Annotated in this window: 56 protein-coding genes and 3 tRNA genes (1 of these 59 cut by a window edge); 23 read left to right on the forward strand and 36 right to left on the reverse strand. The window is 53.7% G+C overall.

All coding sequences use genetic code 11. From position 1 onward, the window contains the following. Entirely contained in the window at positions 1–306 is a 306-nt protein-coding gene (gene ulaB / locus B8P98_RS25215; RefSeq protein WP_001577590.1) for a PTS ascorbate transporter subunit IIB, read from the reverse strand. Positions 307–318: 12 nt separating this feature from the next. Further along, positions 319–1,719: a PTS ascorbate transporter subunit IIC gene (gene ulaA / locus B8P98_RS25220; RefSeq protein ID WP_025712637.1), complete on the reverse strand. Its 1,401-nt coding sequence runs from the start codon at positions 1,717–1,719 to the stop codon at positions 319–321. A 364-nt stretch (positions 1,720–2,083) separates the two neighbouring features. Here ulaA and ulaG point away from each other — a divergent pair, with 364 nt between their 5' ends. Both ulaG and ulaR read left to right on the forward strand, forming a co-directional pair. Next, the gene (gene ulaG, locus B8P98_RS25225; RefSeq protein ID WP_025712636.1) at positions 2,084–3,148 is read left to right on the forward strand and encodes an L-ascorbate 6-phosphate lactonase; all 1,065 of its coding nucleotides are present in this window, start codon (positions 2,084–2,086) and stop codon (positions 3,146–3,148) included. Between the two features lie 107 nt (positions 3,149–3,255). Continuing rightward, positions 3,256–4,011 (forward strand): HTH-type transcriptional regulator UlaR, encoded by a 756-nt coding sequence (ulaR, locus tag B8P98_RS25230; protein ID WP_004177697.1) that lies wholly within the window; start codon positions 3,256–3,258, stop codon positions 4,009–4,011. On the opposite strand, the gene yjfP is transcribed toward ulaR, so the two are convergent. Next, complete coding sequence (yjfP, locus tag B8P98_RS25235) at positions 4,008–4,724, reverse strand: esterase (protein ID WP_025712635.1); 717 nt, start codon at positions 4,722–4,724, stop codon at positions 4,008–4,010. The genes ulaR and yjfP overlap by 4 nt on opposite strands. A gap of 209 nt (positions 4,725–4,933) precedes the next feature. Between yjfP and bsmA the strand changes: the two genes are divergently transcribed. Beyond that, positions 4,934–5,242 carry a biofilm peroxide resistance protein BsmA gene (gene bsmA, locus B8P98_RS25240; RefSeq protein WP_025712634.1) on the forward strand — a complete coding sequence of 103 codons (309 nt, stop codon included), beginning with the start codon at positions 4,934–4,936 and terminating at the stop codon, positions 5,240–5,242. 137 nt (positions 5,243–5,379) lie between these two features. Next, entirely contained in the window at positions 5,380–5,655 is a 276-nt protein-coding gene (gene yjfN / locus B8P98_RS25245; RefSeq protein WP_008807186.1) for a DUF1471 family protease activator YjfN, read from the forward strand. On the opposite strand, the gene B8P98_RS25250 is transcribed toward yjfN, so the two are convergent. From B8P98_RS25250 to B8P98_RS25305, 12 genes are all read right to left on the reverse strand, one after another. Further along, positions 5,646–7,283 carry an isovaleryl-CoA dehydrogenase gene (locus tag B8P98_RS25250; RefSeq protein ID WP_095033541.1) on the reverse strand — a complete coding sequence of 546 codons (1,638 nt, stop codon included), beginning with the start codon at positions 7,281–7,283 and terminating at the stop codon, positions 5,646–5,648. The genes yjfN and B8P98_RS25250 overlap by 10 nt on opposite strands. Positions 7,284–7,367: 84 nt before the next feature. Beyond that, positions 7,368–8,534, reverse strand: coding sequence for a glutathionylspermidine synthase family protein (locus B8P98_RS25255; protein WP_025712632.1), 1,167 nt, complete (start codon positions 8,532–8,534; stop codon positions 7,368–7,370). Positions 8,535–8,537: 3 nt separating this feature from the next. After that, positions 8,538–9,188 (reverse strand): DUF1190 domain-containing protein, encoded by a 651-nt coding sequence (locus B8P98_RS25260; RefSeq protein WP_025712631.1) that lies wholly within the window; start codon positions 9,186–9,188, stop codon positions 8,538–8,540. A 9-nt stretch (positions 9,189–9,197) separates the two neighbouring features. Next, positions 9,198–9,596: a DUF350 domain-containing protein gene (locus B8P98_RS25265; protein ID WP_025712630.1), complete on the reverse strand. Its 399-nt coding sequence runs from the start codon at positions 9,594–9,596 to the stop codon at positions 9,198–9,200. Between the two features lie 17 nt (positions 9,597–9,613). Next, a complete protein-coding gene (locus B8P98_RS25270; protein WP_025712629.1) occupies positions 9,614–10,273 on the reverse strand; it encodes a YjfK family protein in 660 nt (219 codons plus the stop codon). A 53-nt stretch (positions 10,274–10,326) separates the two neighbouring features. After that, positions 10,327–11,025, reverse strand: coding sequence for a PspA/IM30 family protein (locus B8P98_RS25275; RefSeq protein WP_025712628.1), 699 nt, complete (start codon positions 11,023–11,025; stop codon positions 10,327–10,329). A 15-nt stretch (positions 11,026–11,040) separates the two neighbouring features. Beyond that, a complete protein-coding gene (locus B8P98_RS25280) occupies positions 11,041–11,445 on the reverse strand; it encodes a DUF2170 family protein (RefSeq protein ID WP_095033542.1) in 405 nt (134 codons plus the stop codon). 125 nt (positions 11,446–11,570) lie between these two features. Continuing rightward, positions 11,571–12,302 carry a 23S rRNA (guanosine(2251)-2'-O)-methyltransferase RlmB gene (rlmB, locus tag B8P98_RS25285; RefSeq protein WP_002885669.1) on the reverse strand — a complete coding sequence of 244 codons (732 nt, stop codon included), beginning with the start codon at positions 12,300–12,302 and terminating at the stop codon, positions 11,571–11,573. Between the two features lie 80 nt (positions 12,303–12,382). Further along, on the reverse strand, positions 12,383–14,815 hold the full coding sequence (rnr, locus tag B8P98_RS25290; RefSeq protein ID WP_025712626.1) for a ribonuclease R: 2,433 nt from the start codon (positions 14,813–14,815) through the stop codon (positions 12,383–12,385). Positions 14,816–14,851: 36 nt separating this feature from the next. Next, positions 14,852–15,277 (reverse strand): nitric oxide-sensing transcriptional repressor NsrR, encoded by a 426-nt coding sequence (gene nsrR, locus B8P98_RS25295; RefSeq protein WP_025712625.1) that lies wholly within the window; start codon positions 15,275–15,277, stop codon positions 14,852–14,854. Positions 15,278–15,427: 150 nt separating this feature from the next. Beyond that, on the reverse strand, positions 15,428–16,726 hold the full coding sequence (locus tag B8P98_RS25300; RefSeq protein WP_025712624.1) for an adenylosuccinate synthase: 1,299 nt from the start codon (positions 16,724–16,726) through the stop codon (positions 15,428–15,430). A gap of 102 nt (positions 16,727–16,828) precedes the next feature. Then, the gene (locus tag B8P98_RS25305) at positions 16,829–17,026 is read right to left on the reverse strand and encodes a DUF2065 domain-containing protein (RefSeq protein ID WP_002885664.1); all 198 of its coding nucleotides are present in this window, start codon (positions 17,024–17,026) and stop codon (positions 16,829–16,831) included. A 223-nt stretch (positions 17,027–17,249) separates the two neighbouring features. Between B8P98_RS25305 and B8P98_RS25315 the strand changes: the two genes are divergently transcribed. Then, the gene (locus tag B8P98_RS25315) at positions 17,250–17,540 is read left to right on the forward strand and encodes a hypothetical protein (protein ID WP_025712623.1); all 291 of its coding nucleotides are present in this window, start codon (positions 17,250–17,252) and stop codon (positions 17,538–17,540) included. 81 nt (positions 17,541–17,621) lie between these two features. Here B8P98_RS25315 and hflC read toward each other — a convergent pair whose 3' ends face one another. The 9 genes from hflC to nnr form a co-directional block, all read right to left on the reverse strand. Then, on the reverse strand, positions 17,622–18,626 hold the full coding sequence (hflC, locus tag B8P98_RS25320) for a protease modulator HflC (RefSeq protein ID WP_025712622.1): 1,005 nt from the start codon (positions 18,624–18,626) through the stop codon (positions 17,622–17,624). Positions 18,627–18,628: 2 nt separating this feature from the next. Beyond that, a complete protein-coding gene (gene hflK, locus B8P98_RS25325; protein WP_025712621.1) occupies positions 18,629–19,891 on the reverse strand; it encodes an FtsH protease activity modulator HflK in 1,263 nt (420 codons plus the stop codon). Between the two features lie 65 nt (positions 19,892–19,956). Then, complete coding sequence (gene hflX / locus B8P98_RS25330) at positions 19,957–21,237, reverse strand: ribosome rescue GTPase HflX (protein ID WP_004146725.1); 1,281 nt, start codon at positions 21,235–21,237, stop codon at positions 19,957–19,959. A 75-nt stretch (positions 21,238–21,312) separates the two neighbouring features. Beyond that, entirely contained in the window at positions 21,313–21,621 is a 309-nt protein-coding gene (gene hfq, locus B8P98_RS25335) for an RNA chaperone Hfq (protein ID WP_002885659.1), read from the reverse strand. Between the two features lie 92 nt (positions 21,622–21,713). Continuing rightward, a complete protein-coding gene (miaA, locus tag B8P98_RS25340) occupies positions 21,714–22,664 on the reverse strand; it encodes a tRNA (adenosine(37)-N6)-dimethylallyltransferase MiaA (RefSeq protein WP_002885652.1) in 951 nt (316 codons plus the stop codon). Next, positions 22,657–24,516 carry a DNA mismatch repair endonuclease MutL gene (gene mutL, locus B8P98_RS25345; protein WP_025712620.1) on the reverse strand — a complete coding sequence of 620 codons (1,860 nt, stop codon included), beginning with the start codon at positions 24,514–24,516 and terminating at the stop codon, positions 22,657–22,659. Before mutL ends, miaA begins: the two co-directional genes overlap by 8 nt. A gap of 10 nt (positions 24,517–24,526) precedes the next feature. Beyond that, entirely contained in the window at positions 24,527–25,882 is a 1,356-nt protein-coding gene (gene amiB, locus B8P98_RS25350) for an N-acetylmuramoyl-L-alanine amidase AmiB (RefSeq protein WP_025712619.1), read from the reverse strand. Between the two features lie 16 nt (positions 25,883–25,898). Beyond that, positions 25,899–26,360, reverse strand: coding sequence for a tRNA (adenosine(37)-N6)-threonylcarbamoyltransferase complex ATPase subunit type 1 TsaE (gene tsaE, locus B8P98_RS25355; RefSeq protein ID WP_025712618.1), 462 nt, complete (start codon positions 26,358–26,360; stop codon positions 25,899–25,901). Then, positions 26,353–27,864 (reverse strand): bifunctional ADP-dependent NAD(P)H-hydrate dehydratase/NAD(P)H-hydrate epimerase, encoded by a 1,512-nt coding sequence (gene nnr / locus B8P98_RS25360; RefSeq protein WP_025712617.1) that lies wholly within the window; start codon positions 27,862–27,864, stop codon positions 26,353–26,355. The genes tsaE and nnr overlap by 8 nt, the downstream gene beginning before the upstream one ends. 13 nt (positions 27,865–27,877) lie before the next feature. On the opposite strand from nnr, the gene queG reads away from it, so the two are divergent. Next, complete coding sequence (queG, locus tag B8P98_RS25365) at positions 27,878–29,017, forward strand: tRNA epoxyqueuosine(34) reductase QueG (protein WP_025712616.1); 1,140 nt, start codon at positions 27,878–27,880, stop codon at positions 29,015–29,017. Between the two features lie 270 nt (positions 29,018–29,287). On the opposite strand, the gene B8P98_RS25370 is transcribed toward queG, so the two are convergent. From B8P98_RS25370 to B8P98_RS25380, 3 genes are all read right to left on the reverse strand, one after another. Further along, positions 29,288–29,363, reverse strand: a tRNA-Gly gene (locus B8P98_RS25370). 72 nt (positions 29,364–29,435) lie between these two features. Next, positions 29,436–29,511, reverse strand: a tRNA-Gly gene (locus B8P98_RS25375). A gap of 68 nt (positions 29,512–29,579) precedes the next feature. Beyond that, positions 29,580–29,655, reverse strand: a tRNA-Gly gene (locus tag B8P98_RS25380). 294 nt (positions 29,656–29,949) lie between these two features. On the opposite strand from B8P98_RS25380, the gene B8P98_RS25390 reads away from it, so the two are divergent. Further along, complete coding sequence (locus B8P98_RS25390) at positions 29,950–30,681, forward strand: transporter substrate-binding domain-containing protein (RefSeq protein ID WP_025712615.1); 732 nt, start codon at positions 29,950–29,952, stop codon at positions 30,679–30,681. Between the two features lie 43 nt (positions 30,682–30,724). Here B8P98_RS25390 and orn read toward each other — a convergent pair whose 3' ends face one another. Then, positions 30,725–31,270, reverse strand: coding sequence for an oligoribonuclease (gene orn, locus B8P98_RS25395; RefSeq protein WP_002885538.1), 546 nt, complete (start codon positions 31,268–31,270; stop codon positions 30,725–30,727). A gap of 94 nt (positions 31,271–31,364) precedes the next feature. On the opposite strand from orn, the gene rsgA reads away from it, so the two are divergent. The 3 genes from rsgA (at position 31,365) to mscM (ending at position 36,903) form a co-directional block, all read left to right on the forward strand. Continuing rightward, positions 31,365–32,426 carry a small ribosomal subunit biogenesis GTPase RsgA gene (rsgA, locus tag B8P98_RS25405; RefSeq protein ID WP_025712614.1) on the forward strand — a complete coding sequence of 354 codons (1,062 nt, stop codon included), beginning with the start codon at positions 31,365–31,367 and terminating at the stop codon, positions 32,424–32,426. 160 nt (positions 32,427–32,586) lie between these two features. Beyond that, complete coding sequence (gene asd, locus B8P98_RS25410; protein ID WP_012969117.1) at positions 32,587–33,549, forward strand: archaetidylserine decarboxylase; 963 nt, start codon at positions 32,587–32,589, stop codon at positions 33,547–33,549. 24 nt (positions 33,550–33,573) lie between these two features. Then, a complete protein-coding gene (mscM, locus tag B8P98_RS25415) occupies positions 33,574–36,903 on the forward strand; it encodes a miniconductance mechanosensitive channel MscM (RefSeq protein WP_025712613.1) in 3,330 nt (1,109 codons plus the stop codon). A 37-nt stretch (positions 36,904–36,940) separates the two neighbouring features. Here the strand turns inward: mscM and yjeM are convergent, their stop codons facing one another. Together yjeM and epmA are read right to left on the reverse strand one after the other, a co-directional pair. After that, positions 36,941–38,443, reverse strand: coding sequence for a glutamate/gamma-aminobutyrate family transporter YjeM (gene yjeM / locus B8P98_RS25420; RefSeq protein ID WP_025712612.1), 1,503 nt, complete (start codon positions 38,441–38,443; stop codon positions 36,941–36,943). A gap of 184 nt (positions 38,444–38,627) precedes the next feature. After that, entirely contained in the window at positions 38,628–39,605 is a 978-nt protein-coding gene (gene epmA / locus B8P98_RS25425; RefSeq protein WP_025712611.1) for an elongation factor P--(R)-beta-lysine ligase, read from the reverse strand. A 275-nt stretch (positions 39,606–39,880) separates the two neighbouring features. Between epmA and frdA the strand changes: the two genes are divergently transcribed. The 5 genes from frdA to B8P98_RS25450 all read left to right on the forward strand — a co-directional run bounded on the left by frdA (position 39,881) and on the right by B8P98_RS25450 (position 43,821). Further along, positions 39,881–41,671, forward strand: coding sequence for a fumarate reductase (quinol) flavoprotein subunit (gene frdA / locus B8P98_RS25430; RefSeq protein ID WP_025712610.1), 1,791 nt, complete (start codon positions 39,881–39,883; stop codon positions 41,669–41,671). After that, positions 41,664–42,398, forward strand: coding sequence for a fumarate reductase iron-sulfur protein (gene frdB, locus B8P98_RS25435; protein ID WP_004177729.1), 735 nt, complete (start codon positions 41,664–41,666; stop codon positions 42,396–42,398). Before frdA ends, frdB begins: the two co-directional genes overlap by 8 nt. A gap of 10 nt (positions 42,399–42,408) precedes the next feature. Further along, positions 42,409–42,804: a fumarate reductase subunit FrdC gene (frdC, locus tag B8P98_RS25440; RefSeq protein ID WP_095033543.1), complete on the forward strand. Its 396-nt coding sequence runs from the start codon at positions 42,409–42,411 to the stop codon at positions 42,802–42,804. 10 nt (positions 42,805–42,814) lie between these two features. Further along, positions 42,815–43,174, forward strand: a complete 360-nt coding sequence (frdD, locus tag B8P98_RS25445; RefSeq protein ID WP_002885526.1) for a fumarate reductase subunit FrdD — start codon at positions 42,815–42,817, stop codon at positions 43,172–43,174. Between the two features lie 113 nt (positions 43,175–43,287). Further along, positions 43,288–43,821, forward strand: a complete 534-nt coding sequence (locus B8P98_RS25450) for a lipocalin family protein (RefSeq protein ID WP_025712609.1) — start codon at positions 43,288–43,290, stop codon at positions 43,819–43,821. Here the strand turns inward: B8P98_RS25450 and sugE are convergent. The 4 genes from sugE to efp all read right to left on the reverse strand — a co-directional run bounded on the left by sugE (position 43,818) and on the right by efp (position 45,356). Continuing rightward, positions 43,818–44,135, reverse strand: coding sequence for a quaternary ammonium compound efflux SMR transporter SugE (gene sugE / locus B8P98_RS25455; RefSeq protein WP_025712608.1), 318 nt, complete (start codon positions 44,133–44,135; stop codon positions 43,818–43,820). The genes B8P98_RS25450 and sugE overlap by 4 nt on opposite strands. 143 nt (positions 44,136–44,278) lie before the next feature. Then, a complete protein-coding gene (gene ecnB, locus B8P98_RS25460; RefSeq protein ID WP_002885518.1) occupies positions 44,279–44,425 on the reverse strand; it encodes a lipoprotein toxin entericidin B in 147 nt (48 codons plus the stop codon). Between the two features lie 159 nt (positions 44,426–44,584). Continuing rightward, on the reverse strand, positions 44,585–44,716 hold the full coding sequence (locus tag B8P98_RS25465) for an entericidin A/B family lipoprotein (RefSeq protein ID WP_025712607.1): 132 nt from the start codon (positions 44,714–44,716) through the stop codon (positions 44,585–44,587). A 73-nt stretch (positions 44,717–44,789) separates the two neighbouring features. Next, positions 44,790–45,356, reverse strand: a complete 567-nt coding sequence (efp, locus tag B8P98_RS25470; protein ID WP_004206421.1) for an elongation factor P — start codon at positions 45,354–45,356, stop codon at positions 44,790–44,792. 41 nt (positions 45,357–45,397) lie between these two features. Between efp and epmB the strand changes: the two genes are divergently transcribed. Continuing rightward, positions 45,398–46,426: an EF-P beta-lysylation protein EpmB gene (gene epmB, locus B8P98_RS25475; RefSeq protein ID WP_042929404.1), complete on the forward strand. Its 1,029-nt coding sequence runs from the start codon at positions 45,398–45,400 to the stop codon at positions 46,424–46,426. Between the two features lie 159 nt (positions 46,427–46,585). On the opposite strand, the gene B8P98_RS25480 is transcribed toward epmB, so the two are convergent. After that, positions 46,586–47,161 carry a winged helix-turn-helix domain-containing protein gene (locus B8P98_RS25480; protein WP_025712605.1) on the reverse strand — a complete coding sequence of 192 codons (576 nt, stop codon included), beginning with the start codon at positions 47,159–47,161 and terminating at the stop codon, positions 46,586–46,588. 378 nt (positions 47,162–47,539) lie between these two features. Here B8P98_RS25480 and B8P98_RS25485 point away from each other — a divergent pair, with 378 nt between their 5' ends. Genes B8P98_RS25485 through yjeJ form a run of 3 tightly spaced genes read left to right on the forward strand, consistent with a single transcriptional unit; the run spans position 47,540 to position 51,826 of the window. Then, the gene (locus B8P98_RS25485) at positions 47,540–48,826 is read left to right on the forward strand and encodes an HlyD family secretion protein (RefSeq protein WP_095033544.1); all 1,287 of its coding nucleotides are present in this window, start codon (positions 47,540–47,542) and stop codon (positions 48,824–48,826) included. Next, a complete protein-coding gene (locus tag B8P98_RS25490) occupies positions 48,819–50,939 on the forward strand; it encodes a peptidase domain-containing ABC transporter (RefSeq protein WP_080897633.1) in 2,121 nt (706 codons plus the stop codon). Before B8P98_RS25485 ends, B8P98_RS25490 begins: the two co-directional genes overlap by 8 nt. Before the next feature lie 26 nt (positions 50,940–50,965). Further along, positions 50,966–51,826: a YjeJ family protein gene (gene yjeJ / locus B8P98_RS25495; protein WP_025712602.1), complete on the forward strand. Its 861-nt coding sequence runs from the start codon at positions 50,966–50,968 to the stop codon at positions 51,824–51,826. Between the two features lie 43 nt (positions 51,827–51,869). On the opposite strand, the gene B8P98_RS25500 is transcribed toward yjeJ, so the two are convergent. After that, positions 51,870–52,223 carry a DUF4156 domain-containing protein gene (locus B8P98_RS25500; protein ID WP_025712601.1) on the reverse strand — a complete coding sequence of 118 codons (354 nt, stop codon included), beginning with the start codon at positions 52,221–52,223 and terminating at the stop codon, positions 51,870–51,872. 649 nt (positions 52,224–52,872) lie between these two features. On the opposite strand from B8P98_RS25500, the gene B8P98_RS25505 reads away from it, so the two are divergent. The 4 genes in view from B8P98_RS25505 to B8P98_RS25520 are tightly spaced (at most 50 nt apart) and all read left to right on the forward strand, a layout consistent with a single transcriptional unit that may run on beyond the window. After that, positions 52,873–53,415 carry a fimbrial protein gene (locus B8P98_RS25505; RefSeq protein WP_025712600.1) on the forward strand — a complete coding sequence of 181 codons (543 nt, stop codon included), beginning with the start codon at positions 52,873–52,875 and terminating at the stop codon, positions 53,413–53,415. Positions 53,416–53,465: 50 nt separating this feature from the next. Beyond that, the gene (locus B8P98_RS25510) at positions 53,466–54,146 is read left to right on the forward strand and encodes a fimbrial biogenesis chaperone (protein ID WP_025712599.1); all 681 of its coding nucleotides are present in this window, start codon (positions 53,466–53,468) and stop codon (positions 54,144–54,146) included. A gap of 49 nt (positions 54,147–54,195) precedes the next feature. Beyond that, on the forward strand, positions 54,196–56,769 hold the full coding sequence (locus B8P98_RS25515) for a fimbria/pilus outer membrane usher protein (protein ID WP_042929400.1): 2,574 nt from the start codon (positions 54,196–54,198) through the stop codon (positions 56,767–56,769). 18 nt (positions 56,770–56,787) lie between these two features. Beyond that, positions 56,788–57,671, forward strand: partial view of a fimbrial protein gene (locus tag B8P98_RS25520; protein WP_042929398.1) — the 5' portion only. Its footprint extends 76 nt past the window's final position; the window shows 884 of its 960 coding nt (coding positions 1–884); the start codon lies at positions 56,788–56,790; the stop codon falls past the right edge of the window.

Here is a 57,671-nt window from a genome sequence, read left to right on the forward strand (position 1 = left end):
TTATTTCACATCCTGCGGGAAGTGGGCTTTAATCACCTCTAGCAGTTTTGGGCCAAAATCCGCCGGCGAAAGCATATTGCGCACGCCCACCACATATTTATTGCCAGTGACGGTAATTTCACCCGCGATATGAGTTGAAGCGATGATGATATCCGCGCCGTTCAGTTCGCTTTTGTATTCCCCTACCGCGCAGCTATTTACCGTGTGGTCGATATTGGATTGCGTCAGGAACTGGTCCACCTTCATTTTCATGATCATGGAACTTCCTTGCCCGTTACCACACACAGCCAGAATACGTACGGTCATAATCAGAACTCCTTATTGGGCAGAGGCCTCTGCCAGTTGTTTTTCCGCATCCTCCTCGGCACGCAGCGTGCGGCCGGCGAAGAACATATAAGCGAGTGCAATCAAGATGATGACGGCCATAAACGCCAGTCCGATGGAGGCGAAGCCCTGCATCATCGGCGGTGCGAGAATCGACCAGTCCGCCATCCCCATCCAGGCGCTCATACCGGTGAGCTTCACCGCCCAGACGCAGCCGAAGATTTCAACCATGCCCATCACCAGACAGATCTTGAGCGCCGCGCGCCAGCCGCCGAAGTGGTTGGCAAAGACGCCAATCGTGGCGTTGGAGAAGAACATTGGGATAAAGCCCGGAATAATCAGAATGGATGAGCCGACGCCAACCAGAATGCCGACGGCAATCAACTGGCCGATGGTGCCCCACATAAAGCCCCACACCACCGCGTTCGGCGCAAAGCTATAGATTGCGGCACAGTCAATCGCCAGCACCGCGCCGGGGATCAGGCGCTGCGAGATACCGTTGAAGGCTTCGGACAGCTCGGCGACGAACATCCGCACCCCTTGGGTAATAATGAAAATGGCCACCGCGAAGGAGAAACCGGTCTGCAGGATATAGACCGTCCAGTGGGTTTTCCCCGCCATCGCCTGTACGACATCGAGGCCAAAGGAGAGCAGGATGGCGCCGAAGAAAATGGTCATCACAATCGCGGTGGAGACGATGTTGTCGTGGAAGATATTCAGCCAGCCGGGGAGCTTAAGGTCTTCGACGCTCTCCTCTTTTTTGCCCAGATAAGGCGCCACTTTGTAGGCTATCCACGAGGCAAACTGCTGCTGGTGACCGATGGAGAAGCCGCAGCCGTCGGTGACCAGCTGAGTCGGCTTATACATCATGTTGGAGGTGATTCCCCAGTACAGAGAGACCAGCACCGCGGTGCAGATAATGGTCGTCCACATCCCGTAACCAAAGATAAAGAATGAGACCGCGATCAGCCCCGCCTGCTGAAACATGATATGCCCGGTGAGCATGATGGTGCGGATACCGGTAATACGGCGCAGCAGGACGTAACAGATGTTGAGCGCCAGCGCCAGGAGCACCGCGTATCCCACCCAGCTGTACGCCTCACCCATACGGTCAATGGTCGCCATCATTGAGGCGTAAGTGTCGGAAATCGCGCCATTGATGCCGTACACCTCTGACATTTTCGCCACCACCGGCTTAAAAGTACTGGTGAGAATGCCGGAGCCGGCTTGTAACAGCATGAAACCAATGATGGTTTTGATGGTGCCTTTGATAATCACGCTAACGCTTTTACGCAGCAGGATATAGCCCAGGCAGGTCACGATACCCAGCAGCAGCGGGGCATTGGTCATCACCTGATTAAAGAAAACGGTAAAGATGTTGTAGAGGATTGCCATAACACACTCCCGATGGTGAAGGCGCTGAACGCGCTGTACGCTCAGCATTTCTCGTTGCCCACTCTAATAATCAAAAGTAATCACAACAAGATTGAATTTGATTAAATGTGACGCACGCCGCAATAATCCTTATTTCATCATGGTTATAACTAATCATTTACAGAGAAACATAAATAAACATTTTTAAATCAGTTAGATAAAATTAAAAAACCTGTATATACGCCAGGCTCTGGTAGGCCTGTTTATGCGTAACGCTTCACACAAACACGGGAAAACAGGATTGCATTTTTGAAAACACAGTGACAACATAAATCAAAACCAATCAAATACTGATTACTTTTGAAAATGCATGAGGAAGACCACGATGAGTAAAGTACAGACCATCACCCGTGAATCATGGATCCTGAACACCTTTCCGGAATGGGGCAGCTGGCTGAATGAGGAGATTGAGCAGGAGCAAGTTGCGCCTGGCACCTTCGCCATGTGGTGGCTGGGCTGTACCGGCATCTGGTTAAAATCAGAAGGCGGAGCCAACGTCTGCGTCGATTTCTGGTGCGGCACCGGCAAACAAAGCCACGGTAATCCTCTAATGAAAACCGGCCACCAGATGCAGCGGATGGCAGGGGTGAAAAAATTACAGCCTAACCTGCGTACCACCCCGTTCGTGCTGGATCCGTTCGCTATACGCCAGATCGACGCCGTACTGGCGACCCACGATCACAACGATCATATTGACGTTAACGTCGCTGCCGCCGTCATGCAGAACTGCCCGGCCGATGTGCCCTTTATTGGGCCAAAAACCTGCGTCGATCTGTGGATCGGTTGGGGCGTGCCGAAAGAGCGCTGTATCGTCATGAAGCCCGGCGATGTGGTGAAGATCAAAGACATTGAGATCCATGCGCTCGACGCGTTCGATCGCACCGCGCTGATCACCCTTCCGGCGGACCAAAAAGCCGCTGGCGTACTGCCGGATGGCATGGACCAGCGCGCGGTCAACTATCTGTTTAAAACCCCAGGCGGCAATCTCTACCACAGTGGCGACTCCCACTACTCCAACTACTATGCGAAGCACGGCAACGAACATCACATTGACGTCGCCCTCGGCTCGTATGGCGAGAACCCACGCGGGATCACCGATAAAATGACCAGCGCCGATATCCTGCGCATGGCGGAATCGCTTAACGCGAAAGTCGTTATTCCGTTCCACCATGATATCTGGTCAAACTTTCAGGCCGATCCGCAAGAGATCCGCGTCCTGTGGGAGATGAAAAAAGATCGGCTGAAGTACGGCTTCAAGCCGTTTATCTGGCAGGTTGGCGGTAAATTTACCTGGCCGCTGGATAAAGACAATTTCGAATATCACTACCCGCGCGGCTTTGACGACTGCTTTACCATCGAGCCGGATCTGCCATTCAAATCCTTCCTGTAAGCCACCTCCGGCAGGCTCTGCCTGCCGGAAATACCCCGTTTCAGGGTTAGTATTTTCACATGATTTCAAATATCATCTTTGCCGTTCACTTTTAATCGGATTTGCTCATGACGGAAGCGCAAAGGCACCAAATTTTGTTGGATCTACTCGCCCAAACGGGGTTTGTTACCGTGGAGCAGGTGATGTCGCGGCTCGGGATTTCACCTGCGACCGCCCGACGTGATATCAACAAACTGGACGAAAGCGGCAAACTGAAAAAGGTTCGCAATGGTGCGGAAGCCATCAGCGAGCAGCGCCCCCGCTGGACGCCGATGAACATCCATCAGGCGCAAAACCTGGATGAAAAAGTGCGTATTGCACGCGCCGCTTCACAGCTGATCGCGCCCGGGGAAAGTATCGTCATCAACTGCGGATCCACCGCTTTTCTGCTGGGGCGAGAGCTGTGCGGCAAACCGGTGCAGATCATTACCAACTATCTGCCGCTGGCCAACTATCTGATAGACCAGGAGCACGACAGCGTCATTATCATGGGCGGGCAGTACAACCGCAGCCATGCCATCACGCTCAGTCCACACGGTAGCGAAAACAGCCTGTATGCCGGACACTGGATGTTCACCAGCGGCAAAGGGTTAACCGCGGAAGGGCTCTACAAAACCGATATGTTGACCGCCATGGCCGAGCAGAAAATGCTCAACGTGGTCGGCAAACTGGCGGTGCTGGTCGACAGCAGCAAGATCGGCGAACGCGCCGGGATGTTATTCAGCCAGGCCGGGCAAATTGATGTAGTGATCACCGGCAAACAGGCCGATGCCGCGATCCTCAAACAGCTTGAGGATCAGGGCGTCAGCGTGATCCGCGTTTAAAGGTGCTGCTGAAAAAAGGCGACCGTCGTGGCCAACGCCTCTGGCGTAATGCGATGGCGGACGCCCTTTTGCCAGACACAGGTCAACCTGGCGGCAAGGTCGCCTTGCCGGAGCGCCTGCTCAAGACGGAAGGTCTCTTCTGGCGGCACGACATCGTCGGCGTCACCATGCCAGAGCAACAGCGGCCGCCGGGCGAGTGACGACAACTGATGGCTGACATCCCATTCGTTGAGACTATCGATATCAAAATCAGGCGAGGGGAACAGGGTTTGCGACAGCGAACGAAAATAGCCTGACCCCATCAGACAGGCGACGCTGTTCAACTCGGGATGATGCGTCATGATGCCCAGCGCCGTCATTCCTCCCATCGACGCGCCCGCCACCGCCAACCGCTCCCCCTCCAGCCATCCTTCAGCCATAATGGCCTCGCGCAGCGCAGGGAACTCCCTGAAATTCTGCTGCAGGATCGGCCAGAAGCGCAGCATCCGCCCGGCCTCATCGCCCTGATAGCGCGCCCCATGCTCCGGCGCGTCCGGCATGATCACCCGGAACCCCGCCTCGGCCAGCGCCACCGCAAAGTAGCTGTAGACCAGCTTCGACGAGGTGAAGCCATGATAAAAAACGATACAGGGCAAGGGTTTATTCAGACTCTCCTGCGGGCAGGCATGCAAAATTTCACTGCCGTCAAGGTTGCGCATTTCTAGTGCAATCATTTATCGTCTCCCTTCTCTATCGTGGTTAGGCGTCATGGGAAAACTTATTCACCAGGCAACCCAGTTTGCTACGATTCATAATGTTGAGAACCTGGTTACGCTTTCACAACATTTTCATTCGAAAATCGCGTCAGAGATAACAGTTCGGGAACATTCCCCGGAAATCCTGTTAAGGCTACCACTACACTATCACTATCAGGAAACGAGATATGGTTATGCGCAGGTTTTCACCGTGGTTACTGGCTATTGTCCTCAGCGGGTGTAGTGTCCTGCAGGGAACGCCGGAAGCCCCGCCGCCCGCCACCGACCATCCGCAGGAGATCCAGCGCAACCAGACGGCTGGCCTGCAGAAAATGGCCACGGTGAGTGTGCTGATGTACGGTTCGCCGATGGATGTCGAAGCGGCGTTGAAGGCCAAAGCAGAAGCGGCCAAAGCCGATTACTACGTCATCATCATGATCGATGACACCATGGTACCCGGCCAGTGGTATTCGCAGGCGATCCTTTATCGTCGATGACGAGACGGCGCCTTTAAATCTGCTTTACACAGCTTTGCGTCCATTCACGTTCTCCTGTGCATAATAACGTTCGGCCAGCCACCTGGCAGGACGTTAGCAACGGACTGCCCTTGGGACTACGTGAAATGGAGCTGACGATGAAACGATCTTTTACCCTACCCAGCCTGCTGTTTACCGCTGCGACGGCCAATACGTCCGCGCAGTCAGCCGAATTCGCCAGCGCGGATTGCGTCACTGGCTTGAATGAAATCGGTCTGATCTCCGTCACTAATCTTTCCGGCAGCCAACAGGATGTGGAGCACGCCATTGCCCGCAAAGCGGACGAGCAAGGCGCCTCCTGGTATCGCATTATTCAGATGTATGAAGAACAACAGCCGGACAGCTGGCGCGTACAGGCCATTCTCTATGCCTGAGGCGCCTGGCGCCCACGCCCCATAGCCCGCAGCAGCAGGTCATCGAGGGTCGGGGCATCAAGACGCATACCGCCGCGGGTGTCGAGCATCATCCGGCACCAGGCCTCAGCCAGCGGCGGCGAAGCGTGGCGCAGCATCTGCGCCCCCGCACCGAGACGATAGACCAGCCGGGCGATCTCTCTGCCCTGCTCTTCGGCGGGCCGTCTCAGCAGCTGCTGCAGCTGGCGCCATGCGCGGTCCAGATGGCGGTTCTGTCCTTTCACCTCGGCACACTCTGCCGCCAGCAGCTCCATCGCCGCCGGCTGCTTGCTGAGCACCCGCATCACATCGAGGCACATAATGTTGCCGGAGCCTTCCCAGATGCTGTTGACCGGCATCTCACGGTAAAGACGCGGGAGTTCGCTCTCCTCGCAATAGCCGATGCCGCCGAGCACTTCCATCGCCTCAGCGACAAACGGGATGCCGGCCTTACAGATGGCAAACTTGGCCGCCGGCGTAAACAGGCGCGCCCAGGCGCTTTCCCGGACATCCTCCCGACGGTCCCAGGCCCGTGCCAGGCGAAACAGAAACGCGGTTTGCCCCTCCAGACGCAGCGCCATTTGCCCCAGCAACTGGCGCATCATCGGCTGATCGACCAGGTTTTTGCCAAACGCCTGACGCTGTAGCGCGTGATACAGCGCCACCGAGAAGGCGCGACGCATCAGGGCATGGCTGCCCAGCGCGCAGTCAAAGCGGGTCAGGCCGCCCATCCTGAGGATCTGCCGCACGCCGTCGCCCTCTTCGCCCACCAGCCAGCCACAGGCCTCATAAAATTCCACTTCGCTGCTGGCGTTGGAGCGATTGCCGAGCTTCTCTTTTAAACGTTCAAGACGCACGCCGTTGCGCTGCCCGTCGGGTAACAGACGCGGCACAAAGAAGCATGAGAGCCCCGCCGGAGACTGGGCCAGCACCAGATGGGCGTCGCTCTGCGGCACCGAGAAGAACCACTTGTGTCCCACCAGCCGGTAAAATCCTTCCGCCGTTTTCTCCGCGCGGGTGGTATTGCTCAGCACATCGGAGCCCCCTTGCTTCTCGGTCATCCCCATACCAATCAGCAGGCCGCGCTTCTGGCCGCCCGGCGCAAGATGGGGATCGTAACGATCGCTAAGCAGCGGCGACAGCCAGTCACGAAAAGGCGCGGGCAAAGCCTGCTGCAGCAGGGGCGTTGCGGCGAAGGTCATGGTAATCGGGCACAACGTCCCGGCCTCCACCTGGGCATGGAGCAGAAAGCGGGCGGCGCGGGCGACAAAAGCGCCTTCGCGGGCCCCTTCCTGCCAGGCGAGGTTATGCACCCGGTTCGCGCACAGCCCCTGCATCAGCAGGTGCCAGGCGGGATGGAAGCGCACGTCGTCCAGCCGGGCGCCGGTGGCGTCATAGCGCAGCAGCTCCGGCGGGTTACTGTTGGCCAGGCGTCCCAGCTCCAGCGATTCGGCGGTCCCCAGCTGCTGGCCTATGCTGGCGAGCAAATCGCCATCCCAGCCAGCGCCTTCGCGAGCCACCGCTTCACGCAGGGCGGTATCAGACAGGAACAGATTGCTGTTATTCAGCGGGGTGGGTTGATTAAAAACAGTATGCGTTTGCCAGTGCATCGTGTCTCCCTCCATCAATGGCGATAGCCATAAGTATGGCCAGAACCCGGCCTCTGGCGACGGAGGGAGATCACAAAAGCAGCTTTAGCCGGTTATATAGTGAGGAATAAAACGAGAAGTATCTTTAGTAATCAATGTATTATCCTCCCGGATCCCCATCCCGCAAGCCTCATCATCCACGATCCAGCTGCCAATCAGCGTGTAGCTGTCACCAAAGCGCGGCAAGGGCTGGAAGGCCTGAAAGATCATCGGCTCTTCCGCGTAGTCTCCATCAGCATGTTCGATAATCTGCTGCTGGCCATTAAAGATGGTGACGTTGCCGCCTTCACGTGAAAAGATCGGTTTACGCACATAGCTCTCGCCCGGCGCGATCTGTGGCGATTCATTGGCAAACCAGGCGGGTAGCAGATTAGGATGACGGGGAAAGAACCGCCATAGCAGCGGCATCAACCCTTTGTTGCTGAGTACACTCTTCCATAACGGTTCGATCCACCGCTCTCGCCGCTTACACAACAGCGGGCCATTATCATCTCGCATCATCCATTCCAGGGGATAGAGCTTAAACGCCCGACGGATAACGTTGTCATCCAAATCGGTCAGCATACCGCCGACGCCGAGTCCCAGCTCTTCAACATAGAGAAAACGCGTTTCCTGACCCGCCTGCTGCGCACAGTCCTGGAGATAAAGCACCGTCGTGCGATCTTCATCACTCCCTTCACAACAGCAAAAGTAGAGCGGCTCCGGGCTGTAAAGTTCACTAAAGCGGGCAATCAGCCGTTCCTGAATGGCATTGTACTGGTCGGCGTCACGCGGGATCGCCCCGCTGTGTCGGGCGTCTGTCAGCCAAAACCATTGAAACCAGGCAGCTTCGTACAGTGACGTTGGCGTATCCGCATTATATTCCAGCAACTTAAGCGGAGCGTCGGCACCGCACCATACAAAATCCATACGGCCATAGAGAGAAGGATCCCCCTGACGCCAGCTTTCCGCAATCGCATCCCAGTATAGCGGCGGGATCGCCAGCTGCTGCAACAGCTGCTCGTCCTTCACCGCCCGCTCAACGACCTCGAGACACATTTGATGCAATTCGGCGGTCGGTTTTTCAATCTGCTCTTCTATCTGGCGTAATGTGAAGCGGTAGGCTCGACTCTCGTCCCAGTAGATCTCGTTGTCAATGACATGAAAATCGAAACCGTGTTCGTCGGCAATCCGATCCAGATCCCTGCGAACAGGAATAGCGTGTCGCAACATCGTTCAACCTCCCCAATGGCCGCGCGCGCTGGACGATCGTCCGTAGCCGCCGCGGGAAACAGTCGCCGTTTTTTTCGCAGCCAGCGTATGGCTGGTGGCAATATCGTTTTTACCACTACGCCAGGCATACGCGCCCGACGATGTTCGCCATACAGCCCGGGAAGAATAGGACGCGCCGCCATTGTAATAGGCATATTCTTCATCGCGATCTTTACGCACTGCCCGGCTGAGTAGAAAACCGCTCATCATCGGCGTCCAGCTCCGATCGATGCTGTCAAAATAGCAGTCGACATACTGCGACTCACAGCCTTCCTGGCTCATTTGCTTAGGGACATGGGCATAAAAGTTCGACTTCGCATTGTTCCAGCCGTGAGCGCAGACGCTGGCGCTGTTACCGCCATCAACACAATCATTGACGGAAGAGTAAAATACGCCGTCACCGCCATTATCCGCATTCGTATCATCGCTACAGGCCTTAAGCGCAAAGAACGCCGCGCCGCCCATAATAGCCAGCGTCAGGTATTTGCCGCTGTAGCGGCTTCGCTTTGCCTGCACCGCGCTCGCCTGGCGATTAACCCGCGCGAGGGAAGCGTGAGTGGCCTGGGCGTTATTTTGTGCCGTATTACGGGATCTGGATTTACGTTTTTTAGCCATGATCGTCCATTACCATGTCATGCAGGCGGCGTTAAAAATCCCGCCGGCCAGCGCAGCAGAGCCCATAAACAAGCCTGCAGCAATATTGTGATTAATAATTTTTTCGCTTAGCGCCGGCATATATAGCCGTACTCCACCATAGATAATCAGCTGTACTACCAGGGCAATGACACCCCAGGCTAAATAATCAGCAATACTGACGGCGTTTATCGCCGCGCTGGATAATGGAATAGCATATCCCAACAGCGTTCCGCTAAACGCCAGCGAGGCCGACATATTGTTATTTTTTATCAGCTGCCATTCATTATGTGGGGTGATTTTTGAATAGATAAAAAGAAACAAGATCACCATCGCTGCACCGATAAAAAAATAGGTACAAAAAGCCAGTAATGAGTTCAGAACGTGCATATTTTTCTTCCGTGAAATTACCCAATAATATCCAGTGAGGTGAGTGGAATATCCACTCCCAACGCGTATGAGAAGAGCCATTCAGATTCTCCCCGGTCATTAAACGACTCTTCTCCGTTTAGCAGCAGGTACTCCCACATCTCTTCCGCTACCTGCCGCTGATAGCCCATCGTAAAATTATGAACCTCCCATACGGCATGCTGCTGATTTTCGACTTTCTCCAGCATATAAACTGGCGCAATGTTCCCTGGCTCGCCGCCGTTAAAAAAACGCTGCCAACGCTGCTGGCGCCAGCTAAATGTCGGGGTACCAATACTCGCTGGGCTGATTGCCGAACGCCAGTGTTTTTCCTGGCTGATACCATCGCTTTGGACATAGACAAAGAGCTTAATATCATCGATATCATCGACATCCGCCCCGCCAGTAGTATTAATTTGCAGAAACTCATCGCCGCTGGTGTAGTAACGATAAATCCGGCTACCGCCCCCCAAATCAATTTGACCGGTCGCGGCAATGGTATATGCCTCGCCCGGCAGCTCAACCAGAAGGTTATCCTCCAGCAGGCGAAACGCCAGGGTCTCCAGCGTAAAACCCGCTTTAAGATGTAACCCCAGCGGACCGCATACGGGAGCCGGCGTACTCTTTTTAGCAAAAAGACGCTGAAAAAAATGGGCCATGACCACTCCTTAAAGACTCGCCCATCAGGACAAAACTGACCGTGGAGCCGCAATCATTTGCTCTGTTGTCGACGCAGACGCGCCAGTACATCCTCAGCCGCGCTTTTGTCGGTTGTACCAATGCCGGCTTGCGCGAGCTTCTCAACGAGATCGCTTCCATCCGCCACCTTTTCCAGTTGCGCAGCAGCATCCAGTCTGGCCTGGCGTTCCGCCTGACGGGTTTGCAAACGCCGGAGTGACTCCGCCGCGGTGGAGACCCGAGAAGACGCCCCGAGGGTGGATGTTGTGACCGCCTGCTGCGCCCGCTGCATGGCTTCCGTCGCCTTAACGACTTCCAGCTGCTGTTCAAACTGGGCGATACGTTGAGCCGTCGCATGAACGGCCTGCTCAACGCCATCGCGCGAGGATTCAAGGTTAGCGAGCACGCGCTTTTCTACAGCAATCTCGTTTTCCAGGCGGGCAATCTCTGTAGCGACTTCGTTAATCAAATCCGCAGCGACATTTTTATTCAGCGCCTCCAGGGCACGTGCTTCCAGCATGTCTTTACGCGCACGCAGATCTTGCAGTTTATCGTTGCTTAGTTTTACCCGTGCGAGCAGGTCGACACGCGATTGGCCTGCTTTATCCAGTGCGCTTTTTGCATCGCGAATATGTTGTTCGAGGATCCTGACGCCCTGCGCTTCCTCAATGGTCTCTCCGGCCTGCGAGACCATGGATTTACCCAGCGTAAACAGGCTCTTTAATATTCCCATCAATAGCGTTCCTTGTTATTCGTTCGTATATTGTTCTATCAACTCAGCAAGATCTAATGCATTAGCGGCCAGCGTCGCGATCTCCAGCACCACATCTTCCAGCGAGGAATTGAGCGACAGGGCGCCAAACGCGACATAATATTCATCATTCTTAAGACGGGATATCGCGACCGAGGAGAGAGGGAGTAATTTTTGATGGCGTAAAATGAAGGCGTTAAACAAGTCCTGCCGCTGAATAGTGCTCAGCGGACAAATAATAGTTTCAATAATTATTTGTCGGGAGGTAAATAATACATTAAGTCGTAGATCGCCGTAATCATTCATTATAATGATAAATGAATGCTCGCTATCATCGATGTTTACATTTAACTCAGCTGCCTGCTGGAGCGCACTCGCGAGCGCTCGAGGAGTCCATCCCATATATTATTCCATATATTAAGCATTAAATAATAAATACAACTTATATCAATATTGCCGTTTATTTTAGCAATAGACGTAAAAAAAAAGCCATCTTAATTAAGATGGCTTTTTCTGAAAAAAATACCTTAGCTGCGCTGGCGTACTGCTTCAAACAAACAGATGCCGGTAGCGACCGAGACGTTCAGCGAGGAGACGCTGCCCGCCATCGGGATGCTGATCAGCTCATCGCAGTGCTCGCGGGTCAGGCGGCGCATACCTTCACCTTCCGCCCCCATCACCAGCGCCATCGGCCCGGTCATTTTGCTCTGGAATAGCGTATGGTCGGCTTCGCCAGCGGTTCCGACGATCCAGACGTTTTCTTCCTGCAGCAGGCGCATAGTGCGCGCCAGGTTGGTGACGCGGATCAGCGGAACGTTCTCCGCTGCGCCACAGGCGACTTTCTTCGCCGTCGCATTCAGCTGCGCGGAACGATCTTTCGGCACAATTACCGCGTGCACCCCGGCAGCGTCGGCGCTGCGCAGACAGGCGCCGAGATTGTGCGGATCGGTCACACCGTCGAGGATCAGCAGGAAGGGTTGATCGAGTTGCGCCAGCAGATCCGGCAGATCGTTCTCCTGGTACTGACGCCCCGGCTTCACGCGGGCAATGATCCCCTGGTGCACTGCGCCTTCGCTCTTCTCATCAAGAAACTGACGGTTGGCCAGCTGAATCACCACGCCCTGCGCTTCCAGGGCATGGATCAGCGGCAGCAGGCGCTTATCCTCACGGCCTTTCAGAATATAAACTTCCTGAAAACGCTCAGGTGCGCGCTCCAGCAGTGCCTGCACCGCATGGATGCCGTAAATCATTTCACTCATTGATGTACTCGTTTTAGGTTCTGTTATCCGCCCCTTCACCCCATCCTGCGCCAGCAGATTTCAGGGTGAAGGGAGGTCAATCACTCAGCGATCTTCTTCTTTGCCGCACGCTTGGCTTTGGTGGCGGCGGCGATTTTCTGCGTTTTAGCGGACGGTTTTTTCGCTTTTTTCTCTTTCTTCGGCTTTGCCGTGTCCTTCTCTTTTCGGAAGGCACTGTCCGGCTCGAAGTTTACCTGTTTTCCGACCTGGCGGCGGCGACCACCCGGTTTGCCTGAGCTGCTCTTTTTCGCTTTCTCACGGGCCGTTTTGCCGACATTACGCGGCGCACGCTCGCTGGAGATCAGCGTAAAGTCGATTTTCCGCTCGTCCATGTTGACGGCTTCCACACGAACTTCCACGCGGTCGCCCAGGCGATAGGTTTGACCGCCGGACTCGCCAATCAGACGCTGGCCCACCTGGTCGAAACGATAATAGTCATTATCCAGGCTGGAAACATGCACCAGACCGTCGATAAACAGATCGTTCAGGCGGACGAAGAAGCCAAAACCGGTCACGCTGGCGATGACACCGGAGAAGGTGTTCCCTACCTGATCCTGCATAAAGTCGCATTTCAGCCAGTCGGACACTTCGCGCGTCGCTTCGTCGGCGCGGCGCTCGGTCATCGAACAGTGCTGGCCCAGCTGCAGCATCTCTTCCATGCTGTAGTGCCAGCCGCCGGTCTCGGTGCTATTTCCTTTGTGGCCCTGTTCTTTAGCCAGCAGATATTTAATGGCGCGGTGCAGCGACAGATCCGGGTAGCGGCGAATCGGCGAGGTGAAGTGGGCGTAGGACTGCAGCGCCAGGCCAAAGTGACCGCGGTTTTCCGGATCGTAGACCGCCTGCTTCATGGAGCGCAGGAGCATCGTCTGCAGCATTTCCGCATCCGGGCGATCGGCGATGGAGGTCAGCAATTCGGCATAATCACGCGGCTCCGGTTTGTTGCCGCCAGGCAGCTCCAGTCCCAGCTCAGCCAGCACAGTACGGAAGGAGGTAATCGCTTCAGTGGTTGGCTTATCATGGATACGGAACAGCGCCGGCTCCTGCGCCTTCTCAACGAAGCGCGCGGCGGAGATGTTCGCCAGGATCATGCACTCTTCAATCAGCTTATGCGCATCGTTACGCTGAGTCTGTTCGATACGCTCAATACGGCGTTCGGCATTAAAGATGAATTTAGCTTCTTCACTTTCAAATGAGATACCGCCGCGCTCTTCGCGGGCGCTCTCCAGTACCTTGTAGAGGTTATGCAGCTCTTCAATGTGCTTCACCAGCGGCGCGTAGTGTTCACGCAGCTCCTGGTCACCCTGCAGCATATGCCAGACCTTGGTGTAGGTCAGGCGAGCATGTGAACTCATCACCGCTTCATAGAATTTATAGCCGGTCAGACGGCCTTTTGACGAAATCGTCATTTCGCACACCATGCACAGGCGATCGACCTGCGGGTTCAGCGAGCATAGACCGTTAGACAGCACTTCCGGCAGCATCGGTACCACCTGCGACGGGAAGTAGACCGAGGTACCACGGCTGCGTGCTTCAGCATCCAGCGGCGTCCCCGGGCGCACATAGTAGCTGACGTCGGCAATGGCTACCCACAGGCGCCAGCCGCCGCCGCGTTTCTTCTCGCAGTACACCGCGTCATCGAAGTCGCGGGCATCTTCGCCATCAATAGTGACCAACGGCAGGGAACGCAGATCGACGCGCCCGACCTTTGCTTCTTCCGGCACCTGCTCTTTGAGACCGGAAACCTGTTTTTCCACCGCAGGCGGCCAGACGTAAGGAATTTCATGGGTACGCAGCGCCATATCGACGGCCATGCCGGTGCCCATGTTGTCGCCCAGCACTTCGACGATTTTCCCCACCGCTTTGGTGCGGCGGGTCGGGCGCTGGGTCAGTTCGACCACTACTACGTAGCCCATCCGCGCGCCCATTATGTCTTCAGGCGGGATCAGGATATCGAAGCTCAGGCGGCTGTCGTCCGGGACGACGAAGCCGACGCCGGCATCGGTGAAGTAGCGGCCAACAATCTGGCTGGTCTTCGGCACCAGGACGCGGACGATGCGCGCTTCGCGGCGGCCCTTACGGTCCGCGCCCAGCGGCTGAGCCAGCACCTGGTCGCCGTGAATACAGGTTTTCATCTGTTCTGACGACAGATACAGATCGTCCTTGCGCCCTTCAACGCGCAGAAAACCATAGCCATCACGGTGGCCAATAACGGTTCCTTTAAGGAGATCAAGGCGCTCAGGCAGCGCATAGCACTGGCGACGGGTGAAAACCAGCTGACCGTCGCGCTCCATCGCGCGCAAGCGGCGACGTAGCGCTTCAGTTTGCTCTTCACCCTCGATATTTAACTCGATGGCCAGCTCATCGCGGCTGGCAGGCTTTTCCCGTTTGGTTAAATGTTCGAGGATAAATTCCCGGCTCGGGATAGGATTCGCGTACTTCTCAGCTTCGCGTTCCTGGAATGGATCTTGTGACATATCGGTTCCTCCGTTGTCATCTCCGGCAGAGTGGCGTCACTCCACCAGCAATAATTTATAAAGCGGTTGATTCTTCTCAACCAAATCAGCCAGCGTATAGTTATCCAGCTCCTTGAGAAAACTCTGCGCGGCTTCAGCTAGCGCCTGTTTCAGACGACAGGCTGGTGTAATGTGGCAAAATTCGCTGCTGCAGTTGACCAGCGATAAAGGTTCCAGGTCGCGCACCACGTCGCCGACGCGGATCTGCCCTGCTGGTTTGCCGAGGCGAATGCCCCCGTTCTTCCCCCGCACGGCAGTCACGTAGCCCACACGGCTTAACTGATTGATTATTTTAACCATATGATTACGGGAGACGCCATAGACCTCGGTTACTTCCGAGATGCTGGTCATCCGTCCTTCCGGCAGCGACGCCATATAAATCAGCGCGCGTAATCCGTAATCGGTGAAACTCGTTAACTGCACATAAACCTCAGGGAAAAGAAAACAGGGTATGTCGAGCGACATCATTATTATTGATGATAAACCAGCCAGCGCTCAGGCCGCTAATTTATTTGAAATGGGGCGGGCGAACAGCAAAAACAAGGGCGCCCGAACGGCGCCCCTTGCGAGTGATTACGCGTCGAACGGGTCGCGCAGAATCATGGTCTCGGTACGGTCTGGACCGGTAGAAATAATATCCACCGGGACGCCAGTCAGCTCTTCAATACGCTGGATGTAGTTCAGGGCTGCCTGCGGCAGGCCGCTGCGCTCTTTCACGCCGAAGGTGGTTTCGGACCAGCCCGGCATTGTTTCGTAGATAGGCTCGATACCTTCCCAGTTGTCGGCAGCCAGCGGAGTGGTGGTCACTTCACGGCCGTCCGGCATACGGTAGCCGACGCAGATTTTCACTTCTTTCAGGCCGTCGAGGACGTCCAGTTTAGTCAGGCAGAAGCCGGACAGGGAGTTAATCTGCACTGCGCGACGAACTGCGACCGCGTCCAGCCAGCCGGTACGACGACGACGGCCGGTGGTCGCGCCGAACTCGTTACCCTGCTTGCAGAGGAACTCGCCGGTTTCATCAAACAGCTCGGTCGGGAACGGACCTGCACCGACGCGAGTCGAATACGCTTTAATGATACCCAGGACGTAATCCACATAACGCGGACCCAGGCCGGAGCCGGTCGCCACGCCACCTGCGGTGGTGTTAGAGGAGGTCACGTACGGATAGGTACCGTGGTCGATATCCAGCAGCGTACCCTGCGCGCCTTCGAACATGACGAAGTCGCCACGCTGACGCGCCTGATCCAGCAGGTCGGATACGTCAACCACCATGCCGGTCAGGATGTCGGCAATCGCCATCACATCGTCCAGCACTTTCTGGTAGTCAACCGCTTCTGCTTTATAGAAGTTCACCAGCTGGAAGTTGTGATACTCCATCACTTCTTTCAGTTTATCGGCGAAAGTCGCTTTATCGAACAGATCGCCAACGCGCAGACCACGACGAGCGACTTTATCTTCGTAAGCCGGGCCGATGCCGCGACCGGTGGTGCCGATCGCCTTCGCGCCGCGCGCTTTTTCACGTGCCACGTCCAGCGCCACGTGATAGTCAAGGATAAGCGGGCAGGCTTCAGAGAGCAGCAGACGCTCGCGAACCGGGATACCACGGTCTTCCAGGCCCTTCATCTCTTTCATCAGCGCAGCCGGAGACAGCACGACGCCGTTACCGATAATGCTGGTGACGTTTTCACGCAGAATGCCTGATGGAATAAGATGGAGAACGGTTTTTTCACCGTTGATTACGAGAGTATGGCCGGCGTTGTGACCACCCTGGTAGCGCACAACATATTTAGCCCGTTCTGTCAGGAGATCGACGATCTTCCCTTTACCTTCGTCACCCCATTGGGTGCCCAGTACGACGACGTTGTTACCCATTTTTCAAAATCACCGTTTGCTTAAAAATGGATTCTACCATCGCTTTTTCAGAGTTACAGCACTTTTTGCATCCAAAATAAGGCAAATCCGACCACTTTTTGATCAGCCAATCGATTTCCTCAACATGTAGTAGATCACAATCCCGGCAACCACAAGTCCGCCGCCAAAACGGCGCAATAAATTATCCGGTAGCTGGCTCAGGCTGGCGACCATTTTGCGCCAGGCGCGAGGATAGAGTAGCGGGCCGAGCCCTTCGAGTACTAAAACCAGCGCCAGCGCCAGCCAAATGGTGGAGTTCATCGTCAACCTTAATTGAAAAGTATTCTTGCCGCTCTCGCGGGCGTCGGTAGCCAGCATGGTGAATTCATTCCCTCATTTCACATTGTCCCGTATTTCATCTTCATTATGAAACGATAAGGTGAAACAAAATTCACAACTAATTGTATTGCTGGATATTTTTTAAATTGTAACTATGCCATCGCGTACTACAACCCGGTACGTCTACATAATCAGGAAGATTATCATGAGAGAATTAACCGCATTTGAAATCGAAAATGTGAGCGGCGCAGGCTGGTTACAGGATGGCCTGGCTTCCTTAGGCAGCAAGGTCGGCGCCTCCGTATGGACGATGGGTACCGATGCCCTGAGCATCAGCCTGCCGCTGATTGGCACCATCAATCTGGCCGACCTGGCGCCAGACCTGGGCAAAACCCTGGGCGAAAGCGTCGGGTCTACCATCGGCGGCACCATCGAAAGTGCGCTGGCGAGCCTGCCGGTAGTCGGTGGCCTGCTGAATAAACTGCTGGGCAACTAATTCACGCCTCCGCAGTATGAAAAAAGGCGCCTGTTTCAGGCGCCTTTTCGCGTTAGTACTTCAGATTTACACCTTCTCGGCTTATTTGCGTGCCGAATCCGGTGAACGCATATAGCGGAAGAAGTCGCTGTCCGGACTCAGGACCATCACGTCCTGATTACTCTGGAAGCTCTTCTCATAAGCACGCAGGCTACGGATAAAGGAATAGAAGCCTGGATCCTGGCTGAACGCGTCGGCAAACAGCTTCGCCGATTCCGCATCACCTTCACCGCGTAGGATACGGCCCTGGCGCTCAGCTTCCGCCAGCGTCTTGGTGACTTCATAGTCCGCGGTCGCGCGCAGTTTCTCAGCCTCTTCCTGGCCCTGTGAACGGTGGCGACGAGCAACCGCTTCACGCTCCGCGCGCATACGGTTGTAGATCGCTTCCGACACTTCCGCCGGCAGGTTGATCTGTTTGATACGTACGTCGACAACTTCGATACCAAGCGCCGCCATACTGTTCGGGTTGATTACCTGCACTTTACCGTTGGTTTCGGCTTCTACACGCTCTGCCGCTTTGGCAATCGCGTCGTCAGCTGCCGGGGTGCTAACCTCGTCATCCGTACCCGCCGAGCCTGAGTTCAGCGCATCGCGTACTTCCAGGGTCAGGCGACCACGGGAGTCTGTCACGATGTCTTTCACATCCAGGCGACCAATTTCAGAACGCAGACGGTCCGAGAATTTACGCTTCAGCAGCACCTCGGCCTGAGAGACGTCGCCGCCGCCGGTAGCCAGGTAGTAACGGCTGAAGTCGCTGATACGCCATTTAATGTAGGAGTCGACGATCAGGTCTTTCTTCTCTTTAGTGACGAAACGATCGGCCTGGTTATCCATGGTCTGAATGCGCGCATCCAGCATCTTCACCGATTCGATAAACGGGATCTTGAAGTGCAGGCCCGGCGCATACACCAGCGGCTTGTTCTCGTCGTCGCGCAGGACTTTACCAAAACGCAGCGTAATACCGCGCTCGCCTTCTTTTACGACAAAGACTGACATGTAGAGCACTACCAGCACGATGACAATGATCGCGATAACAGATTTACGCATCGTTATTCCCCCTGACGCTGGTAGTCGTTACGCTGCGCGTTAGCGCGGCGTTGGTCCATAATGCTACCCCCGGTTGAGCTCGAGGTTGATGAGTTGCTGGCGCTGCTTGAGCTGGATGCTGGCGGCAGGCGCAGCAGATCGCTGGCGTCACTGCTATCGCTCTTTGCTGCCGGCGCAGCGGCGCCTTTCAGCATCTGGTCCAGCGGCAGAACCATCAGATTGCCGTTTTTGCTGTCATTGACCAGCACTTTACGGGTGTGGCTCAGCACTTTTTCCATGGTTTCGATGTACAGACGCTCGCGGGTAATTTCCGGCGCGGCTTTGTATTCCGGCAGGATCTTCGCAAAGCGAGCCACTTCACCCTGGGCTTCCAGAACGGTCTGGGTCTTATAGGCGCGTGCCTCTTCGAGGATACGCTGCGCCTGACCATTCGCCCGCGGCTGAACTTCGTTGGTATACGCTTCCGCTTCACGGATGTACTGCTGTTCGTTCTCACGCGCGGCAATAGCATCGTCAAACGCGGCCTTCACCTCTTCCGGCGGACGCGCCGTCTGGAAGTTGACGTCCAGCAGAGTGATACCCATGTTGTACGGGCGAATCGTCTCTTCCAGCTCGCGCTGGGTATCGCTACGGATCACGGTACGACCTTCGGTCAGGATGCGATCCATGGTGTATTTGCCGATCACGCCGCGCAACGCGCTGTCGGTGGCCTGACGCAGGCTGTCATCCGCGCTGGTGACGCTAAACAGATAGCGCTCCGGATCGGTGACGCGGTACTGCACGTTCATCTCAACGCGCACCACGTTTTCGTCAGAGGTCAGCATAACGCCGGAAGCCGCCAGTTCGCGTACCGACTCCACGTTCACCGCCTGAACGTTATCGATAAAAGTCGGCTTCCAGTTCAGGCCCGGTTCAACCAGATGGCTAAACTTGCCAAAACGAGTGACCACGCCGCGTTCGGCTTCTTTAATGGTATAGAAACCGCTGGCCGCCCAGATAATTACTGCTGCCGCGGCAACGATGCCGACAATACGCCCGCCCATCGGTCCACGAGGTCCCTGTGCGCTATTACCACCGCCCAGTCCGCCCTTGCCGCCGCCGAGCCCGCCAAGTTTTTTACTTAACTTGCGGAAGATATCATCCAGATCCGGTGGCCCCTGCTCGCGACCACCTTTGTTGCCATTTCCCTCAGAGTTGCCGCCAGGTTTGCTGCTCCCCCACGGGTCGCGGTCCTGTCCGTTATTACCGGGCTGATTCCACGCCATGTATATGCTCCATATTTGTTTTTGATATCCCCACAGGGGTCAATATCTTCAGGCAAGTTGCAAGATCAAACCACATAGTCAACAAGCGTTGGCTCTTGCTTACAGAGGCGCCGCCAGTCAACGATCGGCATGCGCACCTGCAGACTCACGCTGCCGTCATCCTCCATCCACTCTTTTTCTATCGCCTGAAGCTGATAGAAGCGGCTTCTCAGTCGCCCTTCTTTCGGCGGTAAGCGCAGCGTATGCTGGGCCACTTCACCGGAAAGACGCTCTGTTAACGCCTGAAAAAGCAGTGGTACGCCCACCCCGGTCTGGGCTGAAAGCCAGACCCGAATGGGTTTATTTTCATCGTCACGATCGATGCGCGGTTCAAAATCGTCAAGCATGTCGATTTTGTTCATCACCAGCAGCGCTGGGATCTCATCGGCCTCAATCTCAGCGAGAACCGTATTTACCGCATCAATATTTTCCTGCACGCGAACATCCGCCGCGTCAATCACATGCAGCAGCAGCGTCGCCTGACGCGTCTCCTGCAACGTCGCTTTAAACGCGGCCACCAGATCGTGCGGCAGATGGCGAATAAAACCGACGGTATCGGCCAGCACCGTTTCGCCGACGTCAGGGACGTCAATGCGGCGCAGCGTCGGGTCGAGGGTGGCGAACAACTGGTTCGCGGCATAGACCTCAGCGGCGGTGATCTGGTTAAAGAGCGTTGATTTTCCGGCGTTGGTGTAGCCCACCAGCGACACGGTTGGAATATCGGCTTTCGCGCGCGACCGCCGCCCCTGCTCACGCTGTTTCTCGACTTTTTCCAGCCGCGACAGGATCTGCATGATGCGGTTACGCAATAAACGACGGTCGGTTTCGAGCTGAGTTTCACCCGGGCCACGCAAACCAATACCGCCCTTTTGTCTTTCAAGGTGGGTCCAGCCGCGGACAAGGCGGGTCGCCATATGGCGCAGCTGCGCCAGCTCGACCTGCAGTTTCCCTTCATGGGTGCGCGCGCGCTGGGCGAAAATATCTAAAATAAGACCGGTGCGATCGATAACCCGGCATTCGCACAGGCGCTCCAGGTTGCGTTCTTGTGCCGGACTCAGGGCATGATCGAAGAGCACGACCGAGGCGCCGGTCGCTTTAACGGCTTCCGCAATTTCGACTGCCTTACCTTCACCAACAAAATACTTCGGGTGCGGTGCTTTACGGCTACCGGTAATCACCTGCATTGCTTCGACACCGGCGGAAGAGGCCAGAGTTTCAAACTCCTGGAGATCTTCCATATCTTTGTCTTGCGAAAAATAGATGTGTACCAGTACCGCCTGCTCACCGGCGTCATAACGGTCAAACAAGCGTAAACCCCTTATAAAATACCAGCGGGGAACACAGAAAACCTGGCTCCCCGGCGTGGAAAAACAGCACTGGCCTTATTCGGCGTCGTCGCTGTCTTGTTGCGGCGCAGAAGAGCCCTGCGCGCTACCACCGTGGTGATAGTTACTGGAACCGCCGCCAGCATTATTGCTGTGGTGAGACACCGGGCGAGACGGGACAACAGTAGAAATTGCGTGCTTATAGACCATCTGGCTGACCGTGTTCTTCAACAGGATCACGAACTGATCGAAAGACTCAATTTGCCCTTGCAGCTTGATACCATTCACCAAATAAATAGAAACCGGAACGCGTTCCCGACGCAAAGCGTTCAGGAACGGATCTTGTAAAGATTGCCCCTTAGCCATTCTCTCTTTTCCTTATATGTATGCTTGTTTTGTACTCAGAACCTTTCGATTCTCAAAAAAAATTACGCACGATACCGTTTAATTGTACACGTTCAGTTCTGGCTCGCACCAACAACCTGTAATACTTTGTTGAGCGCTTGTTCAGGTTGTTCACTGTCTAACCAGTGCACACCTTCCCAACCGCGCAGCCAGGTGACCTGACGTTTGGCTAACTGTCTCGTGGCGCAAACACCTCGATAAACCATCTCATCATACGGGATCTCGCCATTGAGATATGACCACATCTGGCGGTATCCGACACAACGGATGGAAGGCATATCCGTATGCAAATCTCCGCGGGCAAAAAGCGCCCGTACTTCTGCTTCAAAACCTGAAGCTAACATCTGATGAAAACGCTGTTCTATGCGTTGATGGAGCAGTTCACGGCTCGCCGGGGCGATGGCGAACTGATGCACCTGATATGGCAGAGCGTCTCCTGACGTTTGCGTCAGTTCCGTTAAAGTTTTACCCGAAATGAAAAAAACTTCCAGTGCCCGGGAAAGCCTTTGCGGATCATTTGGATGAATACGCGCAGCAGCCACGGGATCGATCTCCTGTAATTGCTGATGTAACGCGTTCCACCCCTGCTCTGCGGCCTGCTGCTCAATCCGCGCTCTGACCTCTGGGTCAGCCGACGGTAAGGGCGACAATCCTTCCAGCAACGCTTTGAAATACAACATTGTTCCGCCGACCAACAGCGGAATTCGCCCGGCGGCGACAATGTCCGCCATCGCCGCCAGCGCATCGCGGCGAAAATCAGCCGCGGAATAGGCTTCTGCAGGATCCAAAATATCCAGCAGCCGGTGCGGCGCAGCGCTAAGCTCCGCGGCATCCGGTTTGGCAGTGCCAATATCCATTCCCCGATAAATGAGGGCGGAATCAACACTAATCAACTCTACTGGCAAAACTTTACGTAAGGCTATCGCCAGCGCGGTTTTGCCGGAGGCCGTCGGGCCCATTAAAAAAATTGCCTTGGGCAGGCTCGCCTCGGTTACATCATTCATCTTTCAGGGCATTCATCGCCGAATGGAGATCTACAGGTTGTAACAGGCCACCCGGCGGCGTTTTCACCAGCTGCGGGCAAAGACGTTCGACGTCCGCCAGCAGCGCAATCGCCTGCGCCATATTCCATGACGCCTGTTCGCTCGTCAGATTACGCGCCATCCAGTGTGCGATGTTGCCGACGTCGAATGCGTTTTGCTGCGCCAGGTAGCCTATCAGTTCAGGAATCAAGATTTGTAAATTTTGTTGTCTTAAGGGTAAAGGGACCGCGCGCACCGTCACGTGCAGAGCATCGGCATGGAGCTCGATCCCCAGCTGCGTTAGCGCCGGCTGCGCGGCGGCCAGCGCCTGTTTTTCCCCTTCCGTGACTTTTAACCGCAGCGGGATCAGCAGCGGCTGGGCACATACCGCTTCCACCCCCGGCGTTAACTGCGCCTGGCGTAGCCAGCGCTCGGCTACAGCCAATGACAATAGCGCCAGACCGCCCTCGCGCTCCAGCAGCGCACAATCGCCGCCGACAATCGTCAGCACTCTGCCAAAGCTCTGGCTGTGGCCGGCCAGCTCTGTCGTGGTCGGCGTCTGTACCACTGGCTGCGGCGCGGCGGGCGTGTCGAGCAACTGACGATAAAGCGCGCCTTGCTGCTTCTGGTAACCCGGCTGCGCGTGCGGCCAGCTCGCACCGCCCGGTTTGCCGCTGGAGGCGGCAGGCTCACGCGACGATGTATTGCTGAATCGGGTGGCCGGTTCACGCGCTTCCGACGGACGCGCAAAATGATTGCCTCCTGCGGCGATACGATTCTCCGGCATCTGGCGTGGCGCCGGCGGGTCGTCTTTTTCCGCCAGCGGCGCGTCAAGCTGCTGCTGCAGTACGCTTAGTACGCCCTGGTAGATAAAGTCGTGCACCAGGCGCGACTGATGGAATCGCACCTCGTGCTTGGCCGGATGGACGTTCACATCTACCTGATGGGGATCGATCTCCAGATACAGCACAAACGCCGGCTGCTGATCGGCTCCCAGCTTGTCTTCACAGGCCTGGCGGATAGCATGGTTGATCAGCCGGTCGCGCATCATCCGCCCGTTAACGTAGCAATACTGAATTTCCGCCAGCGCCGAAGTGGTATGGAGCGGATCGGCAACCCAGCCACGCAAGGTCAAATCGCCATGCTGCCACTCGATCGCCAGCGCGTGTTCGAGAAAAGCGGCGCCGCAAATGGTTCCCAGCCGCCGCTCCCGCTGGCCATCCTGCGCCACTGCCCGGTACTGGCGCATCACCTTGCCGTTATGACTGAGGTTAATGGTGACGTCGAAACGCGCCAGCGCAATGCGGCGCACCACCTCGTCAATGTGGCCGAACTCGGTTTTTTCGGTGCGCATGAATTTGCGCCGTGCTGGCGTGTTGTAGAACAGATCGAGGACTTCCAGGGTGGTGCCGACCGGGTGTGCCGCCGGCTTTACCGTCACCGCCTGATCGCGGCCTTCGGCATACGCCTGCCAGGCTTCCTGCTGTTCCGCCGTCCGCGAAGTCAGCGTTAAGCGCGCCACCGAACTGATACTGGCCAGCGCTTCGCCGCGAAAGCCGAGGCTGATAATCGCCTCCAGATCGTCAAGCGAGGCGATCTTACTGGTCGCATGGCGAGCCAGGGCCAGCGCCAGCTCGTCTTTTTTGATGCCGCAGCCGTTATCGCGGATGCGAATGAGCTTCGCGCCGCCGCGTTCGATATCAATATCAATCCGCGTGGCGCCGGCATCAAGGCTGTTTTCAACCAGCTCTTTCACCACCGACGCGGGTCGTTCCACCACTTCGCCGGCGGCAATCTGGTTGGCGAGCTGCGGCGGTAGAACCTGAATCGGCATCCCCTGCTCCTTAGTTAATCAACATCCCGCCCGGCGCCGCAGCGCTGGCGGTTTGCGCCGCCTCCCCACGAGGCGCCGACTGCAGCGGATGCTGCATAAAGTAGTTACGCAGGCCGTTGTAAATCGCCTGTGCGATCTGCTCCTGGTAATCATCGCTCCCCAGCAGCCGCTCTTCGCCGTTGTTACTGATAAAGCCCGTTTCCACGAGGATCGACGGGATATCCGGCGAACGCAGCACGCCAAGGCTGGCATGCTCCGGACGGCGTTTATGCAGGTTACCAATGCGCTGCAGCTGACTCAGCACGTTTGTCGCTACATCGTAGCCGACGCGCTGGGAATGACCGAACTGCAGATCCAGCACCGCCTGGCTCAGGTAGGGATCGGCCTGGCTGTTCGCCAGCACGTCGCCCGCTCCGCCGAGCAGTTCAGACTGTTTCTCATGCTGCTCGAGCCAGCCGGCCATTTCGCTGTTGGCGCGACGGTTCGAGAGCACCCACACCGAGGCGCCGGTCGCATCGCGGTTTGGCGCGGCGTCGGCGTGGATAGAAACGAGGAAGTTGGCGTTTTGCTTACGCGCCACATCAGAGCGGCCCATCACCGAAATAAAGTAATCTCCGTCGCGGGTCAGCACTGGCTTAAACTGCGGGTCGGCGCTCAGCAGCGCCCGCAGCTTGCGCGCGATGGCGATAGTCACGTTTTTCTCTTTGGTGCCGTTCGGGCCAATCGCCCCCGGATCCTGGCCGCCGTGTCCGGCATCGATGGCGATAATGACCTTATCATCCGCCGACACCGTGCGGGCCGCCGGGCGAGCCACGGTCTGATTGTTGGTCATCGCCGGCTGAGAGGTGGTCATCACCGTCTGCCGTTCAGGAGCCGACGAACTGAACGGGTTCCGCCCTGGCGTCGTCGTACGGGAAGACATCACCGGCGGCGGATCGGCCCGTTTCACCACCACGGGAGGCGGCGGTGGCGGCGGCGGCGCGTCGGCATTGATGGTAAAGACCACCGTGTAATTCGCCCCGTTCTGCTGCTTCACCGCCCGCGTTTTGCCATCTTCCGTCAGATCCACCAGCAAACGCAGCGTCTGCGTATCCTGCGGCGTGCCGGCGCGAATGCTCTTCACCAGGTTGCTGCCGCTAAACTGCAGCGGTAGTCCCTGCAATACGCCGGTCTGTTTGATATCCAGCGCCACCAGTCGTTTGCCCTGCGGGGTAAAGGAGTACTCCGGTTCACCGACAAAGCTAAGAGTAATACGGGCCTGCTGGTCACCGTTGGAGACCTGGATATCGGATAAACTCGCCGCAGTGGCGTGAAGACTCGACAGCATCAGCGCAGCGGCAAGCCAGGTGGTTATGCGATACTTCATCCCGTCATCCTTCAGGCTAAATGGCTAAACGCGCCAGTAAAGACTCACCCCGTGAGGAGACCGCGGTAATGCGCGCCTCACGCCCTTGTGCCTGGTAATCGAGGTGAATTTCAACGTCCGGGTCAGGCAGGACACCTGCGCCTTGCTGCGGCCACTCCACCAGGCAGATGGCATCGTCGGCAAAATAATCACGGATCCCCATAAATTCGAGCTCCTCAGGATCCGCCAGTCGGTAGAGATCGAAGTGATACACCATCAGCTTGTCGAGGGTATACGGCTCCACCAGGGTATAGGTTGGGCTTTTGACATTGCCGCGGTGACCGAGCGCCTGTAAAAAGCCGCGGCTGAAGGTGGTTTTCCCCGCGCCTAAATCACCATACAGATAAATCACGGTGGCGCCGGTACAGGCCTGCGCGATGCGGTCGCCAAGGGCCAGCGTGGCCTGCTCATCGGGTAAAGGAATCACTCGGTTAATCATGGTCTACGTCAATCACATCCGGGTTAACAACACGCCTGAGCGTGGAAAAGAGATCGGTTGCCAGCATGCCGCGGGTACCCACGCGGGCGGCCAGCCGGTCGGCGGCATCGCCATGGGCGACGCACCCGGCACAGGCAGCATCATACGGCGTCAGGTGCTGTCCTAACAATGCGGCGATGATGCCAGTGAGCACATCCCCCATCCCGCCGCTGGCCATCCCAGCGTTGCCGGCGTCGATAATGCCCATCGCCCCGCTTTCACTGGCCACTACCGTGCCCGCGCCTTTCAGCACGACCACACCACCATACCGTTTTACCAGACGCTGCGCAGAATGTAAGCGATCGCTTTCAATTTCTGCCACGCTGACGTTCAGCAGACGGGCCGCTTCGCCGGGATGCGGGGTTAACACGCGATTGTGACGTTTATCGGGATTGAATGCCAGCAGGTTCAGCGCGTCGGCGTCCCAGACCATTGGTTTGTTGAAACTTTCCGCCGTGCGCAGGGCGCTGCGCCCCCACTCGTTCTGCCCCAGGCCCGGGCCAATCGCCACCACATCCGCCCACTCCAGTGCGGCTTTCAGGGTCTGCGGCGTCAGCTCATCCACCATTAATTCCGGCCGGGCGGTGACAATCGGCGCCACGTTCTCCCGGTGAGTGAGTACTCGCACCAGCCCCGCACCGGTGCGTAAGGCCGCTTCACCGCACATACGAATAGCGCCTGCCGTGCCGCGATCGCCACCGATAATCACGAGCTTGCCGTGATCGCCCTTATGGGAGGTGGCCCGCCGCGGCGGCAGCCAGTCGGCAAGGTGAGCGGCGCAAAACCGCGTCAGAGGAGTACTTTGCCCGGCAAGCCAGCGCTCAAGCCCGAGGGCATGATGATGGAGATGCCCGACGACATCCCGCGCCTTGCCGGTCAGCAGCCCCGGCTTGAGGGCGATAAAGGTCAGCGTATGGTCGGCCTGCATGACCGCCCCTGGTGTCGCCCCGGTCTGCGCGTTCAGGCCGGAAGGGATATCCAGGGCCACCACCGGTGCCGGATGGTGGTTCGCCTGGCGAATGAGCGCTGCGACGGGATCGCGCGGCGCGCTGCGCAGGCCGGTGCCGAGCAGGCCATCAATAATCAGGGAGATATCGTCGGGCCATGGGATGGTCGCCGCATGGATCACACCGCCGGCGTTAAGCCACGCCTCCCGCGCCGCCTGCGCCTCTTCCGGCAGCGGACTCTCGCTCTCCACCGCCAGCAATGTTACCCGCCGCCCCGCGGCCAGCGCCAGACGCGCCACGACGTACCCGTCGCCGCCGTTATTGCCATGTCCGCAGAGGATCAGCCAGTGCGCGCTGGCGGGATAAGCGCGGCTGGCCAGCTGAAAGGCCGCCTCGCCCGCGCGCTGCATGAGTTCGAACAGCGTCAGCCCCAGGCTGTCCGCCGCCTCTCGTTCGGCCAGGCGCAGCGCCTCCGCAGGCCAAATGTTGTATGGTATACTGTCAGGGTTTTTCGTCATTGTATGGTCCATCATGTCACAGCCCCTCGATCTCGTTCAGTTAGCGCAACAAATCAAACAATGGGGCACAGAGCTTGGGTTCCAGCAGGTGGGGATCGCCGATACCGATCTCAGCGCCAGTGAACCCAAACTGCAGGCATGGCTGGATAAACAATACCACGGCGAAATGGAATGGATGGCGCGTCACGGTATGATGCGCGCCCGTCCCCACGAGCTGCTGCCCGGTACGTTACGCGTCATCAGCGTGCGGATGAACTATCTGCCCGCCAACGCCGCCTTTGCCCGCACCCTGAAAGATCCCGCGCTGGGTTACGTCAGCCGTTATGCCCTCGGGCGTGATTATCATAAGCTGCTACGTAATCGCCTGAAAAAACTGGGGGAGAAGATTCAGGAACAGTGTGCTTCGCTCAATTTTAGACCTTTTGTCGACTCCGCGCCTATCCTGGAACGGCCAATCGCAGAAAAAGCGGGCCTTGGCTGGACAGGTAAGCACTCACTTATCTTAAGTCGCGACGCCGGATCGTTCTTTTTCCTCGGCGAACTGCTGATTGACCTGCCCCTGCCGGTCGACAGCCCGGTTGCGGAAGAGTGCGGACGCTGCGTCGCCTGCATGACCATCTGTCCTACCGGCGCCATCGTTGAGCCCTACACCGTCGACGCCCGGCGCTGCATCTCTTATCTCACCATCGAACTGGAAGGCGCGATCCCCGAGGAGTTCCGTCCGCTTATCGGCAACCGCATCTATGGCTGCGACGACTGCCAGCTCATCTGCCCGTGGAACCGTTTCTCACAGCTCACCGATGAAGAGGATTTCAGCCCACGCAAAGCGCTGCATGCCCCGCCGCTGGTGGAGCTGTTCGCCTGGAGCGAAGCGTGGTTTCTGAAGGTAACCGAAGGGTCGGCCATTCGTCGCATTGGCCACCTGCGCTGGCTGCGCAATATCGCCGTCGCGCTGGGCAATGCGCCCTGGGATGAAGCCCATCTTCGCGCGCTGGAGAGTCGCCGGGGTGAGCACCCGCTTCTCGACGAGCACATTGAATGGGCGATTGCCCAGCAAATGAAAAAGCGGAGCGCCGACGCCGTCGAAGTACAGCTACCAAAAAAATTACGTCTGGTCAGGGTGGTAGAGAAAGGCTTGCCGCGGGACGCCTGATTCATTCACAGGCTGTGAATAAAATCTAAAACACATTGCGTTTCAAGGCGCAGACCGAGGTCAAGTGATCGGATTAACATTTTGAAATGAAATTTAATTGTTAAATTTCAATTAGATAACAAGATACTATTTACAAAGCGAAGCATTTACGTCATCAGAGACGAAACGACAACCTGTGGATAACTCTGTTCACAGTATTTCTGCAGACCAAACGAAAATCATCCCCGGCGCTGGATTGCACTGTGGATAAATAAGAGATGGAAGAAAATTTGGAGCGGGAAACGAGACTCGAACTCGCGACCCCGACCTTGGCAAGGTCGTGCTCTACCAACTGAGCTATTCCCGCTTAATCATCGTCATTCAAGCTACCCTGTAGCAACCTGAATACTGCGACTGGTGTGGTGTGTCTTTCAAATTTTGGAGCGGGAAACGAGACTCGAACTCGCGACCCCGACCTTGGCAAGGTCGTGCTCTACCAACTGAGCTATTCCCGCTTAATCTTCGGCTTTCGTCTCGCATCTGCGAGTTGAAATCCTTCGATAAGGATGGTGCTTTCAAATTTTGGAGCGGGAAACGAGACTCGAACTCGCGACCCCGACCTTGGCAAGGTCGTGCTCTACCAACTGAGCTATTCCCGCGTTACTGCATTTTTTGCCATATTTTGATGGCGTCGTAATTTGCATTTCTGCGTCGTTACGGGAGGCGCATTATACGAGAATTCGATGCCCCTGCAACCCCCTGTTCATCACTTTTTTGCGTTTTTTGTTTAAGTGGACATTTTCTCGCCACCTACGCCGCTGAATTGTATAAATAAGCGTCACAACGGGCAAAATCGCTTTTTCCGCCCGGCTGAATGACGCAAAATCGCTCGCATCATATTGCGGTGGCGCGACGTATAACGAGGCCACCACGACGCCAAAAAGGGAATTAGCATGAGAAAAGTCCTCACCGTCCTGCTGCTGGGCACGCTGGCCATCGGAACCGCGTCAGCCGAGACGCTCCATTTTGGCACCACCACGGCCAATCCACCGTTTGTCACCACCAACGGCAAAAATCAGCCCGTCGGCTTCGATATCGATCTCGCGCACGCCCTGTGCCAGCAGATGCAGGCGCAGTGCCAGTTCACAGCGCAGCGTTTCGATACTCTGATCCCTGCTTTACGCTTTAAGAAGTTTGATGCGGTGATTGCCGGCATGGAAGTGATCCCGATGCGCGAGAAGCAGGTCGCCTTTAGCCGCCCCTATCGTCAGGCGCTCTCCGGGGTGGTGATCGTCAATAAAGATGTCGCCCATACCTTTGCCGATCTGAAAGCCAAAAAAATCGGCGTGGTGAAAGGCACGCTGCATCAGCACTATCTGCGCGATAAGCAGAAGGCCGTGCAGGCGATCCCTTACGACGACGTCGCCAGCGCTTTAGCCGCGCTGAAAGCTGGCGAAATAACCGGCGTCATGGGCGACTTCGCCACGCTCGACGCCTGGCAACAAGAGAACCCTGACTACGCCATCATGGATGAGCGGGCCACTGACCCGGCTTATTATGGGAAACAGTATGCAATTGCAGTGCGCAAAGACGACCCGGAGCTGCTGAATGCCATCAACGATGCCCTGACCGCGGTCATGGCGACGCCTGACTTCCAGCAGATGCAGCAAAAGTGGTTTAAATAGCGCGGGAAAGCAAACCGGGCCGCACACCGGGCCCGGTTGCGGTTTACAGCTTAATAAAATGCTCGCGATAGTAAGCCAGCTCGGCGACCGACTCACGGATATCGTCCATCGCCTGATGGGTACCCTGTTTTTTAAAGCCGTCGAGAATTTCCGGCTTCCAGCGGCGCGCCAGCTCTTTCAGGGTGCTGACGTCCAGGTAGCGGTAGTGAAAATAGGCTTCCAGTTGCGGCATGTACTTAAACAGGAAGCGACGATCCTGGCCGATGCTGTTGCCGCAGATCGGCGATTTGCCTGCCGGCACCCACTGCTTAAGAAACTCAATAGTCGCCAGTTCGGCATCGTGCTCGCTGACGGTGCTGGCCTTTACGCGATCCACCAGCCCGCTGCCGGTATGCGTCCGTACATTCCACTCGTCCATTAATGCCAGTTGAGCGTCCGACTGATGTACCGCGATGGTCGGCCCCTCAGCCAAAATGTTCAGGTTGGCATCGGTCACCAGGGTGGCGATTTCGATAATGCGATCGCGCTCCGGATCCAGCCCTGTCATCTCAAGATCGATCCAAATGAGGTTGTTTTCATTTGCACTCATGCTATTTTCCACCCTTCTTGCGTGACTATATTCATCTAAAATAGCGTGTATCATAGAGGTTTTGCCCCATCAGGGCGACCAGGAGCCAGTTCGATTGAGTAAAAATAAACTCTCCAAAGGCCAGCAGCGCCGCGTCAAAGCCAACCACCAGCGCCGTCTGAAAACCACTGCGGAGAAGGCCGACTACGATGACAACCTGTTTGGCGAAACGTCCGAAGGTATTGTCATCAGTCGCTTTGGCATGCATGCCGACGTCGAATCCGCTGACGGCAGCGTGCATCGCTGCAATATCCGCCGGACGATCCGCTCGCTGGTGACCGGCGACCGCGTGGTCTGGCGGCCGGGTAAAGACGCCGCCGATGGCGTAAACGTTAAAGGGATCGTCGAGGCGGTTCACGATCGCGCCTCCGTCCTGACGCGTCCGGATTTTTACGACGGCGTGAAGCCTATCGCCGCCAATATCGATCAGATCGTGGTGGTTTCCGCGATCCTGCCAGAGTTGTCGCTGAATATTATCGATCGTTATCTGGTGGCCTGCGAAGCGCAGGATATCGAGCCGTTGATCGTCCTGAATAAAATCGATCTGCTGGATGACGATGGCCTGCGCTTCGTCAATGAGCAAATGGACATCTACCGCAATATCGGTTACCGCGTGCTGCTGGTTTCCAGTCGTACTCAGGACGGCCTTAAGCCGCTGGAAGCGGCCCTGACCGACCGTATCAGCATCTTCGCCGGGCAGTCCGGGGTCGGTAAATCGAGCCTGCTGAACGCCCTGCTCGGGTTGAACGAGGATCAGATCCTCACCAATGATGTTTCGGACGTTTCCGGCTTAGGCCAGCACACCACCACCGCAGCGCGCCTCTACCACTTCCCGCACGGCGGCGATGTGATTGATTCGCCGGGCGTTCGTGAATTCGGCCTGTGGCATCTGGAAGCGGAACAAATCACCAATGGCTTTGTCGAATTCCATGATTATTTAGGCCGTTGCAAGTATCGCGACTGTAAACACGATACCGATCCTGGCTGTGCGCTGCGCGAAGCGGTAGAGAACGGCAAGATCGCCGAAAGCCGTTTTGAGAACTACCATCGCATCCTGGAAAGCATGGCGCAGGTACAGGTAAAAACGCGTAAAAACTTTTCCTCGTCCGATGACTGATCATTAAGCTGGGCATCACATCAGGCTCTGCCAGGACGCGGTCAAAGTGCGACTAACGCGGCTGCCATTTAGCGAGTTTTACGTATAGAATCGTCCCCTTTTTTCAGGACCCCGCCCGCGGGCGGGGTCAGGAACGACATATCATGGCCTGGAGGCTACTTTGTTAAACGATCTTAAACTTTCACTGCAATACATTCTGCCTAAACTGTGGCTCACCCGCCTCGCAGGCTGGGGTGCGAGCAAACGCGCAGGTTGGTTGACGAAACTGGTCATCGATCTGTTCGTGAAATACTACAAGGTCGATATGAAAGAGGCGCAGAAGCCGGATACCGCGGCTTATCGCACCTTCAACGATTTCTTTGTGCGTCCGCTGCGCGACGACGTTCGCCCGCTGAATACCGATCCCAACGTGCTGGTGATGCCGGCAGACGGCGTGATCAGCCAGCTTGGCGCCATTGAAGACGATAAAATCCTGCAGGCCAAAGGTCATGACTACAGCCTGGAAGCCCTGCTGGCCGGCAACTATCAAATGGCCGACCTGTTCCGTAACGGCAGCTTCGCCACCACCTATCTGTCGCCGCGCGACTATCACCGCGTGCACATGCCGTGCAACGGCATCCTGCGCGAAATGATCTACGTCCCTGGCGACCTGTTCTCGGTTAACCATCTGACGGCGCAGAATGTGCCTAACCTGTTCGCCCGTAACGAGCGCGTCATCTGCCTGTTTGATACTGAGTTTGGCCCGATGGCGCAAATTCTGGTGGGCGCGACTATCGTCGGCAGCATCGAGACCGTGTGGTCCGGCACCGTGACCCCACCGCGCGAAGGCATTATTAAACGCTGGACCTGGCCCGCTGGCGACAGCGAAGGCTCCGTCGCCCTGCTGAAAGGCCAGGAGATGGGCCGCTTCAAACTGGGTTCCACCGTGATCAACCTGTTTGCCCCGGGCCAGGTGAAGCTGGTCGACTCGCTGCAAAGCCTGTCCGTGACTAAAATCGGCCAACCGCTGGCGACCGCCGTGGAAGCCAGCACCGCTGCTGAACCCGCGCCGTTACCGGAAGAAGAGATCCGCGCCGAACACCGCGCCAGCCCGCTGGTTGACGATACACAAGACCAAGGTTAATTCTTCAGCAAAAAGGGTTATGCCGTGCGCCTGATATACACTTTCCTGTTGGCCTTGAGCCTCAGTTTCGGGGCGTACGCTGCGACAGCCCCGGATGCTAAACAGATAACCCAGGAACTGGAACAGGCGAAGGCGGCAAAGCCCGCCCAGCCTGAAACCGTTGAAGTTCTGCAGTCCGCGCTGAACGCGCTTGAGGAGCAAAAATCGTCCCTCGAGCGCGCCCGTCAGTATCAGGACGTTATCGATAATTTCCCCAAACTGTTTCAAAGCCTGCGCTCCCAGCTCAACAATCTGAGCGAAGAACCGCGCCAGGTGCCAACCGGCCTGACCGCCGATGCGCTGAACCAGGAGATCCTGCAGGTCAGCAGCCAGCTGCTGGAATCGAGCCGCCAGGCGCAGCAGGAGCAGGATCGCGCGCGTGAAATCGCCGACTCCCTGAACCAGCTGCCGCAGCAGCAAACCGATGCCCGTCGTCAGCTCAATGAGGTTGAGCGCCGCATCGGCACGCAAACCGGCAACAATGCTCTCGCCCAGGCGCAAAATCTTGCCCTGCAGGCGGAATCGGCGCGCCTGAAGGCGCTGGTGGATGAACTCGACCTCGCCCAGCTTTCCGCCAACAACCGCCAGGAGCTGTCGCGCGCCCGTTCCGAGCTGGCGCAAAAGCAGAGCGAACAACTGGATGCCTATCTGCAGGCGCTGCGCAATTTACAGAACAGCCAGCGCCAGCGGGAGGCGGAAAAGGCGCTGGAGAGCACCGAACTGCTGGCGGAGAACAGTGAAAACCTGCCGCCGGACATCACCGCGCAGTTCAAGGTCAACCGGGAGCTCTCCCAGGCGCTGAACCAGCAGGCGCAGCGCATGGATCTGGTGGCCTCCCAGCAGCGGCAGGCGACGAATCAAACGCTGCAGGTGCGCCAGGCGTTAAACACCCTGCGCGAGCAATCGCAGTGGCTGGGCTCTTCCAACCTGCTGGGTGAAGCCTTACGCGCCCAGGTGGCGCGACTGCCGGAACGCCCTCGCCCACAGCAGCTGGATACGGAAATGGCACAGTTGCGCGTGCAGCGTCTGCGCTTTGAAGATTTACTCAGTAAGCAACCACAGCTGCGGCAGATCCGTCAGGCCGACGGCCAACCGCTGACCAGCGAGCAGAACAAGATCCTGCAGGCGCAGCTGCGCACGCAGAACGAGCTATTGAACTCGCTGCTGCGCGGCGGTGATACCCTGATGCTGGAGCTCACCAAGCTGAAGGTCGCCAACGGCCAGTTGGAAGACGCGCTGAAAGAGATCAACGAAGCGACTCACCGCTATCTGTTCTGGACTTCGGACGTTAGCCCTATCGGCTTCTCCTGGCCGCTGGAGATTGTCCAGGATCTGCGGCGCCTGATCTCCCTGGATACCATCAGCGAGCTGGGCAAAGCCAGCGCGATGATGCTCACCAGCAAAGAGACCTTGTTGCCGCTGTTTGCCGCCCTGCTGCTGGTCGGCTTCAGCATCAGCTCGCGGCGCCATTTCACCCGCTTCCTTGAGCGCTCCAGCGCCCGGGTGGGGAAAGTCACCCAGGATCACTTCTGGCTGACGCTGCGCACGGTCTTCTGGTCGATACTGGTGGCCTCGCCGCTGCCGGTGCTGTGGATGACGCTCGGCTATGGCCTGCAGTCCGCCTGGCCCTTCCCGCTGGCGGTGGCGATAGGCGATGGGGTCACGGCGACCGTGCCTTTGCTGTGGGTGGTGATGATCTGCGCCACCTTCGCCCGGCCAAACGGGCTGTTTATCGCCCACTTCGGCTGGCCGCGTAGCCGCGTGGCGAAGGCGATGCGCTACTACCTGATGAGCATCGGGCTGATTGTGCCGCTGATTATGGCGCTGATCATGTTTGATAATCTTAACGACCGCGAGTTCTCCGCCTCGCTGGGCCGCCTGTGCTTCCTGCTGATCTGCGGCGCGCTGGCGGTAGTTACCCTGAGCCTTAAGCACGCCGGTATTCCGCTCTACCTGGATAAAGAGGGTAATGGCGACAATATGGTGAACCGCCTGCTGTGGAACCTGATGCTTGGCGCCCCGCTGGTGGCGATGCTGGCGGCCGCCGTCGGCTACCTCGCCACCGCTCAGGCGCTGCTTGCGCGTCTGGAAACCTCGGTCGCCATCTGGTTCCTGCTGCTGGTGGTCTATCACATCATCCGCCGCTGGATGCTGATCCAGCGCCGCCGGCTGGCCTTCGACCGGGCCCGCCATCGTCGTGCGGAAATTCTCGCTCAGCGCGCCCGCGGCGAAGATGAACCTATGCACGTCAGCAGCCCGGAAGGGTCGGTGGAGACAGAGGTCAGCGAGGTCGACCTCGATGCCATCAGTACCCAGTCGCTGCGGCTTGTACGCTCTCTGCTGATGCTGATCGCGCTGCTGTCGGTTATCGTCCTGTGGTCGGAAATACACTCGGCGTTTGGCTTCCTTGAGAATATCTCGCTGTGGGACGTGACCTCGACGGTACAAGGAGTGGAAAGCCTTGAGCCCATCACGCTTGGCGCGGTGTTGATTGCCATTCTGGTGCTGATCATCACCACTCAGCTGGTACGCAACCTGCCCGCGCTGCTGGAGCTGGCGATCCTCCAGCATCTTGATTTAACGCCCGGCACCGGTTACGCCATCACCACTATCACCAAGTATCTGCTGATGCTGGTCGGCGGTCTGGTGGGCTTCTCGATGATCGGCATTGAGTGGTCGAAGCTGCAGTGGCTGGTCGCCGCGCTGGGTGTGGGTCTCGGATTTGGCCTGCAGGAGATCTTCGCCAACTTTATCTCCGGCCTGATTATCCTGTTTGAGAAGCCGATCCGCATCGGCGATACGGTCACCATTCGCGACCTGACGGGCAGCGTCACCCGCATCAATACCCGCGCCACTACCATCAGCGACTGGGACCGGAAAGAGATTATCGTGCCGAACAAGGCGTTCATTACCGAACAGTTTATCAACTGGTCGCTATCGGACTCGGTCACCCGCGTGGTGCTGACGGTGCCGGCGCCCGTGGACGCCGATACCGACGAGGTCACGAAAATTCTCATCGCCGCCGCGCATCGCTGCTCGCTGGTCATCGATACCCCGGCGCCGGAGGCGTTTCTTGTCGACCTGCAGCAGGGGATCCAGATTTTCGAGCTGCGTATTTTTGCCGCGGAGATGGGGCACCGCATGCCGCTGCGCCATGAGATGCATCAGCTGATCCTCGCCGGCTTCCGCGAGCATGGCATTGATATGCCGTTCCCTCCGTTCCAGATGCGTCTGGAAAGTATCGACGGCAGGCAAAGCAGTAAGACCATGACCTCGGCAGGAAAAACCAGCCGCCGTACGGCTGGTAGCCTGTAAGTGATGCTCTGCCCGGCGACACCGCCGGGCAAGCTCTTTAACTCTCCATTACCAGCGCGCCGGACGCCATGCGCCGACGGTAGCGTTCGTAGATCCCCAACGCCAGCAGTGAGAAAAAGATCGGCCCGCCGACCATCCACAGCGTGCTGTTCCAGTCACCACCGTCAATCACCGGTTGAATGATGGTGAAGATATTGGCGAAGGTCACCACCAGCAGCACCACGCCGGTCGCCAGCAGCGTCGACTGGCGGTTTTTGAAGATCACGAACGGCCGGTCGAGATGCGCTTTCGCCTTGAAGAACGGGAAGGCGATGGTCAGGAACAGATAGGGCAAGGTCATCGAGACATTGGCCATCAGCGTCAGCTTGTTATAAAACGCGGAAGCGCTATCCCCACCGAACGATACCAGTACGATAAACACCCCGACCAGCAGGCACTGCAGCCACATCGCCACGGCGGGCATGCCGTTGACGTTAAGACGGGTCATCACCGACGGCCAGAGCGCTTTTGGCGTACCCTGGATAATCGCTTTCAGGGGTGAATAGCTGAGGGTGAAGAACGCGCCGGTATAGGCGAGAAACATCGACAGCCCGGTGATACGGGCGAACCAGACCCCGGTCAGGGCTGACGCCGCTGGCGTCAGGTGCAGGGCCTGGCCCAGCGTCGTCCCGAGGCTGGTCATCAGCACATAGGTGATGTTGCCAAGGTTGGTCGAACGCGCGCCAAGCACTTGCTGCCAGTTGGCGCTCACGCCCCACAGCACGATCGCCAGCGAGTAACCGATCGAGATAACGATCGCCGCGATGATAATCCCTTTGGCAAAGTTCTTTTCCGGTTTATCGGTCTTATCCACCAGGCCGCCAACCGCCTCAATTCCGCCATAGGCGAAAATGGCAAACACGACAAACGACAGCATCGCCATGCCCGACTGATACCCGGGATTAGGCGAAAGAGTAAAGTTTAGCGGCTGGGCGAAATGGCCGCCGTTGAGCAGCAGGATCGCCCCGCTCACCAGCAGCAGCACCAGGTTCAACCCCATCACCGCGATACCGCCGACGGCGGTAATTTTGGCGATTTTATTAATCCCTTTGACGGCAATAAAGGTCACCACGGCCATCCAGCAGGCCGCCAGAATACCGACCGTCTGCGTCGGCGTCAGGCCACCCAGCGCCCAGGTCTGCGTTTTGTCCGCGCCAAACAAAAAGGTGGATAACGGCACCCAGATTTTAGCCGCCGTACTCACCATCCACACCACGTACGAGGCAAACCACATAAAGGTGCCGATGAACGCAAAACGCGGCCCGACGCTGTGGTTCATCCAGGAATAGATCCCGCCCTCTTCCCGACGGTAGGCCGAGCCCATCTCCGCCATCATCAGCGCGAACGGAATAAAGAAAAAGAGAGCGGAAAAAAGATAAAACGGCATCGCGCTGTAGCCCATCAGATAAAACGCCGACGGGCTGTTGGCGAAGCCAAAAACCGAAGTGAAGATCATCAGAATCAGCCCAATCAGGCTCATCTTCTTGAGTTGTTGATGCATAAATCTATCCAAACGTGGGCATCGCCCGACGAGCAACGCCTGGCCTCATAAAAAGAGCGCGGATAGTAGCAAAAGCACAGAGGGAGATTGTGGGTATTCGGGCTAAAACCGGGACGATGTGGTCAGGTTCAGGGCGGGTCGGTCACCTCCCCCCACACCGAGGCAGAAGGAGGTGAAAAAACGATCAGGCGCGGTCCACCGTAAAGGCGATCACTTCGCCGATGCTTTCGGCGCCCAGCGCCAGCATGACCACACGGTCAACGCCCAGCGCCACGCCGGAGCAATCCGGCAGACCCGCCTCCAGCGCCGCCAGCAGGTTGTTATCGATGGGCTGCTGCGGAAGGCCGCGCGCGGCGCGTTTACGGTTGTCCTGCTCAAAGCGCAGGCGCTGCTCACGGGCGTCGGTCAGCTCGTGGAAACCGTTCGCTAGCTCAATACCTTTGTAGTAAACCTCGAAGCGCTCAGCGACCCGATGATCTTCCGGGCTGATCTGCGCTAACGAGGCCTGGGTGGCCGGGAAATGATAGATAAACGTCGGGCGATCTTTACCGATGTGCGGCTCCACGCCCATGGTAAACAACAGCTGCAGCAGCGTGTCGCGATCTTCTTCTGTATCGGCGATATTGCTCAGATCCAGTTTCGCCGCAACTTCACGTAGCTGCGCCTTATCGGCAGAGAGCGGATCAATATCCAGATGGCGCTGGAACGCTTGCTGATAGGAGAGGCTTTCCGCCGGCTGGCACTCCAGCACCTGCTGTAGCAGATCGTCCACCTCGTTGATCAGGCGATACATGTCATAGCACGGACGATACCACTCCAGCATGGTGAATTCCGGGTTGTGATGCCTCCCCATCTCTTCATTGCGAAAGCTGCGGCACAGCTGGAAGACCGGGCCGCAGCCCGCCGCCAGCAGGCGCTTCATGTGGTATTCCGGACTGGTCATCAGGTACAGATTAAGTCCCTGGGAATGGCCCGGGCCGACGAAACGGGTTTCGAACGGGAACAAATGAATATCCGTTACCGTCGCCTGACTCATGCAAGGCGTCTCCACCTCCAGCACGCCGCGATCGGTAAAGAAACGGCGGATTTCCGCCATCACCGCCGCGCGTTTCAACAGATTGGGAATGGGTGCGCTCGGCTGCCAGGTTGCCGTCTCGCTCATGGTACTTTCTCCGATTGCAAATTAAGGGCACGAAGTCTACTCGCAACCGGCGAGTGAAACAAATTTTGTGCAATCATCGGCGGATTACATGCCATTAATCTATCGTTAACCTAAAGGTATAAACATCACTGATAAATAACCGCACATATCGATAAAAAAATCGAACACGTCAATTTTCCATACTGACCCTACGGCTATACTTCTGTACCTATAAAGGAGCAGTGATACTTTTTCGCCAGCCCGGCGGCGAAATACACTAAAACTGGAGGAATGTCGTGCAAACTTTTCAAGCCGATCTCGCCGTAATTGGCGCCGGCGGGGCAGGCCTTCGTGCCGCTATCGCCGCCGCTCAGGCCAACCCCAACGCTAAAATCGCCCTGATTTCTAAAGTCTATCCGATGCGCAGCCATACGGTCGCTGCAGAAGGGGGGTCCGCAGCCGTTGCCCAGGATCACGATAGCTTTGAGTACCATTTTCACGACACCGTCGCCGGTGGCGACTGGCTGTGCGAACAGGATGTCGTCGATTACTTCGTGCACCACTGCCCAACGGAAATGACCCAGCTGGAACAGTGGGGATGCCCATGGAGCCGCCGCCCCGACGGCAGCGTCAACGTCAGGCGCTTCGGAGGCATGAAAATCGAGCGCACCTGGTTTGCCGCCGATAAAACCGGCTTCCACATGCTGCATACCCTCTTCCAGACCTCCCTTCAGTTTCCCCAAATTCAGCGCTTTGATGAACATTTCGTCCTCGATCTGCTGGTCGATGACGGGCAGGCCCGCGGCCTGGTGGCGATGAATATGATGGAAGGCACCCTGGTGCAGATCCGTGCCAACGCGGTGGTGCTGGCCACTGGCGGCGCCGGACGCGTCTATCGCTACAACACCAACGGCGGGATCGTCACCGGTGACGGAATGGGTATGGCGCTGGGTCACGGCGTGCCGCTGCGCGACATGGAATTCGTTCAGTATCACCCGACCGGCCTGCCGGGCTCCGGGATCCTCATGACCGAGGGCTGCCGCGGTGAAGGCGGGATTCTGGTCAACAAAAACGGCTACCGCTATCTGCAGGATTACGGCATGGGCCCGGAAACCCCGCTCGGTGAGCCGAAGAACAAATATATGGAGCTGGGTCCACGCGACAAAGTGTCCCAGGCTTTCTGGCACGAGTGGCGGAAAGGGAACACCATCCCGACGCCGCGCGGCGATGTGGTCTACCTCGATCTGCGCCACCTCGGCGAGAAAAAACTGCTGGAGCGTCTGCCGTTTATCTGTGAACTAGCGAAAGCCTACGTCGGCGTCGATCCAGTGAAAGAGCCGATTCCGGTGCGTCCGACCGCGCACTACACCATGGGCGGTATTGAAACCGACCAGCAGTGCGAAACCCGGATCAAAGGCCTGTTTGCCGTGGGCGAGTGTTCGTCCGTCGGTCTGCACGGCGCCAACCGCCTGGGCTCCAACTCGCTGGCCGAACTGGTGGTCTTCGGCCGCCTGGCCGGGGAGCAGGCCATGCAACGCGCCGCTCAGGCGGGCGAAGCAAACGGCTCCGCGCTCGATGCGCAGGCTGCCGATGTGGAGCAACGCCTGAAAGATCTCGTCAACCGGGAAGGTAATGAAAACTGGGCGAAAATCCGCGACGAAATGGGGCTGTCGATGGAGGAAGGTTGCGGCATCTACCGCACGCCGGAGTTAATGCAGAAAACCATCGACAAGCTGGCCGAATTGCAGGAGCGCTTTAAGCGCGTGCGCATTACCGACAACTCCAGCGTATTCAATACCGATCTGCTTTACACCATTGAACTGGGACATGGTTTAAACGTTGCTGAATGTATGGCGCACTCGGCCATCGCTCGTAAAGAATCGCGCGGTGCGCACCAGCGTCTGGATGAAGGCTGTACCGAGCGTGACGACGTCAACTTCCTCAAGCACACCCTCGCCTTCCGCGAGGCCGATGGCACGACCCGTCTGGAATATGGCGATGTGAAGATCACCACGCTGCCGCCGGCAAAACGAGTCTATGGCGCAGAGGCGGAAGCGGCTGAGAAGAAGGAGACCACCCATGGCTGAGATGAAAAACCTGAAAGTCGAAGTGGTGCGCTACAACCCGGAGGTCGACACCGCACCGCATAGCGCGTTTTATGACGTGCCCTATGATGAGCAGACCTCGCTGCTGGACGCGCTGGGCTACATTAAAGACAACCTGGCGCCAGACCTGAGCTACCGTTGGTCCTGCCGAATGGCAATTTGCGGCTCCTGCGGCATGATGGTCAACAAGGTGCCAAAGCTGGCCTGTAAAACGTTTCTGCGCGATTACACCAAAGGCATCAAAGTTGAGGCGCTGGCCAACTTCCCTATCGAGCGCGATCTGGTGGTGGATATGACCCACTTTATCGAAAGTCTGGAGGCCATTAAGCCCTATATCATCGGCAACAACCGCACACCGGACCAGGGGCCTAACAAACAGACGCCGGCCCAGATGGCGAAATACCATCAGTTCTCCGGCTGCATCAACTGCGGGCTGTGCTATGCCGCCTGTCCGCAGTTCGGCCTGAATCCGGAATTTATCGGCCCGGCGGCGATCACCCTCGCCCACCGCTATAACGAAGACAGCCGCGACCACGGTAAAAAGGAACGTATGGCGCAGCTTAACGGCCAGAACGGCGTCTGGACCTGTACTTTCGTGGGCTACTGCTCGGAAGTGTGTCCGAAGCACGTCGATCCGGCGGCCGCGATCCAGCAGGGCAAGGTGGAAAGCTCGAAAGACTTTCTTATCGCCACCCTGAAACCACGCTAAGGAGTGCATTATGACGACGAAACGCAAAGCCTACGTGCGGCCGATGACCTCCACCTGGTGGAAAAAGCTGCCGTTTTATCGCTTCTACATGGTGCGGGAAGGCACGGCGGTACCGACGGTATGGTTTAGCATTGTGCTGATTTACGGGCTGTTTGCCCTCAAGCACGGCGCCGAAAGCTGGGCGGGATATATCGGATTCCTGCAAAACCCGGTAGTGGTGATCCTCAACCTGATCACCCTGGCGGCGGCGCTGCTGCACACCAAAACCTGGTTTGAGCTGGCGCCGAAAGCCGCCAACGTCATTATCAAAGGCGAAAAAATGGGGCCAGAGCCGGTCATTAAAGGGCTCTGGGTGGTAACGGCGGTGGTCACGGTGGTGATCCTGTTTGTTGCCCTGTTCTGGTAAGGAGACTCAGATGATTAATCCCAACCCGAAACGTTCCGATGAACCCGTATTCTGGGGGCTGTTTGGCGCAGGCGGCATGTGGGGCGCGATTGTCGCGCCGGTGATGGTGCTGCTGGTGGGCATCCTGTTGCCACTCGGGCTCGCCCCGGCCGACGCCTTCAGCTATGAGCGCGTACTGGCCTTTGCCCAAAGCTTCATCGGCCGCGCATTCATCTTTCTGATGATAGTGCTGCCGCTGTGGTGTGGGCTGCATCGTATTCATCACGCCATGCACGACCTGAAAATCCATGTACCAAACGGTAAGTGGGTCTTCTACGGCCTGGCCGCAATCCTCAGCGTTATCACTCTCGTTGGCGTACTGTTTATCTGATCCTGCAAGAGCCCGGCTGCATTTCTGCTACCGGGCTCGCTTCATAGAAAAATCTTGCCGCCTTTTCCCTGCCGGACTCTACACTTAGCTTAAAAGCCAGCAAGGAGCATGCCATGCGTATCCTGCCGATAATGACCGCGATTGCCGTCTCGTTCCTGTCTGTCGCCTGCAGCTCTCCCACCCCGCCGCCGGGCGTCACCGTAGTCAGCCCCTTCGATGTTCAGCGCTATCTGGGTACCTGGTATGAAATCGCCCGCTTTGACCACCCTTTTGAGAGTGGGCTGGAAAAGGTCACGATCGCCTGGCACCCCCGTGATGACGGCGGTCTGGACGTGACCAATAAAGGCTATAACCCCGACCGCGGCATGTGGCAGAAAACGGACGGGGTGGCCTACTTTACCGGGGAGCCCAGCCGCGCCGCGCTGAAGATTTCCTTCTTCGGCCCTTTCTACGGCAGCTATAACGTCATTGCGCTGGATAAGGAGTATCGTTACGCGCTGGTCTGCGGCCCCGATCGCGATTATCTCTGGCTGCTGGCCCGGGCGCCGACCATCGCCCCCGAGGTCAGGCAGCAAATGCTGGATATTGCCACCCGACAGGGCTTTGATGTCAGCAAACTGGTCTGGGTCAATCAGCGCTACAACTAGTGGGCACTGAGCTTCAGGCCAATAATGCCAACCACGATGCAGGCGAGGCTCGCAATACGCATGGCGCTGGCCGATTCCCCTAACAGGACGATACCGGTCACGGCGGCGCCCACGGCGCCGATCCCGGTCCAGACCGCGTAGGCGGTACCAACCGGCAGGGTTTTCATCGCCCATGAGAGCAGCGCCATGCTGGCCACCATCGCCACGATGGTGATAACGCTGGGAACCAGGCGGCTAAAGCCATGGGTATATTTCAGGCCGACGGCCCAGACCACTTCCAGCAGGCCAGCGATAAACAAGACTATCCAGGACATAAGGCTCCTTTGCTGGGGCCGTCCCCGGATGAGAAACGCTTACGGGTCGTCCCGCAAGGTGTATGAAAAGTCGTGATGAGTATAGCCAACAGAATGGGGGAAGTGAAGAACGGTACGGCGTATAACCGTACCGTCGACGGCGTTTATTGCTGAGCTTTGGTTGCCGCGCCAGAGATTGCGTTGCCGCCGTCTGAAATATCCTCACCAACGCCACGTGTGGTGTTACAAGCGGTCAGTGCCGAAGAGAGGACCAAAACCGTAAAGAACGCTGCAATCGTTTTTTTCACCATAATGTCATCCTTAGTGTCAGTTTTGTTTTCATGCTCTATAAGCATAGACAAACCGTCCAAAGATGAAGGGATCTTTGCGTTTTTTAAGAGAAAAGGAGTATCTATGGAGGAGCCTGACATATCGGTAGGCAAGCGTCATTAACGAAACGGCAGGGAAATTTAGCTCACAGCGTGAGAGATAGCGTGGCCCAGCCCCTGAATATCTTCACCCACACCGCGGGCGGTATTGCAGCCAGCCAGCAGGACGCTGCTCAGAAAGAGTAACACCAGGAGTTTAACGCTGCGCTTCATGTGTCGTGCTCGTCGTGCCTGTAAGGAGAGAGCGGCGCAGCACGGAGGCTGCGCCGGTCATCATGACGCGAAATTACTTCACGCGGGATACGTATTCGCCAGAGCGAGTATCCACTTTGATCACTTCGCCAATCTGAACGAACAGCGGAACCTTAACCACCGCGCCGGTGGACAGGGTCGCTGGTTTACCGCCGGTACCCGCGGTGTCGCCTTTCAGACCTGGATCGGTTTCCACGATTTCCAGCTCAACGAAGTTCGGCGGGGTGACCGCGATCGGCTGGCCGTTCCACAGGGTCACGATGCACTCAGCCTGATCCAGCAGCCACTTAGCGTTGTCACCGATTGCTTTCGCGTCAGCAGACAGCTGCTCGAAAGTTTCGTTGTTCATGAAGTGCCAGAACTCACCGTCGTTGTACAGATAAGTCAGGTTCATATCGACAACGTCCGCGCCTTCTGCGGAATCGGTAGATTTGAAGGTTTTCTCAACACGGGTACCGGTCAGCAGGCGGCGCAGCTTAACGCGTGCAAACGCCTGGCCTTTACCTGGTTTAACGAATTCGCTGGCTTCTACCGCATAAGGTTCGCCATCTAACATGATTTTAAGACCAGCACGAAAATCGTTGCTATAGTAAGTCGCCATAAGGCCCTCTGAAATTGTTTAACTGGTAGCTAAGCCACAAAATGGCGCATATTGTAACCCTAAATACCCCATCCAGAGAAGATTGGATAACGCAACTTGCCAATGTTGTGACCAGTCCTGATGAACTGCTGCGTCTTTTAAATGTAGACGCTGATGAAAAACTACTGGCCGGACGCGAGGCCAGACGCCTGTTCCCGCTGCGTGTCCCGCGCGCGTTTATCGCCCGCATGGAGAAAGGTAACCCTAACGATCCGCTGCTTCGTCAGGTACTTACCGCCGAGGAAGAGTTTATCGTTGCCCCCGGTTACTCCACCGATCCGCTGGAAGAACAACACAGCGTGGTGCCCGGTCTGTTGCACAAATATCGCAACCGGGCCCTGTTGCTGGTGAAAGGCGGTTGTGCAGTCAATTGCCGTTATTGTTTCCGCCGCCACTTCCCGTATGCCGAAAATCAGGGCACCAGGCGCAACTGGCAAACGGCGATGAATTACATTGCGGCGCATCCACAACTCGATGAAATCATCTTCTCTGGCGGCGATCCGCTGATGGCGAAGGATCATGAACTCGACTGGCTAATGACCCAGTTGGAAGCCATTCCGCACGTTAAGCGCCTGCGTATTCACAGCCGCTTGCCGATTGTGATCCCGGCACGCATCACCGAGACGCTGGCCAGCCGCTTCCAGCGTTCGTCGCTGCAGGTAATTCTGGTTAACCACGTCAATCACGCGAATGAAATTGACGATGAGTTTCGCGCGTCGATGGCCATGCTGCGTCAGGCGGGCGTCACGTTGCTCAACCAGAGCGTGCTGCTGCGCGGGGTGAACGACAACGCGCAAGCGCTGGCCGACCTCAGCAATGCGCTGTTCGACGCCGGCGTGATGCCCTACTACCTGCACGTGCTGGACCGGGTACAGGGGGCGGCACACTTTATGGTCAGCGATGATGAAGCACGTGAAATCATGCGTGAGCTATTGACCCTTATCTCCGGCTATATGGTGCCGAAGCTGGCGCGAGAGATCGGCGGCGAACCCAGCAAGACACCGCTGGATTTGGGCCTGAAGCAGCGTTAATGCTTCCGAATCAGTATACAGCAGTAGCCTTCTTCTAAAACCGAACAACATACCCAGCCTCCAAGAATACTGGAGGCTGGATATAAAAAGATACACATGACGATAAATGATAAGGAGCATTCATTTATCCAACATAATTTAGCTATACTTCAATAAAAATCAAATATACCTAACACATAAAAAAACTATATTGATTATAGCCATTACGGCTACAATAACAAAGGTCCACAATGATAGTTGTAGTGATGTTAATCCATTGATCCTGAAAGTTTTCTTTACGCTATTTTGTACTTCAGCATCATCGATTTTGGCTATATATTTATCATTTATTATTCGCATGCTTGCGTCGGTACTTAACGGTTGAGCACTATTGAACTCGTTCTGCAGTGTAACTTGTCGGATTACGGTTCCGGTAGCAATGACGAAGCCACGTTGTCTCACCGTAACAACAACATCCTGAGTCAGTCCCGCTCTGAGCAACGATTTCCTTAGTAAGGAGATATTTTGATAAAAAGTATTTTGCGAAACAACGACACCACGCTCTTTCCACACAGCGGATAAAAATTCATCTCGGGAAATAATGTTTCCATTACTTTCTAAAAGTAGTTGTAAACATCGGGCTGTGGGGGTATTTAACGTAATGGCTTCATGGTCTTTCCCCGCTACTGGCTGAAGCTCATTCACGTCCATATTAAAAATAACCTCATCATTAATGATGTATGAATTAAATGTCATAAAGCATTTCCATATTCTTTATTTATCGGAGAAACCAATTATTCTCGTATAATTCACAGAAAAAAACAGATGCGCCAATCCATATAAAAAACTAATCTTCTTCAGAATCCCAATGTTACCCATTAAAAATATAAATCTGAAAAATATATACGCCCATGATAAGAGCTTCACAAGCTCACGTCATTTTACGATCTAATCTCATTCAATACAAAAGAAATGTAAATTTATGCATAATTCATATGCACTTCATAGTTAAAAACAGTAAATTAATACAACGTCCGCCAAGATGTAAAGTCCGGCGGACATGTTACAAACATCATATAATTTTCTCTTGCTGTCAGAAAATTATCTTCGAATCAATAACAAAAGTGGAAGCTCATGGCACGAAAGCTCTATCGCAAGGAAGCGATTGAATATAAGAAATTACACTGGAAAGGAAAAGCATTATTACTGGCAGGTATGCCTGTGTGGCTTATCGTAATTCTGTCAAGTTGTTTTCTTATCGCACTCATCTCGACCCTTATCCTATGTACATTCACCCAACGTATAGATGTGCGAGGGGAAGTCATTACACTACCGCATTCCGTTAATGTCTTTGCACCGCAGCAAGGCTTTGTCTTAAATCAATATGTTAAGGTCGGCGATATAGTCAAAAAAGGTCAAAAATTATATGAAATAGATATTTCCCGTAACACCACTAACGGTAATGTGAGTCTTGCTCAGACAGCCGTCATAAATGAAAAGATCACTAATGCAGAGAGCATTATTACAAAACTAATTCGCAACAAAGATGAAACATTGAATGCATTAGACACACAACTAAATACGATTAAAAAGTCTCTTAGCGAAACAACCTCAATGCTTGCCAACACGCAGGCAGGGTTGAATAAAATTCATCAGAATCTTTCAAGTTATGATAAATATCTGAAAGAAGGTCTAATTACAAAAGATCAGTACAACTATCAGCACTCACTTTATTTTCAACAGCAAAGTGCGTATCAATCTCTGGTAAGCCAAAAGATGCAACTGGAATCTCAGATAACCCAGTTCACTAGTGATAAAGTCACCAAGGCGGCAGATTTTGATAATCAAATATCAAACCAACAAAATCAAATTAATGATTATAAAAATCAACTTGTTGAATCCGATGCAAAAGGCAATGTCATCATCAAGGCTACAACGGATGGAAGAATCGAATCGCTAGCCGTAACCAAAGGGCAAATGGTTGATAATGGAAGTAGTTTGGCACAAATAAAGCCTACAGGTAATGTGGAGTACTATCTCATTTTATGGTTGCCAAATAATAGTATTCCTTACGTAAAACCTGGGGATACTATCAACATCCGTTACGATGCCTTTCCTGCAGATAAATTTGGTCAATTTCCAGGAGAGGTAATATCGATATCATCTATGCCTGCTTCACGACAGGAAATGTCAGAATATACTAACGTCAATAATGGCACTAATCAACAAGAGCTCGCACTATATAAAACGATTGTAAAAATCAAGCAAAAATCCTTTAGTTACAATGGAAAAACATTGTACTTATCTAATGGATTAAAAGCTGAAGCTGTTGTTTTTCTTGAAGAACGTCCGTTATATATGTGGATGTTTACTCCGTTTTATAAAATTTCTCAAAGTGTGAGCGGCCCAATTAATGAATAAAAAACTCTTTGAAACGATTATTGCAAAGTTAAATTTTTCTCTGATTAAGAAAACACCGGTAATTTTACAATCAGAATCAGCGGAATGTGGTATTGCTAGCCTGGCAATGATCTGCGGGCACTATGGATTAGATATAGATTTATTTAATTTCCGCCAACGCTTCGGCAGCCCATCGCAAGGCGCTTCACTGCTGCATTTAAGCAAAACGGCCGAGCGTGCAGGCCTTAAAAATCGCGCGCTTTCATTAGATTTAGATGAAATAAAGCAGCTAAAGCTCCCTTGTATTCTCCATTGGGGAATGAATCATTATGTCGTTCTAACGAAAGTACGAAAATCTAGCTATGTTGTGCATGATCCTGCTTTGGGTAAACGTATAATTGGTTTGCAGGAGATGTCTAATAATTTCACCGGCGTGGCTCTGGAACTTTGGCCCGATCAGAACTTTCAACAAGAAAAGGCAAAAGCACGCTTACGTTTATTAGACCTGATGCGAAACATTGTCGGATTAAAATCTGCATTAATTAAAATCTTCGCATTCTCTGTCGTAATCGAAGCCATTGGCCTTTTACTCCCTATTGGTACCCAACTTGTCACAGACCATGTCATCATGGCCCATGACCAGAGTCTGTTATCCGTCATTTGTATAGGACTGGTCTTTTTCACTCTCTTCCGTACCTTTGTCAGTATGCTAAGGGCATGGACCTCACTGACTCTCAATACTCTGACCAATATTCAATGGAAAACGACATTGTTTGATCACTTGACAAGTTTGCCGTTATCCTTTTTTGAAAAACGGCATCTTGGTGATATCCAGTCACGTTTTACTTCATTGGATACTATCCGATCAACGTTCACTAACAGTATTGTCAGTGGCATCATTGACTCGATCATGACAATTGGTCTGTTAATTATGTTAACTCTTTACGGCGGCTGGCTAGTATGGGTGGTTGTCGGATTTACGCTTTGCTACGCCATTATGCGCCTGGCGACATACCGTTTTTACCGTCGGGTAGCAGAAGAGCAAGTCATTAAAGGAGCCCGCTCGAGCTCTCATTTCATGGAGTCACTTTATGGAATATCAACGATTAAAGCTCTTAATTTAAAAGAGCGCCGTTCGCAGCATTGGCTTAATATTAACATTGATGCATGTAATGCAGGAATTAAACAAACTCGCTTTGATATGATGTTCAGTGGCATAAACACCTTCATATCATCTATAGATCAAGTTGCTATCCTATGGTTAGGCGCCATTATGGTGATTGATAACAACATGACGTTAGGTATGTTTATGGCGTTTAACTCTTATCGTGGGCAGTTTTCTCAAAGAGCATCTAACTTGATAGATCTCTTTATGCAACTGCGAATGTTATCATTACATAACGAGAGACTATCTGAGATTGTTTTCAGCGAACCCGAGAAAGAGCTCCCAGCACGTCGAGTTTTCGATGAGAATAGTGGAGTGAAGCTGGAGATCAAAAATCTCAGTTATCAATATGACCCGTTCTCGCAACCTATTTTTTCTAACTTTAACCTGCAGGTTGAGCCAGGAGAATCTATTGCGCTTGTTGGACCTTCAGGTGTCGGTAAAACGACTTTACTGAAAGTGATGTGTGGTTTGTTATCTCCAACGTCAGGTGAAGTAATTGCCGATAATCTTGACATTTATAAAATAGGGCTTAATAACTACCGTTTGGGGACTGCATGCGTCCTACAAGAAGATCGTCTTTTTTCAGGGTCAATTAGCGATAACATCAGCGGATTTGAAGATAATGCGGATGAAGAGTTAATTGTTGAGTGTGCCCGACGCAGTAATATTCATGATGAAATCATGAAAATGCCAATGGGTTATGAAACAATGATAGGTGAGTTAGGACTGGGGATTTCAGGCGGCCAAAAACAAAGACTCTTGATTGCCAGAGCGCTTTACCGCAAACCGAGTATTTTGTTTATGGATGAAGCAACTAGTCATCTTGATTTGAAGAATGAAGCTGCCATAAACCAATCTATTGCTAGTCTAAGCATAACCCGAGTCATTGTCGCGCATCGTCCTTCAACGATAGCGTCTGCAGACCGGATAATTGATCTTTCTCAGTATGGAAAGCAAGCATCATAAACTTAATAATGGAAAAGGATAACCATATGATAAGTACTGTGCTAGGTTTTAACACCGCAATCATAAAGCAAAATGATAATTTTCTTGCTCTGGCGCTGAAAATCAAAAAAGAAGACAACACATGTCGAACATATTATTTACAATATACGACATTAGCTGATTTGTTAATTATTTTAAGAAATCAATTACACAGGGTAGCTCATCGATTGTTAGAACATGGTGAAACCTATCGGGATCAGCTGCATGAGCAGGCAGAGATTTGTATAAAAAACATTCCAGAAATAGATACTAACGAAGTACAGATGCCTGAACCTGAGAGAAGAATCGCGTCATTAACGCTCAAACCAGGAAAATCGGACTCAACGCTGATCGCCATGCTTCAATCAGAGCAAATTGAAATTATCACAATTGATGACACGCAAGCGGAGGTACTTCTACTTGCAATACGCCAGGCATTTTTACACGCTGATGCCGAAGATTTTCTCAACCTTATAGATTCCACTACAGATTTTGTGATGCTGTATGCAGTGCAAATTATGGAAGATACTCGTTTTAACTATGAATATTTTGAACACGAATTATGGAAACAGAATCTATTTTCTCACCATCTCGCGGTACTTTATTGTTATGAAACCGAAAATGGTAAAAAAATTCTCTCCGGAGCCGTAATTAAAACGAATGCAGTTCATCCTTCTGAAGCAGAAAATAGTATCACTATACGCATCAATGAACAGTGTCCAAAATTAAGGGTAGTAAATGAAAAGTATTCCTTGTGCGAGATATTCAGTAAAGTTATTCCGACTGTTGGCAACATGGATAGTTTGGAAGCCTGTCTGCATCCATTAAAGACATTTTTTATTGAGCAACAGGCAAAACTTGAGATTTAAGGGAAAAGCTCTCCTTCGAAGAAGGAGAGCCAAATCGAAACGATTAGTCTGGGCACTTATAAACCTGACCATTCATCTCACTATCCGTAGGTACGAAACTGGAAAGTAGCCCTTGAGTTGGGCTGCTCACCCCATAAATCACGTTCCCCCCCATCGCGGCAGCGTGATTTCGCAGGGCATTTGCAGCCCCCCGCATCGAGCCACCCTCATCACCGTTTTGCCCAGAGAGCCAGTTGCTTTGTTTCCCCGTCGCGGTACCTAACAACTGGCATTCAGTACCTGGTTTCTCCTGCACGAAGCGTACCGCCTCCCCTCCTGCGGTCAAATCACTGCTCGAACTGCATCCTGCCAGCAGTAGCGAAGCCCCAATTATCACTGCAAAATATTTCACCTGCATGTTGCTCCCCATAATCATTTAGTTGGGCACACTAGCCTCACATCTACAACTTATACTAAAAAGATGATCAAATTGAAATTATTAATCTATCGTAAAGAGCGGTGTGTGCCTTCCGGACACCTGTCGCAGTGTATGGCAGCCATCTGAGCATAAAGATAGGCGATATCGCTTGATACCTGGCATACTTTTCGTGCTATAACCCACTGTAAAACATATTATTTCTCTAAAAACTGGCATTTTGAATTTTTTCCAAAACACCAAATATTAAGAACTCACATAATCTTTGTTTTTTAATGTTCATGACAAAAATATTTTATTCTTTCTTGAGCGAATAAAGATACATCAATAAAATGATACAAACAAAATAAAACCACCTCATCAATAATAAATCAAAGCATTGTATTCTATGAACAAATAAATTCGATAAATTTCACACTCTCACGTAGTAAAAGTCACATCAAATTCATTACGTGACCTCACCCATTGTGCATTACTTTCGTTGCGCTGTGGAACACTCGCCAACGCGAAGGTCCACTGCAGGCAAAGGGAAATAAGTGTGTGTTGTATCAGTATGCTTAAAACTCCTGCGCTTTTAGAAGTTAACTGGTTTTTAAAACTATCATCTAGAAATGAAATAAGGAATTTTCAAATGAATAAACGTATTATCGCAGCACTGATCGCCGCAAGCGGCCTTGTAGCATTCAATGCTAGCGCTAACGATGGCACCATTAACTTTATCGGTGACATTACTGATGGCGCATGTACTGTCGATGTACAAAATACTGGTTCTTCTACCGGTCAGGTTACTCTCGGCTCTGTACCAAAATCTGCATTCTCTGGCGTCGGTTCCACTGCAGGTAACGGTTCTGGTCTGGCTGCGATCACTATCTCCCTGTCAGGTTGCCCGACTACCAAAACCGACGCTTATGTGACTTTTGACGGCGACTATTACAATGGGCTGAATGACTACCTGAAACTGACCGGTTATGGTAACACTGGTGTTGCAAAAGGTGTTGCCATCCAGCTGATGGATTCCAACAACAATCACCTGAAACTGGGTGAGAAATCTGCTGCAATTCCGCTGACAGCTGGCGCCGCAGATGTTGCATTTAAAGCAACTTATGCACAAGTTGAAAGCACCGTTGACGCTGGTACTGCAAATGGCGTTGCGACCCTGCTGGTAACTTACTAATTATCAATGCCTCTCATTTATATGAGAGGCATTTTTATATATGGTGCATTATGCGAATCTTAAATTCATTGCTATCCATTATACTCCTTTTTTCTACCTCTCTCGCCTGCTACGCAGGAGTACAGGTCGGAACGACTCGTATAATTTATGCAGAAGGTAAAAAGGAGGCGAGCGTATCCCTTGATAACCTGGACAGTACTCCTTATCTAATTAAGTCGTGGATTGAAAATAATAATAATGCTGGGACTCACTTTTTAGTTACTCCCCCACTCTTCCGTCTGGAAGGTAAACAAAAAAATGTTGTCAGGATCTTTAAGCTTGATGGCGTTTTGCCTGCCGATCGTGAGTCACTTTTCTTTTTTAATACGACGTCAATCCCAGCCAGTACGACAGATGCCGATCGTAATACGTTGCAAATTGCAGTTCGTACCAGACTTAAGCTCATTTTCCGCCCGAAAGGACTAAGCGATGACGTGCCAGTAAACCATGCTAAAGAATTATCATGGTCAAAAAATGGCAATCAGATTATCGTCAAAAACCCGTCAGCTTTTTACATTAATTTCATGTTTATCAAGGTGAATGGTCAATCAATAGTCATGAAAGATAAAAACTTCGTTGCACCATTCTCCTCAGCAAGTTACTCATTGCCTGCAGGTAGCGGTGGGAAAGTAGAATGGAAAATCATCAATGACATGGGTGGCCAAAGCGACCTTTATCAAAGCAGTTTCTAGTTGAGCTTGATGCATAAAATATAATTATATAAAACCCAAGGACGAGGTAATGATTAAAAAATTCAAATTATCTCCATGCTGTTTAGCTCTTATAAGTATCGGCGTGTTAGCCATATCTTCTGAGCTACATGCAAGAGAATTTTTTAACCCAGCATTTCTTACCGATCTAAACGGTTCAGACGTGAGTCCGGACCTTTCGGCTTTTGAAGTGGCAAATTCTCAGGCCCCTGGGAAATACCGGGTTGACATTATCATCAATGGTACCGTCGTCGATACCAAAGATGTTGATTTCTTTTCTACGGCAGAACAAAAAGCAAGCTATCTTAACGAGGCGGGAGAAGAGCTTAAACTATACCCATGCTTATCAACAGAGGAATTAAGTGGTTATGGTATTAAGGTAAAAGCAATCTCTTCATTAAAAACAAACGCTAATGGTTGCGTCATTATCAGTTCCATTCCAGAAGCCTCTGTTGATTTTAACTTTAACTTACAGAAGCTTGAGTTAAGTGTTCCGCAGGCCGCAGTATCCTCAACGGTTCGTGGGTATGTTTCACCTGATGAATTTGACAATGGTATTAACGCGTTCTATTTAAATTATAGATATAATGGAACCAGTAGCTATGCACGGGATAACGGATTATCAGATCAAGAGAACCATAGTGTCAACTTACTACCAGGCTTAAATATCGGACCATGGCGTATTAAAAACTATACTACGTGGAATAAAGATAGTTATGATGATGATAGCAATGGCAAATGGGATACTATTTATACCTATGCTGAACGAAATATTATTTCACTTAAAAGCGTATTAACATTAGGTGAAAGCACTTCAGATGCTGATATTTTTGATAGTGTGCCATATCGTGGTGCGCAATTAAACTCAGACGATTACATGGATGCGGAAAGTATCCAGGGATATGCACCTGTAGTACGAGGGATTGCGAAAAGTAACGCAAAAGTTATTATTAAACAAAGTGGATATATTATTTACCAATCTTTCGTTCCTCCAGGAGCCTTTGAGATCACCGATCTGTATTCAACAGGTGGCAATGGAGACCTCAATGTCACTATCGAAGAAGCGGACGGAACTCAACAGAATTTTGTTGTAGCTTATGCTTCACTTCCCGTATTGCGTCGTGAAGGTAGTTTAAAATACAGCATTACATCAGGACAATACCGCTCCTCTGACGGTAGCGTTGACTATACTCCGTTTTCACAAGCAACGGCCAGCTACGGTTTACCATACAACACCACCCTATACGGGGGATTCCAAGCTGCTTCAAAATATCAATCAGTGGCCATTGGCGTCGGTAACAACCTGGGTGTACTTGGTGCTGTTTCTTTAGACGTAACACAGGCCTGGTCGACGAAGCAAGATCAAGATAAGATATCGGGCCAATCTGTGCGTATACGCTACAGCAAAAACCTGAACGATATAGGCACAAATATAGCGATTGCAGGCTATCGTTACTCAACGAGCGGCTTTAATACCCTTTCAGATGTTCTTGAAACATATCGTGATGACTATAAATACTATTACAACGATCGCGTTAAAAATAGAACTGAAATTACCGTAAGCCAAAGCCTCGGTGATAAGTTAGGCTATTTTAACATCGGTGGTGTAATGGAGGATTACTGGAATCAGCGTCGCAGGAATAACTCATTTAACGTAGGTTACAGCAATAGCTGGAGCGGTATTACGTATAATTTAAACTACTCCCATTCTCGCTCCTCAACTGACTATGAGGGCTACGGAAGGAATTATTCCACTGATAATATATTTTCATTCAACGTCAATATTCCTCTCGATATTTGGATGCCGAATACTTGGGTAACCTATGGCTTGAATAATAGCGATCCTGGTTCAACCAGTAATAGTGTCGGTTTATCCGGGCTTGCGTTGGCAGATAATAATCTGAGCTGGAACTTACAACAGCAATACGATAATCGAGACTTCAGCAGTGGTAATGCTGGCGTCGACTATAAGGGTAGCTATGGTGAAATTTACGGTAGCTACAACTATGATCATGAGTGGCAACGCCTTAATTATGGTATTAACGGTGGTGTAATTGTGCATCGCAATGGTATTACAGCTGGACAATCTTTTAGTGATACAAGTGCTCTTGTAAAAGCGCCCGGAGTGACCGGTACTCGTGTTATTGGAAATACCGGTGTAAAAACAGACTACCGTGGCTATGCGATAGTTCCAAATATTACGATGTATCGCAGAAATGATGTTGTTCTTGATACAGAAACAATGCCTGAAGACGTTGATTTAGATACAACGACTGCTACAGTGGTACCAACACGTGGAGCTATAGTATTAGCTCAATACACAGGTAAAAAAGGGATCAGGGCTATGTTTCGTCTAATTGATACCAATAATAAGCCAGTCCCATTTGGTGCTATGGTAAACAGCGTTGCAGAGACGTCACAAGAAGTTCGTAATGGTATCGTCAGTGATAATGGTCAGGTTTATATGGCTGGTTTGCCTTTGGAAGGGGCACTATCAGTTCAGTGGGGTAAAAAGGCTTCTCAGCAGTGTCGTGCAAATTATCAATTTTCGGATGCTGAAAAAACAAGCGGTATTCAACAAAGTCAACTTGTGTGCCACTACTAACGAAAGAAGGACCTGACTATGTATAAAATTATGGTGGCTATTATCACCACCTTTATCGGTATCTATAGTTCGCAGTGCTTAGCTGCTGCGACTGGCTGTGTTGTGTTGGACGGCAAGACGTATACTTTAAATTTGTCTTCAATAGCTATCGATCCAGATGCCGAGGTTGGCGCAACTCTCTATACAGCTCGCCTCGATACAGAAGGCCCAAAGATAACCTGTCCTTTAAACTCAGGAAGAGGTAAATATACCTCTAAAATGCTTGGCTCTTTCCAGACATTAGTGAGCTCGAATGTTTATGGTAATATTTATGCCTCAGGTATTGATGGTATCGGTATTCAAATACGAGATCTTGTACAATCTTCAAAAGCCGTCCCTTATTCAGCGTCTATGACTTCTGGCGACTTATTATATTGGTCTACCGATAAAAAAACGGTCATTAGCTTCATTAAAACAGGCACTGTCGGTCAAGGAACGACGAATTATGGTCTCGCGGCCCAGTTTAATGTTGATGACTGGGTTGTAGCAAAAATATCTATTAAAGCAAAAATTTCCTGGATTACTAAAAGCTGCGTAACCGACCCTAGTTCACGAATTCAAAATATTCAGCTTGGTAATCACCTTGCTTCTTCATTTACGTCTGTTGGAAGCACGTCTACGGATACCAAGTTCTCCGTTAAGCTTAATTGTCAAAAGGATGCTAATGCTGTCTACGTTTCTTTTGACCCAACGACCGGTAGTACTGGAAAAGGTATACTTAATGTTGACACCAGTAATTCAGATGCCGCCACAGGTATAGCAATTGAGATACTTAATGCTAACGATCGTTCTCCTTTAGTTTTCTCTAGTGAAACCAAATATCATACCAATATGGAGAGCTCAGTAGAGATCCCACTTGTTGC

It is taken from the genome of Klebsiella quasivariicola (assembly GCF_002269255.1).
Classification (GTDB): Bacteria; Pseudomonadota; Gammaproteobacteria; order Enterobacterales; family Enterobacteriaceae; genus Klebsiella; species Klebsiella quasivariicola.

Coding starts and splice junctions, on each gene's coding strand:
- ecnB (WP_002885518.1), bottom strand. CDS start 44,425: ATGGTGAAAAAAACGATTGCAGCGTTCTTTACGGTTTTGGTCCTCTCT.
- B8P98_RS25465 (WP_025712607.1), bottom strand. CDS start 44,716: ATGAAGCGCAGCGTTAAACTCCTGGTGTTACTCTTTCTGAGCAGCGTC.
- hflK (WP_025712621.1), bottom strand. CDS start 19,891: ATGGCGTGGAATCAGCCCGGTAATAACGGACAGGACCGCGACCCGTGG.
- B8P98_RS25315 (WP_025712623.1), top strand. CDS start 17,250: ATGAGAGAATTAACCGCATTTGAAATCGAAAATGTGAGCGGCGCAGGC.
- B8P98_RS25265 (WP_025712630.1), bottom strand. CDS start 9,596: ATGCACGTTCTGAACTCATTACTGGCTTTTTGTACCTATTTTTTTATC.
- hfq (WP_002885659.1), bottom strand. CDS start 21,621: ATGGCTAAGGGGCAATCTTTACAAGATCCGTTCCTGAACGCTTTGCGT.
- B8P98_RS25255 (WP_025712632.1), bottom strand. CDS start 8,534: ATGTTGCGACACGCTATTCCTGTTCGCAGGGATCTGGATCGGATTGCC.
- ulaR (WP_004177697.1), top strand. CDS start 3,256: ATGACGGAAGCGCAAAGGCACCAAATTTTGTTGGATCTACTCGCCCAA.
- rlmB (WP_002885669.1), bottom strand. CDS start 12,302: ATGAGTGAAATGATTTACGGCATCCATGCGGTGCAGGCACTGCTGGAG.
- ulaB (WP_001577590.1), bottom strand. CDS start 306: ATGACCGTACGTATTCTGGCTGTGTGTGGTAACGGGCAAGGAAGTTCC.
- orn (WP_002885538.1), bottom strand. CDS start 31,270: ATGAGTGCAAATGAAAACAACCTCATTTGGATCGATCTTGAGATGACA.
- yjfP (WP_025712635.1), bottom strand. CDS start 4,724: ATGATTGCACTAGAAATGCGCAACCTTGACGGCAGTGAAATTTTGCAT.
- rnr (WP_025712626.1), bottom strand. CDS start 14,815: ATGTCACAAGATCCATTCCAGGAACGCGAAGCTGAGAAGTACGCGAAT.
- yjeJ (WP_025712602.1), top strand. CDS start 50,966: ATGATAAGTACTGTGCTAGGTTTTAACACCGCAATCATAAAGCAAAAT.
- B8P98_RS25510 (WP_025712599.1), top strand. CDS start 53,466: ATGCGAATCTTAAATTCATTGCTATCCATTATACTCCTTTTTTCTACC.
- B8P98_RS25390 (WP_025712615.1), top strand. CDS start 29,950: ATGAGAAAAGTCCTCACCGTCCTGCTGCTGGGCACGCTGGCCATCGGA.
- B8P98_RS25250 (WP_095033541.1), bottom strand. CDS start 7,283: ATGCACTGGCAAACGCATACTGTTTTTAATCAACCCACCCCGCTGAAT.
- B8P98_RS25300 (WP_025712624.1), bottom strand. CDS start 16,726: ATGGGTAACAACGTCGTCGTACTGGGCACCCAATGGGGTGACGAAGGT.
- epmA (WP_025712611.1), bottom strand. CDS start 39,605: ATGAGCGAGACGGCAACCTGGCAGCCGAGCGCACCCATTCCCAATCTG.
- B8P98_RS25485 (WP_095033544.1), top strand. CDS start 47,540: ATGGCACGAAAGCTCTATCGCAAGGAAGCGATTGAATATAAGAAATTA.
- B8P98_RS25500 (WP_025712601.1), bottom strand. CDS start 52,223: ATGCAGGTGAAATATTTTGCAGTGATAATTGGGGCTTCGCTACTGCTG.
- frdC (WP_095033543.1), top strand. CDS start 42,409: ATGACGACGAAACGCAAAGCCTACGTGCGGCCGATGACCTCCACCTGG.
- nnr (WP_025712617.1), bottom strand. CDS start 27,864: ATGACGAAAAACCCTGACAGTATACCATACAACATTTGGCCTGCGGAG.
- ulaA (WP_025712637.1), bottom strand. CDS start 1,719: ATGGCAATCCTCTACAACATCTTTACCGTTTTCTTTAATCAGGTGATG.
- ulaG (WP_025712636.1), top strand. CDS start 2,084: ATGAGTAAAGTACAGACCATCACCCGTGAATCATGGATCCTGAACACC.
- yjeM (WP_025712612.1), bottom strand. CDS start 38,443: ATGCATCAACAACTCAAGAAGATGAGCCTGATTGGGCTGATTCTGATG.
- efp (WP_004206421.1), bottom strand. CDS start 45,356: ATGGCGACTTACTATAGCAACGATTTTCGTGCTGGTCTTAAAATCATG.
- B8P98_RS25480 (WP_025712605.1), bottom strand. CDS start 47,161: ATGACATTTAATTCATACATCATTAATGATGAGGTTATTTTTAATATG.
- epmB (WP_042929404.1), top strand. CDS start 45,398: ATGGCGCATATTGTAACCCTAAATACCCCATCCAGAGAAGATTGGATA.
- frdB (WP_004177729.1), top strand. CDS start 41,664: ATGGCTGAGATGAAAAACCTGAAAGTCGAAGTGGTGCGCTACAACCCG.
- B8P98_RS25305 (WP_002885664.1), bottom strand. CDS start 17,026: ATGAACTCCACCATTTGGCTGGCGCTGGCGCTGGTTTTAGTACTCGAA.
- frdD (WP_002885526.1), top strand. CDS start 42,815: ATGATTAATCCCAACCCGAAACGTTCCGATGAACCCGTATTCTGGGGG.
- B8P98_RS25275 (WP_025712628.1), bottom strand. CDS start 11,025: ATGGGAATATTAAAGAGCCTGTTTACGCTGGGTAAATCCATGGTCTCG.
- B8P98_RS25515 (WP_042929400.1), top strand. CDS start 54,196: ATGATTAAAAAATTCAAATTATCTCCATGCTGTTTAGCTCTTATAAGT.
- B8P98_RS25505 (WP_025712600.1), top strand. CDS start 52,873: ATGAATAAACGTATTATCGCAGCACTGATCGCCGCAAGCGGCCTTGTA.
- B8P98_RS25280 (WP_095033542.1), bottom strand. CDS start 11,445: ATGGGATGGACTCCTCGAGCGCTCGCGAGTGCGCTCCAGCAGGCAGCT.
- queG (WP_025712616.1), top strand. CDS start 27,878: ATGTCACAGCCCCTCGATCTCGTTCAGTTAGCGCAACAAATCAAACAA.
- mutL (WP_025712620.1), bottom strand. CDS start 24,516: ATGCCGATTCAGGTTCTACCGCCGCAGCTCGCCAACCAGATTGCCGCC.
- bsmA (WP_025712634.1), top strand. CDS start 4,934: ATGGTTATGCGCAGGTTTTCACCGTGGTTACTGGCTATTGTCCTCAGC.
- amiB (WP_025712619.1), bottom strand. CDS start 25,882: ATGAAGTATCGCATAACCACCTGGCTTGCCGCTGCGCTGATGCTGTCG.
- B8P98_RS25490 (WP_080897633.1), top strand. CDS start 48,819: ATGAATAAAAAACTCTTTGAAACGATTATTGCAAAGTTAAATTTTTCT.
- yjfN (WP_008807186.1), top strand. CDS start 5,380: ATGAAACGATCTTTTACCCTACCCAGCCTGCTGTTTACCGCTGCGACG.
- B8P98_RS25270 (WP_025712629.1), bottom strand. CDS start 10,273: ATGGCCCATTTTTTTCAGCGTCTTTTTGCTAAAAAGAGTACGCCGGCT.
- B8P98_RS25260 (WP_025712631.1), bottom strand. CDS start 9,188: ATGGCTAAAAAACGTAAATCCAGATCCCGTAATACGGCACAAAATAAC.
- hflC (WP_025712622.1), bottom strand. CDS start 18,626: ATGCGTAAATCTGTTATCGCGATCATTGTCATCGTGCTGGTAGTGCTC.
- sugE (WP_025712608.1), bottom strand. CDS start 44,135: ATGTCCTGGATAGTCTTGTTTATCGCTGGCCTGCTGGAAGTGGTCTGG.
- B8P98_RS25450 (WP_025712609.1), top strand. CDS start 43,288: ATGCGTATCCTGCCGATAATGACCGCGATTGCCGTCTCGTTCCTGTCT.
- tsaE (WP_025712618.1), bottom strand. CDS start 26,360: ATGATTAACCGAGTGATTCCTTTACCCGATGAGCAGGCCACGCTGGCC.
- miaA (WP_002885652.1), bottom strand. CDS start 22,664: ATGAATGATGTAACCGAGGCGAGCCTGCCCAAGGCAATTTTTTTAATG.